Origin of the sequence: Maribacter aquimaris (genome assembly GCF_014596745.1) — a bacterium.
In the GTDB taxonomy this organism is placed as follows: domain Bacteria; phylum Bacteroidota; class Bacteroidia; order Flavobacteriales; family Flavobacteriaceae; genus Maribacter_A; species Maribacter_A aquimaris.
In genome coordinates, this window is record NZ_JABTCF010000014.1 from 1 (window position 1) to 57,671 (window position 57,671).

General features: G+C 39.1%; 58 protein-coding genes and 1 pseudogene (1 of these 59 running past the window's edge). 16 read left to right on the forward strand and 43 right to left on the reverse strand.

Translation table 11 applies throughout. The annotated features are described in order from the left end of the window. Nucleotides 1-160, reverse strand: a pseudogene (locus tag HPE56_RS17705) (IS3 family transposase); the annotation flags it as partial. A 96-nt stretch (nt 161-256) separates the two neighbouring features. Between HPE56_RS17705 and HPE56_RS17710 the strand changes: the two are divergent. Both HPE56_RS17710 and HPE56_RS17715 read left to right on the forward strand, forming a co-directional pair. Then, on the forward strand, nt 257-733 hold the full coding sequence (locus HPE56_RS17710) for a very short patch repair endonuclease (protein ID WP_188245094.1): 477 nt from the start codon (nt 257-259) through the stop codon (nt 731-733). A 10-nt stretch (nt 734-743) separates the two neighbouring features. Continuing rightward, nucleotides 744-1,901 carry a methionine aminotransferase gene (locus HPE56_RS17715; protein ID WP_188245095.1) on the forward strand — a complete coding sequence of 386 codons (1,158 nt, stop codon included), beginning with the start codon at nt 744-746 and terminating at the stop codon, nt 1,899-1,901. A 535-nt stretch (nt 1,902-2,436) separates the two neighbouring features. On the opposite strand, the gene HPE56_RS17720 is transcribed toward HPE56_RS17715, so the two are convergent. The 5 genes from HPE56_RS17720 to HPE56_RS17740 form a co-directional block, all read right to left on the reverse strand. Continuing rightward, nucleotides 2,437-3,090 carry a 3-oxoacid CoA-transferase subunit B gene (locus tag HPE56_RS17720; protein WP_188245096.1) on the reverse strand — a complete coding sequence of 218 codons (654 nt, stop codon included), beginning with the start codon at nt 3,088-3,090 and terminating at the stop codon, nt 2,437-2,439. After that, the gene (locus tag HPE56_RS17725; protein ID WP_188245097.1) at nt 3,090-3,791 is read right to left on the reverse strand and encodes a CoA transferase subunit A; all 702 of its coding nucleotides are present in this window, start codon (nt 3,789-3,791) and stop codon (nt 3,090-3,092) included. The genes HPE56_RS17720 and HPE56_RS17725 overlap by 1 nt, the downstream gene beginning before the upstream one ends. 135 nt (nt 3,792-3,926) lie before the next feature. Next, nucleotides 3,927-6,287, reverse strand: a complete 2,361-nt coding sequence (locus HPE56_RS17730; RefSeq protein ID WP_394355062.1) for a penicillin-binding protein 1A — start codon at nt 6,285-6,287, stop codon at nt 3,927-3,929. Next, on the reverse strand, nt 6,280-6,765 hold the full coding sequence (locus tag HPE56_RS17735) for a gliding motility lipoprotein GldH (RefSeq protein WP_188245098.1): 486 nt from the start codon (nt 6,763-6,765) through the stop codon (nt 6,280-6,282). Before HPE56_RS17735 ends, HPE56_RS17730 begins: the two co-directional genes overlap by 8 nt. Beyond that, nucleotides 6,758-7,936, reverse strand: a complete 1,179-nt coding sequence (locus HPE56_RS17740; protein WP_188245099.1) for a PSP1 domain-containing protein — start codon at nt 7,934-7,936, stop codon at nt 6,758-6,760. Before HPE56_RS17740 ends, HPE56_RS17735 begins: the two co-directional genes overlap by 8 nt. 174 nt (nt 7,937-8,110) lie before the next feature. On the opposite strand from HPE56_RS17740, the gene HPE56_RS17745 reads away from it, so the two are divergent. Beyond that, nucleotides 8,111-9,280, forward strand: a complete 1,170-nt coding sequence (locus tag HPE56_RS17745; protein ID WP_188245100.1) for an MFS transporter — start codon at nt 8,111-8,113, stop codon at nt 9,278-9,280. A gap of 2 nt (nt 9,281-9,282) precedes the next feature. Here HPE56_RS17745 and trhO read toward each other — a convergent pair whose 3' ends face one another. From trhO to HPE56_RS17760, 3 genes are read right to left on the reverse strand one after another with little or no spacing between them, the layout of a single operon-like run. Beyond that, the gene (gene trhO, locus HPE56_RS17750) at nt 9,283-10,314 is read right to left on the reverse strand and encodes an oxygen-dependent tRNA uridine(34) hydroxylase TrhO (protein ID WP_188245101.1); all 1,032 of its coding nucleotides are present in this window, start codon (nt 10,312-10,314) and stop codon (nt 9,283-9,285) included. Nucleotides 10,315-10,368: 54 nt separating this feature from the next. Then, nucleotides 10,369-10,599: a ferredoxin gene (locus HPE56_RS17755; protein WP_109648373.1), complete on the reverse strand. Its 231-nt coding sequence runs from the start codon at nt 10,597-10,599 to the stop codon at nt 10,369-10,371. Next, the gene (locus tag HPE56_RS17760; protein WP_188245102.1) at nt 10,599-11,840 is read right to left on the reverse strand and encodes a peptidase U32 family protein; all 1,242 of its coding nucleotides are present in this window, start codon (nt 11,838-11,840) and stop codon (nt 10,599-10,601) included. The genes HPE56_RS17755 and HPE56_RS17760 overlap by 1 nt, the downstream gene beginning before the upstream one ends. Nucleotides 11,841-12,638: 798 nt before the next feature. On the opposite strand from HPE56_RS17760, the gene recA reads away from it, so the two are divergent. The 4 genes from recA to HPE56_RS17780 all read left to right on the forward strand — a co-directional run bounded on the left by recA (nt 12,639) and on the right by HPE56_RS17780 (nt 16,394). Further along, entirely contained in the window at nt 12,639-13,646 is a 1,008-nt protein-coding gene (gene recA / locus HPE56_RS17765; protein WP_188245103.1) for a recombinase RecA, read from the forward strand. 161 nt (nt 13,647-13,807) lie between these two features. Further along, on the forward strand, nt 13,808-14,230 hold the full coding sequence (locus tag HPE56_RS17770; RefSeq protein WP_223170363.1) for a hypothetical protein: 423 nt from the start codon (nt 13,808-13,810) through the stop codon (nt 14,228-14,230). A gap of 26 nt (nt 14,231-14,256) precedes the next feature. Beyond that, nucleotides 14,257-14,883: an RNA polymerase sigma factor gene (locus tag HPE56_RS17775; protein ID WP_188245104.1), complete on the forward strand. Its 627-nt coding sequence runs from the start codon at nt 14,257-14,259 to the stop codon at nt 14,881-14,883. Continuing rightward, the gene (locus HPE56_RS17780; RefSeq protein WP_188245105.1) at nt 14,880-16,394 is read left to right on the forward strand and encodes an outer membrane beta-barrel protein; all 1,515 of its coding nucleotides are present in this window, start codon (nt 14,880-14,882) and stop codon (nt 16,392-16,394) included. Before HPE56_RS17775 ends, HPE56_RS17780 begins: the two co-directional genes overlap by 4 nt. A gap of 84 nt (nt 16,395-16,478) precedes the next feature. Here the strand turns inward: HPE56_RS17780 and HPE56_RS17785 are convergent, their stop codons facing one another. Next, complete coding sequence (locus HPE56_RS17785) at nt 16,479-17,216, reverse strand: lysophospholipid acyltransferase family protein (protein WP_188245106.1); 738 nt, start codon at nt 17,214-17,216, stop codon at nt 16,479-16,481. 71 nt (nt 17,217-17,287) lie between these two features. Between HPE56_RS17785 and trpS the strand changes: the two genes are divergently transcribed. Beyond that, complete coding sequence (gene trpS / locus HPE56_RS17790) at nt 17,288-18,256, forward strand: tryptophan--tRNA ligase (RefSeq protein WP_188245107.1); 969 nt, start codon at nt 17,288-17,290, stop codon at nt 18,254-18,256. Nucleotides 18,257-18,437: 181 nt separating this feature from the next. On the opposite strand, the gene dprA is transcribed toward trpS, so the two are convergent. Continuing rightward, on the reverse strand, nt 18,438-19,541 hold the full coding sequence (gene dprA / locus HPE56_RS17795; RefSeq protein WP_188245199.1) for a DNA-processing protein DprA: 1,104 nt from the start codon (nt 19,539-19,541) through the stop codon (nt 18,438-18,440). A 104-nt stretch (nt 19,542-19,645) separates the two neighbouring features. Between dprA and HPE56_RS17800 the strand changes: the two genes are divergently transcribed. Both HPE56_RS17800 and HPE56_RS17805 read left to right on the forward strand, forming a co-directional pair. Further along, nucleotides 19,646-20,596, forward strand: coding sequence for an HU domain-containing protein (locus tag HPE56_RS17800; protein WP_188245108.1), 951 nt, complete (start codon nt 19,646-19,648; stop codon nt 20,594-20,596). Nucleotides 20,597-20,653: 57 nt separating this feature from the next. Next, nucleotides 20,654-21,178, forward strand: a complete 525-nt coding sequence (locus HPE56_RS17805) for an acyl-CoA thioesterase (protein ID WP_188245109.1) — start codon at nt 20,654-20,656, stop codon at nt 21,176-21,178. 247 nt (nt 21,179-21,425) lie between these two features. Here HPE56_RS17805 and HPE56_RS17810 read toward each other — a convergent pair whose 3' ends face one another. The 19 genes from HPE56_RS17810 to HPE56_RS17900 all read right to left on the reverse strand — a co-directional run bounded on the left by HPE56_RS17810 (nt 21,426) and on the right by HPE56_RS17900 (nt 38,942). Further along, complete coding sequence (locus tag HPE56_RS17810) at nt 21,426-22,274, reverse strand: aldo/keto reductase (RefSeq protein WP_188245110.1); 849 nt, start codon at nt 22,272-22,274, stop codon at nt 21,426-21,428. Between the two features lie 9 nt (nt 22,275-22,283). Then, complete coding sequence (locus HPE56_RS17815) at nt 22,284-23,528, reverse strand: murein hydrolase activator EnvC family protein (protein ID WP_188245111.1); 1,245 nt, start codon at nt 23,526-23,528, stop codon at nt 22,284-22,286. Then, nucleotides 23,518-24,303, reverse strand: coding sequence for a DUF4292 domain-containing protein (locus HPE56_RS17820; protein WP_188245112.1), 786 nt, complete (start codon nt 24,301-24,303; stop codon nt 23,518-23,520). The genes HPE56_RS17815 and HPE56_RS17820 overlap by 11 nt, the downstream gene beginning before the upstream one ends. A 3-nt stretch (nt 24,304-24,306) precedes the next feature. Further along, entirely contained in the window at nt 24,307-25,233 is a 927-nt protein-coding gene (locus HPE56_RS17825) for a tetratricopeptide repeat protein (RefSeq protein ID WP_188245113.1), read from the reverse strand. Nucleotides 25,234-25,380: 147 nt separating this feature from the next. Continuing rightward, nucleotides 25,381-25,815: a dUTP diphosphatase gene (gene dut / locus HPE56_RS17830; protein WP_188245114.1), complete on the reverse strand. Its 435-nt coding sequence runs from the start codon at nt 25,813-25,815 to the stop codon at nt 25,381-25,383. After that, on the reverse strand, nt 25,812-27,272 hold the full coding sequence (locus HPE56_RS17835; RefSeq protein WP_188245115.1) for a lipopolysaccharide biosynthesis protein: 1,461 nt from the start codon (nt 27,270-27,272) through the stop codon (nt 25,812-25,814). Before HPE56_RS17835 ends, dut begins: the two co-directional genes overlap by 4 nt. A 165-nt stretch (nt 27,273-27,437) precedes the next feature. Continuing rightward, nucleotides 27,438-28,298 carry an ATP synthase F1 subunit gamma gene (gene atpG, locus HPE56_RS17840; RefSeq protein ID WP_188245116.1) on the reverse strand — a complete coding sequence of 287 codons (861 nt, stop codon included), beginning with the start codon at nt 28,296-28,298 and terminating at the stop codon, nt 27,438-27,440. Nucleotides 28,299-28,328: 30 nt separating this feature from the next. After that, a complete protein-coding gene (locus HPE56_RS17845) occupies nt 28,329-28,667 on the reverse strand; it encodes a four helix bundle protein (RefSeq protein WP_188245117.1) in 339 nt (112 codons plus the stop codon). A 23-nt stretch (nt 28,668-28,690) separates the two neighbouring features. Next, entirely contained in the window at nt 28,691-30,271 is a 1,581-nt protein-coding gene (atpA, locus tag HPE56_RS17850; RefSeq protein WP_188245118.1) for a F0F1 ATP synthase subunit alpha, read from the reverse strand. A gap of 44 nt (nt 30,272-30,315) precedes the next feature. Next, the gene (gene atpH / locus HPE56_RS17855; protein WP_188245119.1) at nt 30,316-30,855 is read right to left on the reverse strand and encodes an ATP synthase F1 subunit delta; all 540 of its coding nucleotides are present in this window, start codon (nt 30,853-30,855) and stop codon (nt 30,316-30,318) included. Between the two features lie 6 nt (nt 30,856-30,861). Continuing rightward, nucleotides 30,862-31,362: a F0F1 ATP synthase subunit B gene (locus HPE56_RS17860; protein ID WP_188245120.1), complete on the reverse strand. Its 501-nt coding sequence runs from the start codon at nt 31,360-31,362 to the stop codon at nt 30,862-30,864. 84 nt (nt 31,363-31,446) lie between these two features. Next, nucleotides 31,447-31,638: an ATP synthase F0 subunit C gene (gene atpE, locus HPE56_RS17865; protein ID WP_109648393.1), complete on the reverse strand. Its 192-nt coding sequence runs from the start codon at nt 31,636-31,638 to the stop codon at nt 31,447-31,449. A 68-nt stretch (nt 31,639-31,706) separates the two neighbouring features. After that, nucleotides 31,707-32,834 carry a F0F1 ATP synthase subunit A gene (gene atpB / locus HPE56_RS17870; protein ID WP_188245121.1) on the reverse strand — a complete coding sequence of 376 codons (1,128 nt, stop codon included), beginning with the start codon at nt 32,832-32,834 and terminating at the stop codon, nt 31,707-31,709. Nucleotides 32,835-32,948: 114 nt separating this feature from the next. Further along, on the reverse strand, nt 32,949-33,347 hold the full coding sequence (locus HPE56_RS17875; protein WP_223170364.1) for a hypothetical protein: 399 nt from the start codon (nt 33,345-33,347) through the stop codon (nt 32,949-32,951). Beyond that, entirely contained in the window at nt 33,344-33,574 is a 231-nt protein-coding gene (locus HPE56_RS17880; protein WP_188245122.1) for an AtpZ/AtpI family protein, read from the reverse strand. The genes HPE56_RS17875 and HPE56_RS17880 overlap by 4 nt, the downstream gene beginning before the upstream one ends. Next, nucleotides 33,552-33,995: a bactofilin family protein gene (locus tag HPE56_RS17885; RefSeq protein WP_109648396.1), complete on the reverse strand. Its 444-nt coding sequence runs from the start codon at nt 33,993-33,995 to the stop codon at nt 33,552-33,554. Before HPE56_RS17885 ends, HPE56_RS17880 begins: the two co-directional genes overlap by 23 nt. A 2-nt stretch (nt 33,996-33,997) precedes the next feature. Further along, nucleotides 33,998-36,553 carry a type IX secretion system periplasmic lipoprotein PorW/SprE gene (gene porW / locus HPE56_RS17890; protein ID WP_188245123.1) on the reverse strand — a complete coding sequence of 852 codons (2,556 nt, stop codon included), beginning with the start codon at nt 36,551-36,553 and terminating at the stop codon, nt 33,998-34,000. A 142-nt stretch (nt 36,554-36,695) separates the two neighbouring features. Then, nucleotides 36,696-37,415 (reverse strand): ABC transporter ATP-binding protein, encoded by a 720-nt coding sequence (locus tag HPE56_RS17895; protein ID WP_188245124.1) that lies wholly within the window; start codon nt 37,413-37,415, stop codon nt 36,696-36,698. A 57-nt stretch (nt 37,416-37,472) separates the two neighbouring features. Beyond that, entirely contained in the window at nt 37,473-38,942 is a 1,470-nt protein-coding gene (locus HPE56_RS17900; RefSeq protein WP_188245125.1) for a DUF5687 family protein, read from the reverse strand. A gap of 138 nt (nt 38,943-39,080) precedes the next feature. On the opposite strand from HPE56_RS17900, the gene HPE56_RS17905 reads away from it, so the two are divergent. The 5 genes from HPE56_RS17905 to HPE56_RS17925 all read left to right on the forward strand — a co-directional run bounded on the left by HPE56_RS17905 (nt 39,081) and on the right by HPE56_RS17925 (nt 43,581). Beyond that, nucleotides 39,081-40,133, forward strand: a complete 1,053-nt coding sequence (locus HPE56_RS17905) for a ferredoxin--NADP reductase (protein WP_188245126.1) — start codon at nt 39,081-39,083, stop codon at nt 40,131-40,133. A gap of 296 nt (nt 40,134-40,429) precedes the next feature. Further along, nucleotides 40,430-41,125 (forward strand): TIGR04282 family arsenosugar biosynthesis glycosyltransferase, encoded by a 696-nt coding sequence (locus HPE56_RS17910; protein ID WP_188245127.1) that lies wholly within the window; start codon nt 40,430-40,432, stop codon nt 41,123-41,125. A gap of 128 nt (nt 41,126-41,253) precedes the next feature. Continuing rightward, the gene (locus HPE56_RS17915; RefSeq protein ID WP_109648404.1) at nt 41,254-41,589 is read left to right on the forward strand and encodes an arsenosugar biosynthesis-associated peroxidase-like protein; all 336 of its coding nucleotides are present in this window, start codon (nt 41,254-41,256) and stop codon (nt 41,587-41,589) included. 83 nt (nt 41,590-41,672) lie between these two features. Continuing rightward, nucleotides 41,673-42,728, forward strand: coding sequence for an arsenosugar biosynthesis radical SAM (seleno)protein ArsS (arsS, locus tag HPE56_RS17920; protein ID WP_188245128.1), 1,056 nt, complete (start codon nt 41,673-41,675; stop codon nt 42,726-42,728). Between the two features lie 235 nt (nt 42,729-42,963). After that, nucleotides 42,964-43,581, forward strand: a complete 618-nt coding sequence (locus tag HPE56_RS17925; RefSeq protein WP_188245129.1) for a TetR/AcrR family transcriptional regulator — start codon at nt 42,964-42,966, stop codon at nt 43,579-43,581. 12 nt (nt 43,582-43,593) lie between these two features. Here the strand turns inward: HPE56_RS17925 and HPE56_RS17930 are convergent, their stop codons facing one another. From HPE56_RS17930 to HPE56_RS17940, 3 genes are read right to left on the reverse strand one after another with little or no spacing between them, the layout of a single operon-like run. After that, on the reverse strand, nt 43,594-44,634 hold the full coding sequence (locus tag HPE56_RS17930) for a glycosyltransferase family 9 protein (protein WP_188245130.1): 1,041 nt from the start codon (nt 44,632-44,634) through the stop codon (nt 43,594-43,596). A 17-nt stretch (nt 44,635-44,651) separates the two neighbouring features. After that, complete coding sequence (locus HPE56_RS17935; protein ID WP_188245131.1) at nt 44,652-45,254, reverse strand: DUF4254 domain-containing protein; 603 nt, start codon at nt 45,252-45,254, stop codon at nt 44,652-44,654. 35 nt (nt 45,255-45,289) lie between these two features. Further along, a complete protein-coding gene (locus tag HPE56_RS17940) occupies nt 45,290-46,225 on the reverse strand; it encodes an LTA synthase family protein (protein ID WP_188245132.1) in 936 nt (311 codons plus the stop codon). A 40-nt stretch (nt 46,226-46,265) separates the two neighbouring features. On the opposite strand from HPE56_RS17940, the gene HPE56_RS17945 reads away from it, so the two are divergent. Beyond that, the gene (locus HPE56_RS17945) at nt 46,266-46,487 is read left to right on the forward strand and encodes a DUF6341 family protein (RefSeq protein ID WP_109648410.1); all 222 of its coding nucleotides are present in this window, start codon (nt 46,266-46,268) and stop codon (nt 46,485-46,487) included. Here the strand turns inward: HPE56_RS17945 and purD are convergent. The 10 genes from purD to HPE56_RS17995 all read right to left on the reverse strand — a co-directional run. Continuing rightward, nucleotides 46,482-47,753, reverse strand: coding sequence for a phosphoribosylamine--glycine ligase (gene purD / locus HPE56_RS17950; protein ID WP_188245133.1), 1,272 nt, complete (start codon nt 47,751-47,753; stop codon nt 46,482-46,484). The genes HPE56_RS17945 and purD overlap by 6 nt on opposite strands. Before the next feature lie 41 nt (nt 47,754-47,794). After that, on the reverse strand, nt 47,795-48,775 hold the full coding sequence (locus HPE56_RS17955) for a UDP-glucuronic acid decarboxylase family protein (protein ID WP_188245134.1): 981 nt from the start codon (nt 48,773-48,775) through the stop codon (nt 47,795-47,797). A gap of 10 nt (nt 48,776-48,785) precedes the next feature. Continuing rightward, nucleotides 48,786-50,138: an undecaprenyl-phosphate glucose phosphotransferase gene (locus tag HPE56_RS17960; RefSeq protein ID WP_188245135.1), complete on the reverse strand. Its 1,353-nt coding sequence runs from the start codon at nt 50,136-50,138 to the stop codon at nt 48,786-48,788. Between the two features lie 176 nt (nt 50,139-50,314). After that, entirely contained in the window at nt 50,315-51,217 is a 903-nt protein-coding gene (locus HPE56_RS17965; protein WP_188245136.1) for a GDP-mannose 4,6-dehydratase, read from the reverse strand. Continuing rightward, complete coding sequence (gene gmd / locus HPE56_RS17970; RefSeq protein WP_188245137.1) at nt 51,201-52,235, reverse strand: GDP-mannose 4,6-dehydratase; 1,035 nt, start codon at nt 52,233-52,235, stop codon at nt 51,201-51,203. Before gmd ends, HPE56_RS17965 begins: the two co-directional genes overlap by 17 nt. Nucleotides 52,236-52,241: 6 nt before the next feature. Further along, nucleotides 52,242-53,390 carry a glycosyltransferase gene (locus tag HPE56_RS17975; RefSeq protein ID WP_188245138.1) on the reverse strand — a complete coding sequence of 383 codons (1,149 nt, stop codon included), beginning with the start codon at nt 53,388-53,390 and terminating at the stop codon, nt 52,242-52,244. 23 nt (nt 53,391-53,413) lie between these two features. Continuing rightward, nucleotides 53,414-54,631, reverse strand: coding sequence for an O-antigen ligase family protein (locus HPE56_RS17980; protein ID WP_188245139.1), 1,218 nt, complete (start codon nt 54,629-54,631; stop codon nt 53,414-53,416). Continuing rightward, nucleotides 54,606-55,826, reverse strand: a complete 1,221-nt coding sequence (locus tag HPE56_RS17985) for an O-antigen ligase family protein (protein WP_188245140.1) — start codon at nt 55,824-55,826, stop codon at nt 54,606-54,608. Before HPE56_RS17985 ends, HPE56_RS17980 begins: the two co-directional genes overlap by 26 nt. 44 nt (nt 55,827-55,870) lie before the next feature. After that, nucleotides 55,871-57,070 (reverse strand): CDP-glycerol glycerophosphotransferase family protein, encoded by a 1,200-nt coding sequence (locus HPE56_RS17990; protein ID WP_188245141.1) that lies wholly within the window; start codon nt 57,068-57,070, stop codon nt 55,871-55,873. Then, on the reverse strand, nt 57,067-57,671 hold the 3' portion of the coding sequence (locus tag HPE56_RS17995) for an oligosaccharide flippase family protein (protein ID WP_188245142.1). Its footprint extends 775 nt past the window's final position; only the last 605 of its 1,380 coding nucleotides appear in the window; its start codon lies beyond the right edge, outside the window; it ends in the stop codon at nt 57,067-57,069. The genes HPE56_RS17990 and HPE56_RS17995 overlap by 4 nt, the downstream gene beginning before the upstream one ends.

The following is a 57,671-nucleotide window of genomic DNA, read 5'->3' on the forward strand; positions in this document are numbered from 1 at the left end:
TCCATCCGGTTACCGTACTTCTAGCTTGAATACCATAACGCTCCACAGCTTGGGTAGCTGTTAGCTCGCCATTTTCGATGGAAGAAACTAATTGCAATTTAAAAGACATTGAATAGTCTTTTTGCGTACGCTTTACATAAGGTGATTCTGAATCGTTCATTACACTTTGGTTTTAGTGTAACGCTATTTCAGGACTAGACATATTATAAAATTAAAATCCCAACCGAAATCGGTTGGGATTTTTTTATTTTTATACATGGCCAAAACTTATTCCGAAAATCGAATCAAAGTTCCCCGTTTTAATGAAGAATCCGGTTTTTACACAACCCCGGAACGTTCCAAGATCATGGGAAAGATTCGCGGAAAGAACACCAAACCGGAACTTGCCTTTCGTAAAGCCTTATGGGCCAAAGGGTATCGTTATAGAATCGACTCCAGAAAATTGATTGGAAGACCCGACGTTGTGTTGAATAAGTACAAAACGGTTGTTTTTATCGATGGGGAATTCTGGCATGGCTTCCAATGGGAGGAACGAAAGGAAAAACTGAAAACCAATAGGGAATTCTGGATTGCGAAAATTGAACGCAACAGACAACGCGATGAGGAAGTGAATACCGAACTTGAACGCATTGGTTTTACGGTGTTCCGTTTCTGGGAAAAAGAGATCAAAAACGATTTGGAAGGCTGTATTCAAAAAGTGATTTCACATTTAAGATCACAGAACAACCATTAGTCCTAAGCATATGCCAACTTATCCCCATAAAATCAATTCCAAACTACCCGATGTAGGAACTACCATTTTCACTACTGTGGGGCAATTGGCAAAAGCACATAACGCCATAAACCTTTCCCAAGGTTTCCCTAATTTCGAACCAGATCCAGAACTATTGGCTTTAGTCTCGAAAGCCATGCGTGACGGTCATAATCAATACGCTCCTATGGGCGGTTTACCTGCGTTAAGGGAAGTAATAGCAAGTAAAATAAAAAGCTTGCACCAAAGGACCTATGATCCCGAAAAAGAAATAACCATTACTGTTGGTGCCTCCCAAGCTATTTTTACGGCGATTACAGCCTTTATTGGCAAAGGGGATGAGGTAATCGTCTTTAAGCCGGCATATGACTGTTACGAGCCGGCTATTGTGGTTAATGGTGGCATTCCTGTAGGTATTCAATTGAATAAAGCGGATTACAAAATAGATTGGAACCATTTTAGAAGCAAGATTACCCCTAAAACGAAAATGGTCATCATTAACACCCCGCACAATCCCAGTGGCACCATTCTTGCAAAAGATGACATGCTGGAGTTGCAAAAGAGTTTGGCCCATACCAACATTATCGTCATCAGTGATGAGGTATACGAACATATTGTCTTTGACGGCCATGACCATGAAAGCGTATCGCGTTTTGATGATTTGGCCGCTCGTAGTCTTATATGCTCCTCTTTCGGGAAAACCTTTCATGTTACCGGTTGGAAAGTTGGTTACTGCGTAGCACCTGCAGCATTGATGCATGAATTTCGAAAAATACACCAATTCAATGTATTCTGCGTAGATCACCCCATTCAACATGCCTTAGCGACTTATTTACAACAACCTCGTCATTACTTAAGCCTTAATGCGTTCTACCAAGAAAAAAGGGATTATTTCCTAAATGCCTTGAAAGGCTCCAAATTTACCGCTATCCCAGCCCAAGGAACCTATTTCCAGCTTTTGGGATTCGCGAATGTATCCAATGAGGATGATATCACTTTTGCCAAAAGATTGATCGTTGAACACCAACTGGCAAGTATTCCCATTTCAGTCTTTAATATGAATGGGCAAGACCATAAGGTATTACGATTCTGCTTTGCAAAAACCCATGACACCCTGGAAAGGGCTACTGAAATCTTACAACGAATTTAAAGTCCACAACTCCTTTTGGTGATAGTGAATCAGCAAATCCCACAATAGAAAGAAAGTTGATTGCCCCATCATTGGATCCCGAAGTATTTGTCTCCTAGTATATTTACCAAGTTACCCCCAACCAAAGAATACCTCTTGTTTCAATTAAGCCCAGGTAAATCCGTTAACAAGCATTTCTCTATTCCATTTGTATGACACCCGATTCTTATGAAAATAAAAAAAGCCCTGATAGTATCAGGGCTTTTTTCAATTCTTATACGAAAAGTATTAAATCATAAACAATTTCTTAATCAATAATACTACACCGTGATAAAAATCATTCTTGTACACTAAAATCTCATTTTCATTCGAGGAGTGGTTAATTTGGGCATCCATATTAATTTAGGTTTGGGGATAGGTTCATATTAAATCTTTACTGCATATAAATATAATTCAAAACGCAGATATTCCCTAAATTATTGTTGTGAATTGCGCTTAAAATGTTGTGAAAAAATTGAAAAACTAATTTTATCGTTGAACTACCTATATCTTGGCCTTAAAGTTTCATTTCCGGAATCTCGCCCTCTACGATCAACCGCCCACTTGTGGCATTTTCGATTGCTCCCACCGAAACCCCCGGTGCGCGCTCCAAAAGCCTAAAACCACCTGTTGTAACCTCGAGCACGGCAAGATTGGTCACTATCTTTTTAACACAACCTACCCCAGTTAATGGCAAGGTACACTCCTTTAATAATTTGGATTCACCTGCCCTATTGGTATGCATCATAGCAACGATTATATTCTCCGCCGATGCCACCAAGTCCATCGCACCCCCCATGCCTTTGACCATTTTACCAGGAATCTTCCAATTCGCAATATCACCTTTATCAGACACTTCCATTGCCCCTAATATGGTAAGGTCTACATGTTGGCCACGAATCATTGCAAAACTGGTTACCGAGTCAAAGAACGAGGCTCCGGGCATCGTCGTTATGGTTTGTTTGCCCGCATTGATGATATCCGCATCTTCCTCCCCCTCGAACGGAAAAGGCCCCATACCCAATACCCCGTTCTCACTTTGGAATTCCACACTAATATCATCCCGGACGAAATTGGCCACCATCGTAGGAATACCGATTCCCAGATTCACATAATAACCATCCTTTACTTCCTTTGCTATACGCTTTGCGATACCATTCTTGTCTAACATCAGTTTCTTGGTCTTACGGTTCGTTGTTCAATTCTTTTCTCATACTTTTCCCCTTGGAATATCCGTTGAACGAAGATACCGGGAACATGTATATCATTGGGATCCAAGGACCCCGCTGGCAATAACTCCTCTACCTCAGCGACCGTAATATTGGCCGCCCCGCACATGCAGGGATTGAAATTTCGCGCAGTACCCTTAAAAATCAGGTTCCCTGCTTCATCGCCTTTCCATGCCTTTACGAATGAAAAATCGGCCTTAAAGGCCTCTTCCAAGACATACATCTTACCGTTGAATTCCCGGGTTTCCTTTCCCAAAGCCACCTCGGTCCCAAAACCAGCAGGTGTATAAAATGCCGGGAAACCCGCTTGTGCAGCCCTGCATTTCTCGGCCAGGGTTCCTTGTGGGGTAAGTTCAACCTCCAATTCCCCACTTAACATTTGACGTTCAAATTCATCATTCTCGCCCACGTAAGATGAAATCATCTTCCGTATTTGTTTTTGTTGCAAAAGCAGACCCAATCCAAAATCATCTACTCCCGCATTATTGGAGATACAACAAAGATCGGTTACTCCCAAACGCACTAATTCCGAAATCGTATTTTCGGGAATACCGCATAAACCAAATCCTCCAAGCATCAAGGTCATTCCGTCTTTTACCCCCTTTAATGCTTCCTGAACATTTTCTACTGTTTTTCGAATCATAATTTGTCTAGTCTGTTTTATAATCTGGAAAACCCAAGCTACACTAAATTAAGGTTTTAAAAAGAAAATGCCCTTACTTTTTGGTGAAAGTTAAGGGCATTTAGCAAGGTCGCTGATTTATATTTTACAAGGAACTTAGAAATCGAGATCCTCTAAATCGTCTTCCAAATCTTTCTCTTTATTAGTGTCCTCCGCTGATTTGGAACAATCCAAGTTAATGGACATATTCTCGGGTTTGGGAAATTCACCATCAGAAACCCCCAGATCCTCATTGGCATAATTCTTTCGCATATAAAGTCCCCAAATGGGCAACGCCATTGACGCTCCTTGACCGTAAGTGATTGACTTAAAGTGTACGGAACGATCGTCACCACCGACCCATACGCCAGTGACCAAATTAGGTACCATACCCATAAACCACCCATCACTTTGATTTTGGGTTGTCCCCGTTTTACCTGCAATAGGGTTTTTGAATTCATAGGGGTATCCTGTGATAATCTCCTTATATTCCGGACGCCATTTATCATAGCCCGTTGTACGTAAGCGGGTACCTGAACCTCCTTGGGTTACACCTTCCAATAAATTGACCATGGCATAGGCTACTTCTTTACTCAATACATCTTTGGTTTCAGGAACATACTCATACAACACGGTTCCGTTCTTATCCTCGATACGGGTCACCATTACAGGTTTTACATACACTCCCTGATTCACAAATGCCCCATAGGCACCTACCATTTCATAAACGCTAAGGTCGGGTGTTCCTAGGGCTATAGAAGGTACTTCCGGAATTTCACTGGTAATTCCCAGGTTCTTTACAATCGAAACCACCGACTTGGGACCGACCCTATCGATCAATTGGGCGGTAACGCTATTTTTGGAATTCGCCAAGGCCCTTTTCAACGTATACATCTCACCTGAATACTTGCCTTCGGAATTTTTTGGACACCAAGGTTCTGGATTCCCGTGTTTTCCAGCTTCAATACAGTATTGTGTATCTGGTAATTCGTAACAGGGGGATAACCTTAACTGGTCAATTGCCGCTGCATACACAAATGGCTTAAAGGTAGAACCGGCTTGACGGGCCCCCTGATAGACATTGTCATATTGGAAGTGCCTATAATCAACACCCCCGACCCATGCCTTAACATGGCCTGTTTGTGGCTCCATCGACATCATTGCCGTTCTTAGGAACGATTTATAATACCGAATGGAATCCATTGGCGTCATAATAGTATCTTTCTCATGGGAATCGCTCTTCCAATCAAAGACGGTCATCTCGGTTTTTTTGGTGAAGGAACTTCGAATGTCCTTTTCCGATTTGCCTTGTCTTTTCATTAAGCGCCAACGATCCGAATTCTTCATGGCCCGTTCCAGGATGCCATCTATCTCCTCCTTTTTCAAATCCAAGAAAGGGGCTGTTTTATTACGATCCGGGGTATTTTGATGAAAAAATTCCGTTTGCAATTTCTCCATATGCTCTTGTACGGCTTCTTCCGCATTGGCCTGCATACGGGAATCAATCGTCGTGTATATTTTTAGTCCATCAAGATAAAGACTCCATTTATCACGTTCACCTTCAACGGCCGGTTTAGGATTCTTTTTGATCCAATCGTTCATAAAGCCCTGCAAATACATCCTAAAATATGTTGCCAATCCTTCCCTATGGTTCTCAGGATTGAAATGAACCTCCATTTTTAAGGCCTGAAGGGAATCTTTTTCTTTTTCAGTGATATAATCGTATTTCGCCATTTGGGCCAAAACCGTATTTCGTCTATTGAAAACCAGTTCTTTACGCCTTAAGGGATTGTAATATGAGGAATTTTTCAACATCCCCACGAGCATGGCCGACTCCTCTATCTTCAAGTCGATGGGCTCTTTGCCGAAATAAATCTTGGAAGCCGACCGAATACCATCCGCAGCATATCCGAAGTCATAAATATTCAGATACATGGCAATAATTTCATCTTTGGTGTACTGTCGTTCCAAACGTGTCGCCAAAACCCACTCCTTTACTTTCTGTAGAATAGCCTGTGTCTTCTTCTCTTTTTCCCTGGCCCCAATGAACAGTTGACGTGCCAATTGCTGGGAAATGGTACTTGCGCCCCCTTTTTTACCCAAATAGGCAAAGGCCCTCAAGGTACCTCTGGCATCTATCCCTGAATGCTCATAAAACCGGGCATCTTCAGTAGCCACTAAGGCGTTTATCAAGTTTTGTGGAAGATCATCAAATTTGATCGGGGTACGATTGTCATCCAGATAAAATTTACCTAAAGTCTCACCGTCGGATGAAAAGATTTCGGAAGCTAGATTTGTTTGGGGGTTTTCCAAATACTCATACGGGGGCAATTCCCCAAATACACCCCATGATGCCAATAAAAACAACATTACCCCGGAAAGCGCACCCACGGTGAACAAAATCCAGAACCATTTAACAAACTTAAAAAAGCCTTTACTGTTATTTTTCTTTTTGGCTTTCACCATTTTTTTACTCATTACTTTTTACTATTTCAAATCCGACATCGGTAATGCCCTCTAAGTTAATAATACCCTCGACATTGCCATTTTTTCGCATAGCTTGTGAGATACGTAAGGTATATACGCCTGAGGAAGGAAAAACGATGTTTTCTTTATACCATAATTTATTTTCCTTTACGCTGCCATAACCTTTACCCAGCCAAGTACCATCTGGATCGGCCATCATATATTCCAACGTATCGGTAGCGGTTTCCCCATTGGGATAATCCAAGGTTGCTATTAAAAAAAGGTTGCTATAGGGAAAGGTATTATCGTTTCTGACATTGATAAACATATCGTGTTTCTGAATGGTATCGAGTCCCGAAAAATTGAACTCCATAACACTATCCTTATTCCAAATGCCGTTATTGGTACCCTTGAATTCTGTCTTTACAATGGAATTATCACAGGAAACCATAAAAACAACCCCTACAAACGCTATTAATATCCTAAGCATTTCTTTGACGTCTTTTTTTATTTTTATTATTTCTCCTCTTCTTATTGTTGTTATTACTCTTATTCGTACGTCTTTTGGGCCTATCAAAACGGGTGAGGCTATCTTGACCAACTACATTCTCAAATACCACCTTGTCGTCGTCAATGATATTATCAACCGCATATTCCTCTAAACTGGCTACTTTCTCTTTCTTTTTGTTCTTGTTGATGATCTCAACTACCTGTTCCTTGGACAACATATGCCAATTTGAAGGTTCGTCTTTATAAGAGAACCATAACTTGGACTTGAAAATATCGGCCTTTTGGCAGAATGCCATTCCTTTTTCAGTGAACAGTTTGGTGTCTTGGGAAGGAAAATCCTTTAAGGCATCGAGATATAAATCGAGCTCGTAATTAAGGCAACATTTTAATTTACCACATTGCCCAGCCAATTTCTGGGGGTTCAATGATAATTGCTGATATCGGGCAGCGGATGTGCTCACCGATCTAAAATCGGTTAACCAGGTAGAACAACACAATTCCCTGCCACAGGAACCGATGCCCCCCAAACGTTGGGCCTCTTGTCGATACCCTATTTGGCGCATTTCTATTCGAATACCAAAGGCCTTGGCCATATCCTTTATCAATTGACGAAAATCAACACGTTCCTCGGCCGTATAATAAAAAGTGGCTTTAGACCCATCGCCTTGGAACTCGACATCGGAAATCTTCATTTGCAATTTCAAGATGATCGCAATCTCACGGGAGCGTTTTTTGATCTCTTCCTCCCGATCTCTTACCTTTTGCCAAATATCAATGTCTTTTTGTGTGGCTTTACGGTAGATTTTGGGAATATCCTCCGCTTTTGGATCCTCCTTTTTCTTTTTCATTTGCACCCTCACAAGTTCACCCGTCAAAGTGACCATGCCAATATCGTGACCCGATTGTGCCTGCGTAGCCACAATATCACCTATTGAAAGGGTTAAATCCCCGGAATTTCTAAAAAATTCCTTTCTGCTATTTTTAAATCGGACTTCAACAATGTCAAATGGTTTTTCTCCATTTGGAAGTGACATGTTGGAAAGCCAATCAAATACCGTTAATTTATTACAACCATCAGAGCCACAAGTCCCATTGTTCTTGCACCCTTTCGGTTGTCCGTCCTTACCGGTTGAACAACTGTTACAACCCATATTTTGTATCTTGATTTGGGGAAATCCTATGATTTTCCCAAAAAAGGTTCATATTAATCTTATCCGTAAAGGTACTAATTTTTTAATGTGTCAAAAAGTTATCTCAACTTACACAGGTTCTTCGTTCTTTTGCACCAATTACGTATATGTTTAAAAAATTGCATGCTCCCTGATATGGAAAAACAAAAAAGGGTAAGTGACTCCGTTCTTTACCTCATGAGCCTTTCGGCAGGCTTGATCGTTGCAAACCTTTATTACAACCAGCCTTTACTTCATATGATTTCGGAAAGTTTTGGGGTAACCGAATCTGCCGTGAGCAATGTGGCATTGGCCACACAATTGGGTTATGCCGTGGGGCTGCTTTTTGTAATTCCCCTTGGGGATATGGTTTCCAATCAGAAAATATTGAAAATCGATTTCACTTTTATGATCATATCATTGTTGGCAGCGGTTTTCTCCACCTCACTCTGGTTTCTTGTAGTCGCAAGTTTTTTTATTGGGTGTACCTCTGCCTTGCCACAATTGTTTGTTCCCATGGCCGCTCAATTATCGGATCCCCAAAATAGAGGACGTGCGATAGGGATCGTCATGAGCGGACTGCTCATCGGTATTTTGGCAAGTCGTGTGGTCAGCGGTTTCATTGGTGAACAGTTTGGTTGGCGTACCATGTATCTGGTGGCTTCCATAATGATGCTTTTTCTCTTTATCGTGCTAAAATTAAAACTGCCACAGGTTACACCGGTTTATAAAGGCAATTATAAAAATTTAATGAAGTCATTGGTTCATTTTTTTAAAGCAGAACCCTCTTTACGTCTGGCAGCAGTACGTGGCGGACTATCATTTGCGGGTTTAAGTGCGTTTTGGACCACCTTGGTTTTTTTAATGGAAGATAATTTCGGCTATGGAAGTGGTATCACTGGAACCTTTGGACTAGTAGGTGTTGTTGGGGCATTGGCAGCGTCAGTCGTCGGTAAATTAAGTGATAAGATGAGCAAAAACCGAATTATTATTACTGCGACTTCTATCTTTATTTTCTCCTGGACGGTCTTTCTGTTTTCCCATCATTCCATCATTGGTATAATAATCGGTGTTATTTTGATAGACCTCGGGCAACAATCACTTCATATCGCCAACCAGAACATCATATTTTCCAAAAACGAAAATGCCCGAAATCGCATAAATACGGTTTATATGGTTATCTTTTTCTTGGGAGGTGCCCTTGGAACGATTTTAGGCGCCCTGGCCTGGCAACATTACCAATGGACAGGTGTATCGGTCCTAGGTCTTGCGCTTTCACTACTATTGTTAATGACCCATTTGGTATTTGGCAATAAGAAAATCTGAACCTATTTTTTAAATTTTAGCACTTCTGACCGCCCTTTTTTAAAGATTTTATTGCTTATTGTTTTTCCCTTTCGAAGTCTTTTTTGCTCTTCGAAGGGTAAGGCATGGATGTCCTTACAATCATCTGAACAACAATCGTTCATTTTCTTGGCACAATCCTCACATTGGATAAACAACAAATGACAGGCTTCATTGGCGCAATTCACATGCGTATCACAAGGTTTACCGCATTGATGGCAATGCGAAATCACATCTTTGGAAATGCGCTCCCCCCTTCGGTGATCAAAAACAAAATTTTTCCCGATAAACTTGTTTTCCAAGTTCTGGTCCTTGGCCTGTCTGGCATATTCTATTATCCCACCCTCTAACTGAAACACGTTCTTAAACCCCTTGTGTTTATAGTAGGCACTGGCTTTTTCGCAACGGATACCCCCAGTACAGTACATCACCAATTTCTTATCTTCCTTGAAAGCTTCCAAGTCCTTTTCAATAATATCCAAGGAATCGCGAAACGTATCGACATCGGGTGTAATGGCATTCTTAAAATGGCCTATTTCACTCTCATAATGATTTCGCATGTCGACCAAAATGGTGTCGGGATCTTCAATAAGTTCATTGAATTTCTGTGCATTTACATGTACCCCCTTATTGGTGACATCAAAGGTGGCATCATTCAATCCGTCGGCCAAAATCTTCTTTCTCACCTTTACCTTTAATTTCAAGAAAGACTTATTGTCTTGTTCAATAGCAATATTCAATCGTACATCCTTTAGGAAGGAAATACTATCCAAATGTGCCTTAAATGCCTCGAAATTAGCCGCTGGCACCGACAATTGGGCGTTAATGCCTTCATGGGCCACGTAAATTCGCCCAAGAACATCGAGGTCATTCCAATGAATGAATAAATGGTTCCTGAAAATAGAAGGGTTTCCTATATGTGCATATTGGTAAAAGGAAATGGTCAGACGGTCCTGTCCGGCCTCTTCAATAAGAGCTTCCCTTTCCTTTGCACTTAATGTATTGTACAGTTGCATGCTATACCAATCGTTAAGTTAAAGAATAGTTTCGTGGGCAAATATAGACTAATCTTAGCGTATTTTGGTGGTGATGATCTTTACCGGGCAAGCTAATTGAGCTTGTTTGCAGGGTTCAAAAATTGCATTGTCATGCGATTTTATCGTAAAAAAACCCTTTTTCTCAATGGAATGCAACAAAACGCTTTTCCCGTCTTTTTTTGACATCTGAAATTGCTCTGGGGCCAATTCGACGCAATAATTACAACCAATGCATTTTTTACGCTGCAATGTAACGACGACCATTATTCCTTGACGATTTTATACAACTTATCAGAGGGCCTAATCTTGAAACCGGTTGGGAATGTACAATTATTGCCCTTTTCTGCCATTGCTGTTTGAAGGTCATCTACCATCATTTGATCCAATTGTAGTTCTTTTACGCCAGTCGTGGGGCCCGTGATCAATAGGGTGTCACCCACTTTGATATCGTAGGCTTCGATTTTGAATTCCGCGATTCCCGGTTTGGGATAATAATGCACGCCCTTGCCCACGTATACCTTTTTTTGCGTAGCCTGTGTACCAGGGCCATCGCTCCATTCCCCCAATTTTTGTCCCAGATAATACCCCCCCCAAAATCCACGGTTATAGACTTTTTCCAAGGCTTTCATCCAAACGTCTATTTTTTCCTTGGTAAATGTTCCTTCATAATAGGAATCTATCGCCTCCCTATATGTTTTGATAACCGTAGCCACATATTCAGGAGCACGCCCCCTACCTTCTATCTTCAGCACTTTTACCCCGGCATCGATGATCTGATCTAAAAAATCGATCGTACAAAGGTCTTTGGGCGACATCATATATTCATTGTCCAATTCAATCTCGAAACCACTTTCCTGATCAATGACCGTGTATTTTTTACGGCAATTCTGTTTGCAAGCCCCCCTGTTGGCTGATGAATTATGGGAATGTAGACTAAGGTAACACTTTCCTGAGACCGCCATACATAAAGCCCCGTGGCCAAAAACCTCAACCTCGATCAAATTGCCGGAAGGTCCTTTTACCCCTTCTTTCCCAATTTGTAAGCAAATCTTCTTAATCTGCCGCAGACTCAATTCCCTACTTAGGACCACAGTATCGGCAAATAAGGAATAGAATTTTACGGCTTCAATATTGGTGATATTGATTTGGGTGGAAATATGCACTTCCATAGTAATCTGTCTTGCATAGGCAATGACCGCCTGATCCATTGCAATAACCGCGGTAACCCCCGATTCTTTGGCCGTATCCAAAACCGTCTTTATAATGGAAAGGTCATGGTCATATATAATCGTATTCAGTGTTAGGTACGTTCTAATATTCCTTTTACTGCATCGTCGGGTAATCTCCGGTAAATCTTCCAAAGTGAAATTGATGGTTGCCCTAGCCCGCATGTTCAATTGCTCAACGCCAAAATATACCGAATCCGCTCCACTGTCGATAGCCGCCTGCAGGGACTCGAAATTCCCGGCTGGGGCCATTAATTCTATCTTTCCATTTCTTGTCATAAGTACAAGGTGCTACATTTTTTGGACTGCAAAGATACATTATATGGGCAGATTACCATGCTACCCCACTAATTATAAGGGCTATAGTACATAATCTAACCGAGTAACATAGTACCCGTTGAAATTGATGAAGGAAAAAAACGGGTTTTGGCATTAATACGTGTAAAACCATATATAGTATGCTCCACCTTACAATCTGACAGAGATTGCATGCTGGCCGTACCGGGGGAGAATAATTTAGTATGAAGACCCTGATGGTGAACATCAGGGTTAGTTCAACCTTCCGGTCCAGCGGCGCATTGCATGCTTGCCGTACCGGGGTAATTGATTTTGTATGAAGACCCTGATGGTGAACATCAGGGTTAGTTCAACCTTCCGGTCCAGCGGCGCATTGCATGCTTGCCGTACCGGGGTAATTGATTTTGTATGAAGACCCTGATGGTGAACATCAGGGTTAGTTCAACCTTCCGGTCCAGCGGCGCATTGCATGCTTGCCGTACCGGGGTTTCACTAAAAAAAAAGAGCCTTGAATTTCAAGACTCTTTACGGTCATCCCATTTTTTCCTTTTTCATAGCCTTCTCTGAGTCGTAAAAAGGGGATTGACCACCATTAACCACTGTTAAAAAAACAATGGGTCTGTACATTGAGTTAGTAATGTATTTTTTATAAGATGTTACTTTTTTGAAAAGGTTGCGTTTTTAAATCCATCAAGCCCAGACCACTGTGCATAAAATAATTTTCAGTGCTGGAATTATGACAAAAGAAATGGTAAATTAGCATTCCTAATAAAATATAACATGAGTTCTGAAAAAGAAGCAAAATTAAAAGCATTAAAACTAACCTTGGATAAACTGGACAAGACCTATGGCAAAGGCGCCGTTATGAAATTGGGCGATAGTGTTATTGAGGATGTGGAAGTGATTCCATCAGGGTCTTTAGGGCTAGACATCGCCCTTGGGGTAGGAGGATATCCAAGAGGAAGGGTTATTGAAATATACGGTCCTGAATCGTCAGGTAAAACAACCTTGACCTTGCATGCCATTGCCGAAGCGCAAAAAAACGGTGGTATTGCAGCCTTTATTGATGCTGAACATGCCTTTGACCGTTTTTACGCCGAAAAACTGGGTATTGACATTGATAATTTGATTATTTCACAACCTGACAACGGGGAACAAGCATTGGAAATCGCCGATAATTTAATCCGTTCAGGAGCCATTGATATTGTTGTGGTGGATTCCGTGGCCGCCTTAACGCCAAAAAGTGAGATTGAAGGTGAGATGGGGGACTCCAAAATGGGGTTACACGCACGGTTAATGTCCCAAGCCCTTAGAAAGTTGACGGGATCGATCAGCAAAACCAATTGTACGGTTATCTTCATTAACCAATTGAGGGAGAAAATCGGGGTCATGTTCGGTAATCCGGAAACCACAACAGGTGGTAACGCCCTTAAATTCTATGCTTCGGTTCGTTTGGATATTCGAAGATCAACCCAGATTAAAGATACCGATGGCAGTGTACAAGGTAACAAGACAAGAGTAAAGGTTGTCAAAAACAAAGTAGCACCACCTTTTAGATTGGCAGAATTCGATATCATGTACGGTGTAGGTATTTCCAAAGTCGGTGAGATCATCGATCTTGGGGTAGAATATGAAATCATAAAGAAAAGTGGTTCTTGGTTCAGTTATGGCGACACCAAACTTGGTCAAGGCAGGGATGCCGTAAAAGCACTTTTAAACGACAATCCAGAATTATACGAGGAACTTGACGCTAAAATCCGAGAGGCTATAAAGGCAGTCAAAAAATAGAACAATACTCCCTTTTCAGTATTATACAATAGGCGCCAAAGGCGCCTATTGTCGTTTAATAACCCAAATATTGCGGTAAAACAACTTTTCCCGTACCTTAACATCAGCAAACGCAACCATAATCGAATAATTTCATCTTAGGAATAAAATAAATTGTTTCGATGATGAAAAGGATATTCGTGGCACTATGTGCCATTGCGGTAGCGCTAGCTTTTAATTCTTGTGAGGTTGATGATGACAGCCCAAACTTTCATTTTGTATCCCTGCCAATTGAAAGTGTTGATATGCCAGAATCATTCGACCTTGATGAGACCTATCAAATTAATTTGACCTATACGATACCCGATGGGTGCACTTATTTTGAAGGTTTTGATGTTACCAAAAGTGATGTTACCACTCGGGAAGTTGTTGCCATTGGTTCCCAAAGAACCGATCAAGACGCGTGTACACCGACCGTTCGGGAGGCAGAAGGTTCTTTTGACTTTATAGTAATTCATACCGAACCGTATTTATTTCGTTTCTATCAGGGCGATGACGAAAATGGTGACCCGATATTTTTAGAGATTGAAGTTCCAGTAAATTAAATAATGAAAATAACCTAATCCATATTTTGAGTCTAGAAGAACTCATAAACAAATGTAAGAAGGGCGATAGAAAGGCACAGGAACGATTATATAGGCAATACGCCGATATACTGTTCGGTATATGCCTTAAATATTCGCGCAATAAATCGGAGGCCGAGGATAGTCTCCATGACAGTTTCATGACTATTTTCGAGAAAATAGGCCAGTATAAATCAAAGGGTTCCTTTGAAGGCTGGATCAAACGCATCACGGTTAACACGGTCTTACAAAAATACAGGAAGGAAGAATACCTTAAAGTGGTTACCGAAAACACCGAGGAAGAAGTTGAAGTGGAAACCGGATATTCGGATATTGAACTTCAGACCCTCCTAGGCTACATTCAGGAATTACCGAACAAATATCGTTTAACCTTCAATCTTTATGTATTGGACGGTTACTCACATAAGGAAATAAGTACCATGCTAGGCACATCGCCTGGCACATCAAAATCAAATCTTGCCCGTGCCAGAATGATTTTAAAGGAAAAAATTGAAAGCAGAAAAGCCAAAGCGATAATCGGCATATTGATTATGGCCTTGGGAAAGGATCCTTGCGACCCCCATAGGGTTCTCAACAGAAAAGACATGAACATTGCTGAACATAAAGCAAAATGAGTAAAAAAAACATAGACCGATTATTTCAAGAGAGATTCTCGGATTTTTCAGACACCCCTACCGAAAAAGTCTGGAAATCCATCGAGGCCTCCTTGAATATAAAAAAGAAAAACCGCAAGGTCATCCCCATTTGGTGGAGACTGGGCGGTATTGCGGCAGCATTGGCAATAGGCTTATTCCTTTTTAACCCGTTCCATACTACAAGTGATGCACCGGAAGAGAAAGTCACGGATGTTAAAGACACGAAGGAAGAACCTTTACAACCAAGGAAGGATATTAATCAATCCCCCTTCCCCAACACTCCGAAAGTCGTTGAACAATCGAATCAAGGGAGTGTAGCTAATGATGAAGCTAAAAAAGTTGATAATGCCAATGACCATCGAACCAACAATTCAGGTCTACAGCCAGCCTCCGGCAAAAAGGGGATATTGGCAGCCAAAGACAACTTAAGTCAAACCTTGCAAACACAGGATACCAAAAATACCCAATTCGCAGCTACTGGGGAAAACCCAAAGAAAGACCTTGGGGAACATAACCTCCTAAATGAACATGGATCAACAAAGGTTTTAGACCCTCAAGTTGTAAAAAGTGATTCTTCAACCAAAATCCCCCCTACAGTCAACAGTAGCGAAAATACATTGGGGAACCCTGGATTAAAAACGAATGAAGAAGCCATAGCCCTGTCGGGGGATGAAGATGCCCAGGAAAAAACAGGGAATACCAAAAAATCGATTTTTGATGAAATTGTAGCGGAGGAAGAAGAGGTTGCCACGGCAAAAGGCAGTAAATGGTCTGCCGGCCCAACGATTGCACCAGTCTATTTCAATGCTATGGGAAATGGCTCCCCGGTGCATTCGATCTTTGTACCCAATTCCAAATCTGGGGATTTTAACATGAGTTATGGGGTGGCGGTTTCATATGAAATAAGTCCAAAACTATCTGTAAAAACAGGCATCAACAAAGTCGACTACGGCTACAACACCAATGATGTGGAGTTTTCCTCAACTTTAGAGGGTTTTGGCAACGGACAAATTGAAAATATTGCCTATAATAATGAGTCAATGAATATCCTGGTAGAAAGTACTGTCAGTAATACCAGCTCATTAACAGGGAAAAATGCTTTTGATGCTACAGCAAAAAACCCTTCCCTTTCGGGGGTGATGGCCCAACAATTTGGATATTTGGAAATACCGGTGGAATTGAATTACGCCCTTATCAACAATAAATTCGGTATTGATCTTATTGGCGGTGTCAGTTCCTTGTTTTTAGTAGACAATTCGGTCTCATTGACCTCTGGTGAATTAACCACCGAAATGGGTGAAGCCAATAATTTGAATACCGTGAATTTCAGTACCAATGTCGGATTTGGACTCCATTATAAATTCACGCCAAAAGTACAATTGAATATAGACCCTATTTTTAAATATCAATTGAATACCTTTTCCAATACGGCGGGCGAATTCCGCCCATTTACCATTGGTGTCTATAGTGGGTTGAATTTCAAATTTTAATACAGCCAACAGACCATACTTTGGTTGGTATCAATCGATATATATCCCTCCTAAGTAATGTCGGGGTCGGTTGTTAAATACCGATTATTTTTCGAGTTCCTTTAAAATTACATTACGAACCTGTTCCCGTAACGTAGCTTTATCCCTGTCCTCTAGATTTACAGTCTCAAAGAAGGAATGTACCTTGGCCCGCAACAACCCTGGGCCACCACTCAAGAAGGTAAAGGAAAACCGTTTTTTATTATCGTAAAACGTTATGGGTACCACGGGAATATTATGGGCAATGGCCATTTTAAAAGCCCCGTCCTTAAATTCATCTAAGACAACGCTTTCATCATCGGGCACGCCACCTTCAGGAAAAATACAAATGCTCAAACCTTCGTCCAATCGACGTTGTGCCCTACGGTAAACACCCATTCTACTCCGGCTATTCTCCCGGTCTACCAGAATACATACCCGTTTATAGAAAAAACCAAATAGCGGAATTTTCACCAATTCCTTTTTACCGACAAAAACAAATGGGTTCCTACTTATTCGAAGCATCAACATGATATCCAACATACTGGTGTGGTTCGCCACCAACATATAACTTTTGCCCCGAACCAGTTTCTGTTCCCTATAAATCTTTTGGGGACAGCCCATGCCCAATAGTATAGGCCTCGCCCATAGGTTCCTCGCCATCCAAAAAAATTGGGGATACCATTTTTCGGATAATGTGGTTAACACTAAAAAGGGAAAGAACAGGATTATTGGCAGGGCCACCATTACATAAAACCAAATACGATATAATGTAAATCCTATATTTTGGGCTATTCTCAGCATAAATCAAAAGTAACAAATTGAACCTGTTTTTTGTAAATTGTTTTACCTTTGTGCTTCTTAAAAATTATATAATGGCAAGAATCTTAACCGGTATCCAAAGTACGGGAACCCCACATTTGGGTAACATTTTAGGCGCTATAATGCCGGCCATAGAAATGGCAAGAGACCCAAAAAACGAATCGTTCCTTTTTATTGCGGACCTGCATTCGCTCACACAGATCAAAAATGCGGAGGAATTGCGAAGAAATACCTATTCGATAGCATCTACCTGGCTTGCTTTTGGACTGGATATAGAAAAAACCGTTTTCTACCGCCAAAGCGATGTTCCTTTGGCCACAGAACTATGTTGGTACCTAAGTTGCTTTTTTCCATATCAAAGACTGACCTTGGCGCACGGATTCAAAGACAAGGCCGATAGACTGGAGGATGTGAATGCTGGTTTGTTTACGTATCCCATGCTAATGGCCGCAGATATTCTTTTGTACGATGCCAATATAGTCCCTGTTGGAAAAGACCAGTTACAACATATAGAAATGACTAGGGATGTAGCATCCCGTTTTCATGCCAAAATGGGGGAAACCTTTGTGGTTCCCGAAGGAAAGGTGCAGGAAAATACCATGTACGTTCCCGGAACCGATGGTGAGAAAATGAGTAAAAGTCGTGGAAACCTCATCAATTTATTTCAATCTGACAAAAAACTGCGCAAGCAGATCATGGGGATTGAAACGGACAGTACTCCTATGGAAAAACCAAAAAATCCGGATACCGATAATGTCTTTGCCCTGTATAAGCTTTTGGCTTCAGATACCCAGATTGAAGAAATGCGGGCCAATTACTTAGGTGGCAACTATGGATATGGGCATGCAAAACAAGCGTTGTACGAAATTATTGTAGACAAATTTGGCGATGCCCGAGAAAAGTACGACTACTATATGAACAACACCCACGAAGTGGACGAAGCATTGGCGATAGGTGCCGAAAAAGCGAAAAAAGTTGCAGAGGGTGTCTTGTCAAGAGTACGTGAAAAGTTAGGATATTAATGATAGCATCCCATTGTAATTAAAAATACAAAACCGACCAAGAGGTCGGTTTTTTGTTGTTGGAAATTCATGAAAACGTGGCCTACCATCGATTTCTTTTGCAGATAGATCGATAACATGACCCAAAAACCTGTAATTACCATGTTTTAATTGTCCCTACAAACCAAATAGTCGGTAAAAGCTATATCGCTTCAAACAATTTTCCGGGTAAGGAACGAACGACTCCTTTCATCTCCATGTTCAATAGGGTCGATGATACCTTGAAAATGGGAAGTTTACAATCCAAAGCGATGGTATCCAAGAGCTGCTTTCCCCCTTGTTGCAAATATGTATGGATCATTTTTTCCATTTCATCCAATTCGACGAACAACTCTTTTTGAATAGGCTTTGACTTCTTTTGCTCCAATTCCCAATTGAGTATATATATAAGATCGGCAGCGGAGGTAATCATATGTGCCTTTTGTTGTTTGATTAAATTATTACATCCCGAACTGTATTTGTCCTGAGCCCGACCTGGGGCGGCAAATACCTCACGATCATAACTATTGGCGATGTCGGCAGTGACCAAACTACCTCCTTTCTCTGCCGATTCGACGACGATTGTAGCTTCGCTCATCCCGGCAATAACCCGATTGCGCTTAAGGAAATTCTCCCGATCCGGATTGCTTGAACTCCAGAATTCAGTGACAAACCCTCCATTTTTTTCAATATCATTTACGTATTTCGAATGTACTTTCGGATATATCTGGTTCAAACCATGTGCCAAGCACCCTATGGTCTGTAACCCATGTTTTAATGCGGCTCGCTGAGCACAAATATCAACACCATAGGCAAAACCACTTACTATTATAGGATCAAGCGGGGCCAAATCACCAATAAGCTTTTTACAAAAGGCAGTACCATAACTGGTGATGTTCCTTGTGCCCACAACACTGATAATCTTACGGTCTTCAAGGTCAAAATCCCCCTTTTTGAACAAGATCAAAGGACTATCGATACAATGTTTCAAATATCTAGGATAATCCTTATCCTGAAAATAAGAATACGCTATTTCATGGTCCCGTATGTATTGCAATTCCTTTTCTGCCGCTTCAAGATGTTCCGCATCATGAAGCCCTTTGATGGTATGGGTCCCAATACCATCTATTCTCAACAGATTTTGCGATTTATCGTTAAAAACAGCTATTGGACTACCACAATGGGAAATTAATTTTTTTGCCGTTACATCCCCAATATTTGGAATGTTCTGAAGTCTCAATACCGCAATCAATTCATCTGTAGTCATTTGTATTGCCATGTTAGTTGTTCACAATTTAACAAAAATATAATGTTAATAAAAAGTGCTCTTGATTCTGTTTAACTACTATAATTTTTGCAATATTTGTCCTGATGGTATTAGAACACTATATCTCCGATTTACTTTATAGGTACAACTGTGTGGTTGTTCCAGGCTTTGGTGCTTTTTTATCACAACAGAAATCAGCTACCCTCAATAAACAGACCCACTCTTTCCACCCGCCTTCAAAATCATTGTCATTCAACAAACAACTGTCCTCGAATGACGGACTTTTGGTTTCCTATATGGCAGAAGTTGAAAAGTGCTCTTATGAGGAAATGCTAAAGCAGGTTACTGAAAAGGTTGAACAATGGAAACGCACGTTGAATCAAGGTGTACGTTTGTCATTGGAGAACATTGGTGACCTTAAATCGAATAAGGAAGGACGTATTTTATTCCAGCCTTCCTACGAAGTCAATCATTTGACCTCTTCCTTTGGTCTGTCTTCGTATGTTTCAGCGCCGATCACTAGGGAAGTATTAAAAGAAGAAGTGGTTTCCATTGAGGAAAAAGTTCCTTTTATCATCACCCCTGAACGAAGAAAGGAAGCATCATTACGCCCTTATTTAAAATATGCGGCAGTACTACTATTAGCGATTTCAACTGGATTGACAGGGTACAGGTTCTACAATAAAAATCTTACCCAAGAGCAAATCGTGGCTGAAAAGGTCCAAGAGAAAGTTTCAAAAAGTATTCAGGAAGCTACCTTCTTTGACACTGCGCCATTGGAGTTGCCCACATTGAATCTAAAGGTTGTTACCAAAAAACCGGAAGTTGCCATGCACCATATTATCGCTGGAGCTTTTAGGTTCAAGGAAAATGCGGACAAAAAAATAAGCCAACTGAAAAGGCGGGGATACGATGCTGCCTATCTAGGTACCAATGACCATGGTTTGCATGTGGTGACCTACAGTAGCTTTAGTGATGTTGATGAAGCCCTGCGCACCCTTAGAACGATTAAAAGAACGCAATCCAAGGATGCGTGGTTACTTTCTGTTCGATAATTCGGTCATCAATACATAGAATTCCCCATTAATAAAATCTCTTTTAATAAAAGATTTATGCAGCCCAAAAGCCCCAGTCACTCACGTACAATAATGACCGATTTGGTGCTCCCAAGTGAGACCAACCCTTTGAACAATCTGTTTGGTGGTGAACTTTTGGCCCGTATGGATCGTGCGGCAAGCATTGCCGCCCGTCGTCATTGTAGACGAATTACGGTAACGGCTTCCGTGAACCATGTAGCCTTCAACCATCCCGTTCCGTTGGGTAGTGTGTTAACTGTTGAAGCGACTGTTTCGAGAGCTTTTAATACCTCAATGGAAATCTACATTGATGTTTGGATGGAAGACCGCCATAACAGAAATCGTTCCAAAGCCAATGAAGCCATTTATACCTTCGTTGCCGTGGATGATTCCGGCATACCTACCAAAGTTCCACCATTGGTTCCTGAAACCGATTTGGAAAAGGAACGGTTTGAAGGGGCCTTACGCCGTAAACAGTTGAGTTTGATCTTGGCCAAAAGAATGAAGCCGAGTGAAGCTACCGAACTCAAGGCTTTGTTTATGGGTGAATCCCCTAACTAGGGGTTCTTTAAAAATTTTTGCATAATGGCGGCTTTACTGTCCACTTCAAAAATCCGATGTAATCTTTTCTGATAATAATGCGTGTTTCCCCCTAATGATATGCGCTAGATCTATACCCGTACAGCTTCCTTTTAAATGAGTACTACTCCAAAGTTTGGGAATATAAAACACCTAAAAAACACCAACATGGGTGATAATCATCATATAAGGAAGCAAAAAACTATTTGATTAATGGGATATGGAAGATTTAAAAATCAAATGTATCGGGGTCTGGACCAAATCTTTTGCCTTTATCAAGACGGTCTAAATAGGCCATGTCTTCTTTGGATAATTCGAAATCGAAAATATCGGCATTATTGACAATACGTTCTTTTTTCACCGATTTAGGTATGGTCACCACCCCTTTCTGAAGATCCCATCTCAAAACGATATGGGCAGGTGATTTGCCATATTTCTTAGCCATTTCCTTAATGGAATCCAACTCGAATATTTTACCCTGCATCATGGGCGACCATGCCTCATACTGTATTTTATGGGCATTACAATAGTCAATCAAATCTTGCTGCACCAAATACGGGTGAAATTCCATTTGATTCACCATAGGGGCAATTACTGCAGATCGTTGTAGGTCTTCCAAATGATGTTTTAAAAAATTACTAACCCCAATCGCCCGTATTTTCTTTTCACGGTACAAATGTTCCAATGCGCGCCAAGTTTCCTTGTATTTGCCTTCTACCGGCCAATGGATCAGATAGAGGTCCAGATAATCCAATTGCAAGCGTCTTAGGCTTTCATTAAAGGCCTTCAGCGTACTTTCGTAGCCTTGGTCGGCATTCCATACCTTACTGACCACAAACAGTTCCTCCCTGTTGATTCCACTTTCTCGGATACCTTCTCCAACGCCCTTTTCATTATTATAGATAGCAGCCGTATCAATATGCCTATACCCGGCTTCAATTGCCCAGCGAACCGCATTGATGACTTCCTGTCCATCTTCCGACAAATAGACCCCCAAACCAAAATAAGGCATTGCAACGCCGTTATGTAATTCGAAAGTACCTTTAAGATCCGTTATTTTCTTTGATGCTGTTGTCATATCAATAATTTAAAGTTGATATACCCATTCTTCGGGATTCAATCGGGAAGTATCCTGGTAGAGATAGAATTTTAAACGCGTCTGACCGTTAGACCGATTGGTATATATTTTTCCCAATTCGGTTTTGATACTGACCTTATCCCCTTTTTTTACATAGAGGTCAGACAAATTATAATAGGTACTGATGTAGTTACCGTGCTTAATCTGTACACCTTTATTTCCGCCGGGTACGGAAAGGATGGCGATTACCTCCCCCTCAAAAATGGCCCTGGCCTTGGCTCCCTCATCCGTAGCGATGATAACCCCATTGCTTTGGTGTTTGATACCGGGATAAACGGGATCTTTGTAAATCCCAAAACCTTGGCTTTTTATACCTTTTTCGACCGGCCAAATAAGTTTGCCCTTATTGGCTGAAAAATTGTTGGCCACCAGTGTAGCCTCTGGGGTCAGTACAAATTTATTGGTAGACACCTTAGTGCTCTTCTTCCCTTTGGTAGCTTTCTTGTTGGATGCCGCAATGGCACTTCGAATCAAGCGCTCAATCTGCTGGTCGATCTTACGGGCTTCCCGTTTTTTCTTGTCTATAGCCGATGCATACTTGCTTTCATTTTTACGAATGCTTCCCAATAGATCTTTTTGGGACTTCATTTCTTTCATTAACTGTGCCTTGGCTTTATTGTTGACCGCAATCAATTGGTCTTTTTCCTTGCGCTGCTCGGCTAGATCCAAATTCAATCGGGTAAGATCATCGGTCTTGGCCATTATTTTTTCGCCTTGCTCTTTACGATACTGCGTATATTGTTTCATATACTGCATACGCTTAAAGGCTTGGAAAAAATTCTCGGAAGACAGTAGGAACATCAATCTACTCTGTTGAGATTTGTTCTGATACGATTTCCGTATCATCGTTGCATATTCTTCCTTCAAGAGTTCAAGATCCTCCCGTAATTTGGAAATATTGCGAATATTGGCATTGATCTGCCTATTCAACAAATTCGATTGTTGATTGGTCACCCGGATCAATTGTTGCCGCACGTTTATTTTTTTGTCCAAGGCCTCCATCTGGTCCAAGACATTGCCCTTTTCGGTCTTTTCAGCAAATAACAACCGGTTTATTTCACTGATTTCCTTTTGGAGCTGTTCCCGTTTGGCCTCGAGTGCCTTTTGCTCATTGGTTTGGGCATAGGAGGTCTGTATCGACAAAAATGTCAAAAACAACAGGGGAAAAACGAAGAAAATGCGTCTACAAAGCATCAGCCTTTAATTCTATCTTTTTAAAACCTTTCGGTATCTTATATGGGAAGTTCAATGTTCTATTAAACTCAACACTTTTATAATCTATATCTATGGTATTTTTTGAATTGCCGTCTATCGCGGTAATCAAAATCTCGTTGGGTAATATCCTATTGTTGACTTCCTGATAATTCTTATAACTTATATCCAACACCCGTCGCTTTAAAGGTTGTGACAATTGCTGGGCGGCGATCATAAAATTATCCGGTTCGATCATGTAGCTTGTCTTAAATAATTCCAACGGCTTCTTAGGCTTTAGGATATAATCGGATTCGGTATGGGAAACCTCATATTTAGCATCTCTTAAATCGAACAAGGCCCGACCCAAAAGCAAGTTTTGCATTTTATCAAAATCGAGGTCCGTTCCCAATATACGGCTCAAATATGAAAAATCCCCATCGAAATACTCGTTCTCAAGTTTATTGTAGAAAGAAACCCTATTGGGTGTAATATAGGCTTTAACGATTCCCAAAGGAGCACTGAGCCATATGGCCCGATCTTTTTCCATACGAAGACTTACCGTTACACTTTTTGTAGACTCCCCATCATAGTAGGCAATCTTCATTCGACCGCTCAAGGTCTTGAAGTTGATATGGTTCTGATAATGTGTTCGGATAACGGCCTTGGCAGACATATTATCCCTGACGGCGCTATCGGAAACCACTTTTTTGGATTTACACGAAAACATTAGTAGTATCAAAACACTAAAACGTGTCCATTTTATTATGGTAGCCATAGTCTAAAACCCGGGTTTTATCTTACGAAGATACGCATTTGCCTTCGAAGGATTGTTCAATGCGGAATGCGCGTCGGCCAATTCCTGATATATTTTATTCAATAGGGGAATGTCGTCCAACATATAATCCAAAGCCGTTTCAAGCACCTCTATTGCCTCTTTGAATTTACTTGTTTTATTCAATGCATGTCCGTTTATATAATAAAAGTAAGGCTGAGCCGGAAAATCCTCCATGGCCTGTGCACTAAGTTTGGTCAATTCGGGATATTCCTTTTTCACCATTAAGTCAGCCAATTGTTGCTTGAGCCCTTCGATAGGATTCTTTCTGGTTTCTTGCTGTACAACCACCTTCTCCTTCTTAATGTGTACCACATTCTTCTTCATGGAATCCTCGATCTTAGCTTTTAATCCCTCTGTATAGGTCGACTTATCCATATCGGAAAGAACCGATAATGCCTTATCGTAATTCTTCTGCTTAAAGTAAATCAAAGCGAGATTCCCCTTTAATGTTTTGTTTGTCATGGGAAGATTGACGTTCATTTGATCCAATGAACTTCCTTGCATTTGGATACAAGAGACCAAGGTATTCAGGTACCATAAATTTTCAGGGTCTGATAAAACAGCCGAAACAGCATATTCCTGGGCCATTGAATACTGCTTCTCTACCAAATATACCTTCGCCAATTCGTGGTCTACCACGGTATTATCGGCATCGATCAACTTACATTCCAAAAGAAGGTTAATAGCCTTGTCATAATTTTCAATCCCCTTTTGCTTCAGGGCCTCAAAGAAATTCTCCTGAAAAGTATCGGAGTACTCCTCTAAAAAGACGTCCGCACTTTCCTCGATATCCATATCCTTTACCTGTCCTACCCCTAACAAGGGATAGATCAAAACGACCAAAGGAAATATGATTTTCAGGATTTTCATTGTTGTGGACTCACAAAGATAAATTGTATTACATTTTGGATTAAAATTATCAATAAGTATTCCAGTGCCTCCCTCTTTTATGTTAAAACACCCTTAAAACAATATAATACCAAATCGACACGTCTATTTGAAATCGTAGAAACGCAATTATTTTGTCCCCGTACTACCAAATCCACCAGCACCCCTTGAGGTATCGGACAATTCATCAACTTCTATCCATTCGGCCCGTTCGTGCCTGGCAATCACCAATTGCGCAATACGCTCCCCGTTTTCAATAGTAAAAGGTTCTTTGGAAACATTGACCAAAATGACGCCAATTTCTCCACGATAGTCCGCATCAACGGTTCCAGGGGCATTGAGCACCGTAACCCCTTTTTTCGCCGCTAAGCCACTCCTAGGTCGCACTTGGGCCTCAAACCCAATAGGCAACTCAATGAACAACCCCGTTTTCACAATGGTACGCCCCATAGGCTCCAAGGTGATACTTTCCTCAATATTGGCCCTTAAATCCATTCCTGCTGAGGCCAAGGTCTCATAATTAGGCAATGCATGGGCTGATTTATTAATGATCTTTATCTTCATTTTTTTAAGAATATTTTTCTCAAGTTCTGATTTTCAAGTTTATACACCATCCCCAAAAACAAAATCAGTAAAGGAATACCAATAAATAGGTTACGATCAAAAACGTAAAATGACAAGCCCGAAAATACAACAGAGACTAACAGGTAAAAAGTGATTTTTCTAAAGTTATAGGGAATCGGATAATACATTTTTCCAAAAAAGAAAGATAACATCATCATACAACCATACGCTAATAGCGTCGCCATTGCTGAAGCCATATATCCGAATTGGGGTATAAAAACCAGGTTTATGATAATTGTTAAAACGGCACCTATCAGGGAGATATAAGCTCCGAATTTGGTCCTGTCGGTTACCTTATACCAAACAGAAAGGTTATGGTATATTCCCAAGAAAAAACTTGCCAGGATTATAATCGGAACTATATTCATCGCCTCCCAATATTTGGGATCTCTGACAAACAATATCTTCAGTACATCGGCAAAAACAACGACGCCGAGAAGAATTATACTTCCTAAAACAACAAAATAATTGGTTATTTGGGCATAGGCCTTTTGAGGGTTCTCGGTATTGGAGTGACTAAAAAAGAAAGGTTCTATCCCCAAACGAAATGCCGTAGCGAACAAGGTCATAAAAAGTGCCAGTTTATAACAAGCCGAATACATACCCACTTCGCTATCAGCAACATCTGCAGGCAACAATTTTTCCAATAAAATACGATCGAAAACCTCGTTGACCGTAAATGCCACTCCAGCAACCAGTACGGGCAAGGCATATTTCATCATTTTTTTCCATAGTGCTATATCAAAAACAAACTTTGATCGCAGATAGAGTTTTAACATCAATAGAAGCGTTATACTGCTTGCAATTAGATTGGCTATGAAAATATACGATATTTGAAAATCGGGCTTGTAAATAACGCTAAAAAGTCCTTCTGGGTCCGATGACACCATCTTTGGCAAGGAATATAGGAAGAAGACATTCAATCCAAGGTTGATCGCCACATTCAATATCTTGACCACAGCGTATCGCATAGGTTTTTCGTTGGCCCTTAACCAAGCAAATGGAATAATGACCAAGGCGTCCAAAGTCAGTATAAAAATAGCGAATCTTAAATATTGTGGATTAATTCCGGAAGCCTCCGCAATGCCATTTTGTAACAAAAGGGCCAATGCCATGAATACCATTGTACTGACCATTATTGAAATCAACGAAGTGGAAACTACCTTTTTTCGATTGTCGGAACCATTGTAGAAACGAAAGAATGCCGTTTCCATACCATAGGCCAAAAACACATTGAAGATAGCAAACCAAGCATAAATCACTGAGAGTTGACCATAGTCTCCCGTTGCCAAAATATCGGTGTGGAATGGCAGCAATAGGAAAGAAAGCATCCGTGGTAAAACAGTTGCGAGACCATAGATGGCCGTTTGCTTAAAAAGTTTCTTAAAGAGGTTCAACCAAGCATAATTAAAGTATAAAAATAGGTATTAAATCGAAAGCGGCAAAGCGGGTACATTCAATTGGTCTGTTGAATAAAAAACCTCGCATACAGCGAGGTTTTCCTATAATTACTTCTTAGCACCTTAAATAAAACACCAAGTATGTCGTATATATGACTTAACTTAATTGTTAAGAGCCTCAGCACCACCCACAATCTCCAGAATTTCACCGGTAATGGCCGCCTGTCTAGCCTGATTATACGTCAATTTCAATTGATCCCTTAGCTCAGTCGCGTTATCCGTGGCCTTGTGCATCGCTGTCATACGCGCACCGTGCTCACTAGCAAAAGAATCCCGTACCGCTTTGTACAACTGCGTCTTCAGCGACTTCGGAATCAACTGCTCAATGATATCAACCTTTGAAGGTTCAAAAATATAATCGGCATTGGAACCTTGGTCACCTTCCGCCGGAACGATTGGTAAAAACTGCTCCGTAGTTACGATTTGCGTAGCGGCATTCTTGAATTTGTTATAGACCAGTTCTATACGATCGTAAGATCCGTTTTTAAACAACCCCATCAATTCCTCAGCAATAGCGGCAACATTCTCAAAGGTCAAATGTTCATAGACATCACTATGGTTTGCCGTAATTGTACGCTTTTTACCTAGAATATCATTGGCTTTCTTGCCTATCGCCATAAAATCGACTTGCTTTCCTTGAAAGGTTTCATCAGCCAAAGAGGCACTCTGCTTTAGAATATTGGTATTAAAGGCGCCACACAAACCACGATTTGAGGTAATTGCAACTACCAAAACCTTATTGATCGGTCTGTTATCTGCATAGGTACTCCCCGAATCAGCATCCATACTTGCACTTAAATCCTGTAAAAGCTCAGTAAGTTTATCTGAATATGGCCTCATGGCGGTAATTGCGTCCTGTGCCTTCTTCAACTTTGCGGCAGATACCATTTTCATGGCACTGGTAATCTGCATCGTTGATGATACCGATGATATTCTGTTACGTATTTCCTTTAAGTTGGCCATTTTTATAAGTTATAAGTTGTGAATGATGAGTTATGTGTTTTTTATTATTGCTACTAAAAATCGTATTAACTCTTCACATTTTTTCCTCATCCCTTTTGGTACTTGCCTACAGGTCGCTTCTAAAATATCTAACCAATACAACGTTTCGTCAGCCTCCTTAAGCGCAATACCAAACTTATTTTTAAAATCTTTTTTACTAACTTCTCTTTGTGCTTCCCTAGTATTTGCCCCAATACTCGTTCCACTTTTTAACAACTGGGATGCTAGTTCAAAATCATTATTTTTCTTTAAAATATCACAGTATAGAACAATATCACAGGCAAACTGAAAGCTTTTAATCCGAATCGGACTCTCATTCAATGTGCCCATAACCCTGCACCCATAATTCTTAACTAGCTTCTGTACTTACCGGTTAGGTCCTTACAAACTGCCGTTAATGTATCGGTAACCTCATCGGTCAATTTACCCGTTTTAAGCAAATCCAACACATTCCTATGTTTGGCATTCATGAATTCGATGAAATCTTTTTCAAATTCCTTCACCTTTTCCACAGGAACATCACGTAATAAGTTCTTGGAACCAGCATAAATAATGGCTACCTGATCTTCTACGGTAAAAGGATCATTCTGCGCTTGTTTAAGGATTTCAACATTACGACGTCCTTTTTCAATAACGTTCAATGTTGCAGCATCCAAATCGGAACCAAACTTGGCAAAAGCCTCCAATTCCCTAAACTGGGCTTGGTCTAATTTCAAGGTACCCGCTACTTTCTTCATTGATTTTACCTGGGCGTTACCACCTACCCTAGACACAGAGATACCTACGTTAATCGCGGGGCGTACACCTTGGTTGAATAAATCCTGCTCCAAGAATATCTGTCCGTCAGTAATAGAAATCACATTTGTTGGGATATAGGCTGAAACGTCACCGGCCTGGGTCTCAATAATAGGCAAGGCCGTTAAGGAACCTCCACCTTTTACCATAGGTTTCAATACATCCGGTAAATCGTTCATATCTTTTGCGATGTCATCATCGGCAATAACCTTTGCCGCACGTTCCAACAATCTTGAATGCAAATAGAATACATCCCCAGGATACGCCTCACGTCCCGGTGGACGTCTTAATAACAATGATATCTCACGATAAGCCACCGCTTGTTTTGATAAATCGTCATATATGATCAATGCTGGTCTACCCGTATCCCTGAAATACTCTCCGATCGCAGCACCTGCAAATGGAGCATATACCTGCATAGGAGCAGCGTCGGAAGCGTTGGCCGCTACTATTGTAGTGTAGGCCAAAGCACCTTTGTCTTCCAATACCTTGGCTATGGCCGCAACGTTTGACGCCTTTTGTCCAATAGCCACATAGATACAATACACAGGTTTACCTGCATCGTAAAATTCTTTTTGGTTTAGGATGGTATCGATACAGACCGTTGTCTTACCTGTCTGACGGTCACCAATAACCAGCTCCCGTTGTCCACGACCTACAGGAATCATGGCATCAATCGCTTTGATACCTGTTTGCAATGGCTCTGTTACCGGCTGACGAAAGATTACCCCTGGCGCCTTACGCTCCAATGGCATTTCATATAAGTCACCGGAGACAGGACCCTTACCATCAATTGGGGTTCCTAAAGTATCGACAACACGGCCAACAATACCTTCACCTACATTAATAGATGCGATACGTTGTGTACGTTTTACAGTAGCCCCTTCGCCTATTTCCCTGGAATGGCCCAAAAGTACAACACCAACATTATCCTCTTCCAAGTTCAAAACGATACCTTCAAGGCCTCCTTCGAACTCAACCAATTCACCATATTGGACGTTTGATAATCCATATACCCTTGCAATACCATCACCTACCTGCAATACGGTACCTACTTCATCCAACGAAGCGGTTGATTCAAATCCTGATAATTGCTGTTTTAAAATTGCTGATACCTCAGCGGCTTTTACTCCTGCCATTTGTTTTAGATATAAAGTTTAGACTTGTTGAGCCTTCAAATATATTATAGACTATTTGTAAATTCTCTTTTTAAATTATTCAATTTATTGGCGACACTGGCGTCGAACTGCAAATCACCTATCCTAAGAATAAAACCGCCTATGATGTCCTCATCGATTTTGTTCTGTATGGTAACCTCATTACTGGTAATCTGTGCCAGCTGGACCAATATCTTTTTCTCAAGATCTTTGGTCAATGGAACGGCAGTTGTCACTACAGCCACATCCTGACCTTTAAGTTGCTCATTAAGAATGATATATTTTAAGGCCACCTCGTTTAACATGCCGATTCGCCTATTATCAACCAATAGCTTGATCAAGCCCTCGGAAATTGCATGGGCACCTTTAAAAATAGTGGTTAATGCGCTCTTTTTATCCTCAGCCTTGACAATCGGACTTGCCAACATATTTCTTAATTCCTTACTATCGGAGATAGTTTTGACCACAGAGCGCATATCGTTTTCAACATCAGCGGTTGCTTTGTTGTCAACAGCAATATCCAAAATTGCTTTTGCGTATCGTATGGCGGCTCTCGTATCCTTCATTCTTGATTAATTCAATTTAATATCACCTAACATATCATCGACCAACTTCAATTGTTTGTCTTTGTTGGACAATTGCTCCTTGATGATTTTTTCAGCGATATCAACAGAAAGTTCCGCTACTTGGTTCTTAATATCGGCAACCGCAGCTTTTTTCTCGCTTTCGATAGCAGCTTGGGCCTGCTTAATCATTTTATCACCTTCAACCTTAGCCTGCTCCTTTGACTCGGATATCATTCTATCCTTAATCTCACGGGCTTCTTTCAACAATGCCTCACGCTCGGCACGGGCTTCTTTCAAAAGCTTTTCACTATCGGCCGTAACATTCTGCATTTCCTTTTTGGCATTTTCAGCTGCCGCTAAAGCATCCTTAATACCCTCTTCCCTATCATTAACAGCATTCAAGATGGGTTTCCATGCGAACTTCCGTAGTAACAAAAGCAATAGCACGAACAATATGATCTGCCAAAAGAAAAGGCCGAACGAAAAGTCATTTACTAATTTTTCCATGTTGTCTTGTATTCTATCCTATGTTTGTAAACAATAACAAACAGCTATAACCAACCGTCATAACTGTTTGTCTTTTTGTCTGGTTTATCCCGCAAAAATAGCAGCAAAACCAATTCCTTCAATAAGCGCTGCTGCAATCAACATCGCTGTTTGAATCTTACCGTAAGCTTCAGGCTGACGAGCAATAGCTTCCATTGCTTTTCCACCAATCATTCCGATACCGATACCAGCACCGATGACCGCTAAACCTGCACCTACTACACTTGGAATTTCCATAAAATATATATTAAAAATTAAACATTCAACTTAGTCGCCCTAACCATCGGACATTAAAAATTCTCTTGCTAATGTGCCAATTCGGCGTCATCATCAAACTCGTGCCCGGGATCATGCTCTTCCGAGGCGAATCCGAAATACAAGGCGGCCAACATGGTGAAGATATATGCCTGTAAAAGCGCAACCAACACTTCAATTAGCGAAATGGCGAACGAAAGACCAAACGACAATGGGCCTCCCACCCAACTCTTGAAAATAAAGATCAATCCGACCAAACTCATTAAAACCACGTGACCTGCAGTCATGTTCGCATACAAACGAATCAAGAGTGCGAATGGTTTAATGAACAAACCTAAAATTTCAATGGGGACCAAGATAATATAAATAATGATCTTACCATACCAAGGCATACCATCACCAAGAGGATCGAAAACATGTTTCCAATAATCCTTGGTTCCTGTTAGGTTGGTAATTATGAATACTAGTAATGCCAAAGCCGTAGTTACGGCAATATTTCCCGTTACGTTAACTCCCAATGGGGTTAAACCGAACATATTCAAGAACCAGATAAAGAAGAATACCGTCAACAAGAAAGGCATGTACCGCTTATATTTCTTTTCGCCGATATTGGCAATGGCAATATCATCCCTGATATACAAGACAATAGGCTCAAAGAAGCGCCCCATGCCAGTGGGTATACTATTGTTCTTGGCATAACTTTTAGCGAGACTACTGAAAAGCCAAAGCAACAAAAGTCCTGTGACTATCATCATTACCACACTTTTGGTAATGGAAAAATCCAATGGTCTTACGTTCGTTGGGTGATGCTCCTCATCGTAACTGATGGCACCTTCGGCATCGGTTTTATATATTTTACTGTGGTACAACACATAATGGTTACCATCTACCTCAGCGACTTCCTCCCCATGATGGAATTTGGATGAAGAAAACACTTTCAAGCCATTATCCCATAAAATAACAGGCAATGGCAGACCAACGTGATGCACTTTACCATGCTCGTCCGTGGTGCCATAAAAATTAAAATAGTGGGAATCTTGAAGGTGATGTTCTATGAATTCCTTTATTTCGGTTTTCTTGTCCTTTCCTTTTTCAACCTCCTTTTCATTGGCAAAAGAAGAATTGCCAAAAAGAAGAATTGCAGCCAAAAGAAATTTCAATAAAAATGGTTTTCGCATATCACTTTATAGTATCGGTCTCTAAAAATCGCTGCAAATGTAAGTTATTCCCGCAAAAATAAAAAAGCATTCTTGAGTTTATTTAAAGGTATAGGCGCTATAAATGAGAATGTTCTAATTAATCCATTTCTTTAAGGTTTGGGCCGTAAATATCGTTTCGATGATAAGGGAAATGCCATAAGGAACAAAAAAAGCGGCAAATTCCAATCGGCTCATCTCTCCATCTGCCTTATAAGTCGGATAAAACAATAGGAAGAAGAAAAGGAATTTTATAAAACTTCCTCCCATAAAAAGGAAACCGATCTGGTTTTTCAATTTACTCCTGAAAATATAAATGGATATAAAGATAGAGGCGGCCAAAATACAGTTCACCACATAGGAAAGCACAATACGATTGTCGTACTTCGGAAATCCTTTATTTCCGAGAAAAGTAACATGTACGAGGAGTGCCAGACCCAAAGAAAGGATCACAAGGGTAAGAAACTGTATTATAGGGTTGATCTTCGCTATCAATACTTTATCCTTTTTAGCTGCCGCAAAACGACCCAGATGGCAATGGCCACACCGAAAAGGGTAGCTATCGCAGTATAAATTCTTTTTTCATTCTGATAATGTTCATCGAGCCACATGCCCCCTTGTGCCGCTAAATAAATGATAGCACCCATTTCAAAGGCAATACCTGATAGCATTGCTACATTTCTAAGATTGTTCTTTTTCTTAGGAGGCTTTTGCTGGACCATTGTTGTTCGATGTACTGCCGCTTATAGATGATTTGAAACCACCGGAAGCCGAAGTTCCTCCTTTACCTTTCATGGTACAGGATGCATTGAAAGTAGCACCGGGTTCCACTGCCAATTTGGTCACTGAAACCGTTCCTTCTATAACAGCGGATGATTTAAGGGACAATAGGTCGGATACTAAAAGCTCACCATTGAAACTACCTTCAATATCAGCATTTACACATTCTACCTTACCGTGAATATAGCCATCCTTACCGATGACCACCTTTCCTGAAGTCTTTACATTACCGTCAAGTTTGCCATCGATACGAAAATCAGCTTCTGAAATGATATCCCCCTTTATCCGGGTATTCTTTTCGATTCTGTTCGGCTGTCCACCTATTTCATTAGTAGCTCTGGGTTTTTGTTTGTCTGAAAACATGTTTATGGTTTTGGGGTTAAAACGAAATTCTTATAATCCGACAGGTTTTTATGCACCTGAATGATTTTATAGTTTGAAGATAAAATTACAAAATTCTCATTGCTAATTCTGTAATCCTTATTGTTTTTTAGTAGTTCGGCATATCCCAAGGCAAAATCCCTGGATTTGAATCCGTGTACTACGACAAATTGATTCTCAACATCATAAATATCCTTGGAAACAACATTTTTATATCTTAAATCCAGTATCGATTTTTCCAAGCGTTCCATCAAGTGAACCGCTTCTTTTTCATTGGTTCTCTTAAAAGGAAAAACCACTTTCCAATTTCCTTTTCCCGTTGTCCCGGTTTCCCTTGAAAATTCCTTGACTTCCAATTTTGGAAGTTGTTCGGCCACCATTTGTTCGGCCTTTTTGCCTTCCGGATTGTTAGGGTAGGTCAATGCTACGTAGTTCAATGCCTCCTTAAAATCCTCAAAGCCCTGCAACCTTCCGATGGCATTGGCCTTCAACATCTCAAACTTCGGTACGATAGGATCCCCTGTATATTTATTTATATTCTCCTCCGCTTCGGCAATTACCCTTAAAAACTTTTGCTCTTGGAACATTTTATAGAGTTTCTCATAATGGGCATCCGGACTATTGGTATTGCCCTCGATCACAGCCGCAGGGTTCAACAAAATCTCAGCATATCTCGATTTGGGGTGGTTTTGAAGGATATTCGTTTTCATATCAGCAGCCAACGGACTCCCTTCTTCTTCATATATCTTGAAAAGGTTGTATTTCGATGGAAGTACCAAACGTTCTTCCGGATTCGATTTTAACACCGCTTCCAACTTACCGGCCGCCAACAGGTTCTCTTTGAATTTTTCCTTATAGATCAATCCCAATTGATAATTGGCAAAATTCCGTTCGGTATATAAGCTGTCTATGACCGTAATATCGGTCGGAACCCTATCCATATAAAAGTCCAGGGAAAATTTCTCCTCCCCCAAGGGCAAAAGCGCTTGAGTGCTACCATCTGCAATATCAGCATTACTTTCATCAACTCTGGAAATGGTATTCTTATTCGACCAACGCCAATCATCTTCTAGGTTTCTATTCCCCCACTTATTCGTAAAATCGTTTTTACCATAGCCCAGACTGGTAATGTTATAGAAATAAAACTTGCCTTTGTTCTCTTTACCACCCTTACTGGCAGCAAATGCCGCAAAACCTTGGGAAATACGCTCTACTTCCTTTTTTTCCGCTTCTTCCTTGGCTTTTTGCAAGGCTGCGATATGGGCTTCAAAAAATGCAACCTGTTCGTCCTTAGGTAGGTTAAACAAGGTAATCACACTATCGGCATATTGTACGATGTTCTCATATTTCACTACGTCTTCCAGATTATCCAATTTCTTTTTGACCGACCGGTATTTTTTTGTGTTTTCGGGTAAATTGGTCAAAACACTATCATAATAGGCACCTGCCGTCTTGTATTCGTTCAGGTCAAAATTGTAAATGGCCAGGTTCTCATAATTCAGGGCATTAAGCTTGGGTTCATTCTTCGTGGCACGTAAGGATTTATTGAAATACACAATGGCCATACTATCTGACTTGGTAGCCAAATGGTATTCTGCCAATTGCCTAAATATTTTATCGAGGAACGGGCGATTTTCCCTATTCTCTTCCAGTTCGGTCAAATACTCGAATAGTTCCTCGCGGTTTTCGTTGGTCAGTTCTGTGTTCCTGATCTTTTGCAAATGCGCATTGATCATATACACTCGGGGCGATTTCCTATTGAGTTCAATAACCCTATCAAAAGCAAGGTTTGCACTGTCCTTATATTGCAATTGATTGTACAACTGACCGATAATATAAAAATATCGACCTTTCTCTGGGTTCTTCTTCGTGTAGTATGAAGCTATTTTTAAGTTTTGTATCGCCGTATCGGGAACGTTAAGATTGATATACGCCTGGGCCATCATTGCCCTAGCATCCGCATATTCCTGGTCTTTTAGGTTTTCGAACTTCATCAAGCGCTTTAAGTTCTTAATGGCCAGTTCCTCATTCTCTAAACGGATGTTCACTTTTTCCCTCCAAATATTGGCTTCATTCAGCTTATCGCTTTCATCGTATTTCCTTAAAATGTAGTTAAAGGACTCTAAGGCAGGAATGTAGCGCTCGTCAAAATATCGGGCCTTGCCCAAAAGCAGAAAAGCCTCATCGGTCTGGGGATTGCGTTCGATCTCCTTGATGTCCATGCTATGCTTTTGAATGGCCTTTGTGGCCTTTTCCTCAGCGATGATAAAGTTGGGGTTGTTATCCTCGGAATCCAGTTTTACCTCATCGGTTACCTCAAGCCTTTCTACGGGCAAGATTTCCCAATAATCGTCCTGATAACTGGCATTGAGTTCCTCGCGACCTTGTTCAAAGGCAATTTCACCATTATACAGTGTATTGTATTTGGTGTTCATGGCATGCCAATTTCTATTGATAAATGCGTCCTTTTTGGTAGAACAGGCACTTAGAATGGTCATCGCCAAAACGGCTGAAAGGATGATTTTATATTGAAGCTTCAAAATTCTCTGTATTCGTACATCTAGTAAACTGAAAAACGACCGGATTATTATGCAGTTGGTCGATAAAATACAGTTTTAAGTGGCAACAGGGACTCCTTGAATTGAAAGAACCATGGAAATCGGGAAAACTCCAAGCCAGGAACTATTCTTCCTCGTCTGAAACTGGGTTGCCCGCAAAGAAGCTTTCGAGTTCCCGCAAGGTTTCCGCGGAGGTCTCAATATCCTTAACGACCACTCCTTTGTTCAAAACCACAATCCGCTCGCAGACTTCGGTAACATGCATAAGGTCATGACTGGAAACCAAGACGGTAATTTCCTTTTTTGCTGACAAATCCTTTATAATCGCCTTTAACCTAATTTGGGTGGTGGGATCGAGGTTGGCAAAAGGTTCATCCAATATAATTACTTGCGGATTTCCAATAAAGGAAGCTATAATTCCCGCCTTCTTCTGGTTTCCTTTAGAGAGGTCCCGCAAATATTTTCGCTGTCCTAAAATCTCCCCATGGAAAAAATCCTCAAAATTAGCCAGTAAGGCATCCACATCGGCCTTGTTCTGACCTCGAAGCTCTCCTATGAAATAAAAATATTCCTCTGGAGTTAAGTAACCGATCAAAAAAGATTCATCTATAAAGGATGAGGTAAAGGGTTTCCAATCCTCACTCGTGTTTACCTGTACATCGTTATTGATGATATGCCCGGTAGTAGGCTGGATCAAATCCAACAACAAACTAAAATACGTGGTTTTTCCGGCACCATTATTACCTACCAAACCAAAGCTTTGGCCTTTTGGAATTTCCAAATGCCCTATGTCCAAAACCATTTGTCTTCCGTATTTCTTGGTCAGTTGTTGTGTTGTGATCATAATTCAAATTTTAAATATTCTTTTTTCTTACCCAACAGCTTTTTACAACCCATAGGTTTAATTATTCTGCTCTTTAAATCCGGCAAGCATGGTGTACTTTCTTTTTCTATAGGCTTCGGTCACTTTGTCTAACAAGGTTTTACGAAATACAAACCCGACAATACCCAATAGCGATAGTGTAATGAGGGCAACCTCAAAGGAGACAAACGTCTTTAAAACAAAATAAAGTACACTTGGAACCACCATAAGGGGCAACAATACCAAAAACTGGGTGGCACTGGTTCCCTGCATGTTGCCTACCGCACTTTTGGTCAAGTCGATCCGTTTTTTATTGAACGATCCGAAAAACAAAATCACGGGAACATTCACCCCGAGATTATATAGGGCACAGGCAAAGTTAATGGCCAAGGCTTTCCAACCAAAATACACATAGGGTATAGAGAGTAAGAACATAACGAGGATACTCACGGAAATAAGTCCGGCCTTACTTTCAAGGTATTTGCGCAAGGGAATATTCTGTGACATCATCATGCCGTAATACTCACTATCCCACGCTGGAATGAATTGGCCAAAGTTCGAAAGAAAAATACCGGTCATAAAAATACCCACAAAAAGGTATATGGTACTGGTATCCCCATAGGTGTCCATACTATAAAAAAACAATCCATAGAGTATCATCGCCAAGGATATGAATACCTGCATTTTGGTACGTTTGTTTCTCCAGATAAGTTTTAAATCCAGTTGAAGAAAAGGGGCTATATCCCCAAAGCGTTTGGTCCATGTTAAATCGGAAGTTTCGACCCTCGCTTCTTTCTTCCTTAGGGAAGCATCGAGATAGAGTTTTTTCCTTAGAAAAATATAATTGATATAGTACGTGCCTATGGCGAATACTAAAGGTACTAGAGCCAAAACAGGGTTTTGATACAGAGTGTAAAACAACTTTCCGGAATACTCGATAACGGGGAAAACACTAAAATAATCCAAACTATAGAGTGCCAGGATAAGCACCCCTAAAAACAATAAAACCCTATCGCTCTTGTTGATGATGAAGTTGGTGTAATTGATGGTAAGTACGATACAGACAATCGCAAACAACCAACCTAGTACATTGGACACGGGATACCCCTGCGTTATCAAAACAATCGAAAAAGGCACTGCAATGAACAGGGATAAGAAATTATAACCCGACAGTCCCGATTTCACTAAAATATAATGGGCAATGGCACCCTTTTTAATGGGATATAAAAGCAAGGGCTTTATATCCATAACCGGAAGCTTTTGCATAAAATATCTAAAGAAGAGCTCTATCAGCACCCAGTATAACAAATAACCACTCACAATAAGCATCGGGTCGGAGTCTGGAAATGTTTTTTTCAGGATAAAAAACAGCCCTACACCCAAACCGGCAAAGGTTACCATCATATAAACACCAAAAAAGCCCATTAGGAGTTTAACCGCAAGACTTTTTCCAAAGTTGGAAGACCTAAAGAACGATTTCCACTGGAGGCTAACAAAATGTTTGAACATACAGGTTGGTTTTTTTGTTCTATGGGGTTAGTGCCTTAAAACTATTTTTTGTTACAACTAAGGTGCTTTTTTTAATGAACCCATTTTTTATAGCCCCTGCTTTGCTTAGCTTTGCAGTTCATTAATAAGATTTTAAGCATGACCCATTTTCATCCTTTGACCGTAAAACAGATCAACCACCTTACGCCAAGTTCGGTTGCCATAACTTTTGAGGTACCAAAAGAACTGAAGCAGACCTTTGCCTTTGTTCCTGGTCAATATATAACCATAAAAAAAGAAATTAAAGGTAAGGAATTGCGTCGGGCCTATTCCATAAGTTCTTCCCCCAAACGCGATTATATTACGATTGGAGTAAAAAAGGTGGATAAAGTCGGATTTTCGCATTTCGCCAATACCGAATTGAAGGTGGGCGATGTTTTGGAAGTTATGCCACCAGAAGGTCGATTTGTTTTTGAACCTACCACGGAACATAGAAACGTGGCCGCCTTTGCCGCGGGGAGTGGCATTACCCCTATTATGAGCATCGTAACAGAGGTGTTGGAAAGCAACCCTCATAACACCTTCGTATTGGTCTATGGTAACAAATCGAATGCCGAAACTATGTTTTATAAAGACTTGGTAAAGCTACAGCTAGACCATGCAGATCGTTTTTTCGTGTATTTTACCAATAGTAAGATACAGGAAGAAGGTTCCTTGTTTGGGCGTATCGATACCTCCTCAGTCAACTACGCCTTAAAGAACAAGCATAAAAACATCAATTTCGACGCCTTTTATCTTTGTGGCCCAGAAGATATGATCCATTTAGTAAGCAATACGCTTCAGGATAATGGCATTGCCAAGGATAAAATCCATTTTGAATTGTTCACCACTACGGAGACCGTTGCGGAGACCGCACCTGTCTCGACTGACGGAAAGACCCAAGTAACGGTGATCCTGGATGATGAGGAATTTAAACTTACCATGGGTAAGAACGACATAGTTCTTGATGCGGTTTTAAAAGAGAATATCGACGCACCTTATTCCTGCCAAGGTGGAGTTTGCAGTAGTTGTATCGCCAGGATTACAGAAGGAAAAGCCGAGATGGTGAAAAACCAGATCCTTACCGATGGAGAGATTGAGGAAGGATTGATCCTCACCTGCCAGGCACGCCCATTGACCCCGACTTTAAAAGTCGATTATGATGATGTTTAAGCGTATTCGAGCCTAAAAACACTTTGTGTGGATGTGCCGTTTTCAAACCAGCCGGTTTGTTCTGGTTTCCAAAGCATTCATCACCATTGAATCGATGCATTTCATCGATGACACAGGGCAATCTGTCTATAAAAACCTATTACCACAGACCTAGATAAATATCAAAACCGACCCGCGGGTCGGTTTTGATAAACTACCTATGTAAATAAAATATTTTATTGGTTGTTAAGAATACCCTCCCTTTTCGACTTATTTGAAATAGGTTTTGTATAAATTTACAAGAACGCTTTACACAAATGCACGCATTGAACATACATGATACGGCTATTTTGGTTTTTGCACTTTCCTCGCAAGCGGAATGCAGGCGCAAAAAAATCGCAAATAGCAATGCTTTGTTCAGCGCGCTTTCGGAGCATAGTCTTGGTTTGGTTACCAAAACAGGTCTTCCCTATTTTCATTACACTGAAAAAGAACAGGAAGGCGATACTTTTGGCGAACGATTCACAAACGCCATACAAGCTATTTTCGAAAAAGGTTTTAAACGTATCATTACTATTGGGAATGACACACCCCAATTAAAAACCTCCCACATCCTTGAAGCAGCCAATCTCTTGGAAAACAAAAAATTGGTATTGGGGCCTTCAGCCGATGGCGGCTTTTACCTGATGGGGCTACATCAAGAAAATTTCAATCCAGAAAATTTCAAAGCCCTGCCTTGGCAGACTTCGGGTTTGGTTTCCCGGTTATTAGTGTCATTTCCTGCCGGTAATCATGAAATAGTTCAACTAGATAGGCTATTCGATATTGATACGTATTGGGACATTAACCTTCTTTCCAAGTTCTCAAATCAGCTTACTCCCCATATTCAGAAGATTATTTTGGCATTGATAAACACCAATGCCGTTATAGATCCATATACACTTCTTTCCAAAGAACAGTTAAAATACCGTATTCATCAAAACAAAGGCTCGCCAATGTGCTTAGTGGCATAGTTATACACTGCCTTTTCCTTCGACATATCATATAAAATACAACACCAAATGGGTGCTCCCTGCCATTTCGCTTCGAAATGAATGGGAATACCACCTTTAAATCAATAACAATACTTAAAAGCAATACAATGGCTAAATCATATTACGACCCAGCAGACCTTAGAAAATTTGGAAAGATAACGGAGTGGAGTGAGGAACTAGGTACTAAATTCTTCGATTACTACGGAAAGGTTTTTGAAGAGGGAGCCCTGTCTGCCCGTGAAAAATCATTGATTGCATTGGCCGTTGCCCATGTAGTCAAATGTCCCTATTGTATCGATGCCTATACCAAAGACGGATTACAAAAAGGAATTACCAAGGAGGAAATGATGGAAGCTGTTCATGCTGGGGCCGCAATTGAAAGTGGGGCAACCTTGGTACATGGGGTGCAGATGATGAACAAGTACGATAAATTAAGTATGTAAACAGCACAGAGGCGGCACACAAATCCAATCGGGCAATTAGTTGTCCCGATGAGATATGGTGAGCGACAACCAAAAAGGAAACTATGGCGACAAAATCATTAAAAGCAAGGCACAATGGACTTGCTGAAAAAAACGAGCAATTGAAAATTCTCAATGGGGGTATTTTTGAAGAAGGTGAACTGCCTTATTTCAAAGATAAGATTGCCCTTACCGGACATTACCCCCTGAGACCCAAAAAACTGGAGGTCTTTCAGATCAATTTAGGATATATGTGCAACCAGGTCTGTGAACATTGCCATGTTGATGCGGGACCCGACCGCAAGGAAATCATGACTCGTGAAACCATGCAATATTGTTTGGATGTTATTCGCAATACGGGCGCACATACCTTGGACCTTACCGGTGGTGCCCCTGAAATGAACCCGGACTTTCGCTGGTTTGTCGAGGAAGCGGCCAAAGCAGGAATACAGGATTTTATCGTTCGCTCGAACCTAACGATCATCAGGGCCAACAAAAAGTATCATGATCTACCGGAGTTCTTTAAAAGACATAATGTGCATGTCGTATCCTCAATGCCCCATTACACCCGGGGTAAAACCGATAAGCAACGTGGCGATGGGGTTTTCGATAAGTCGATCAAAGCCTTACAAGAATTGAATGCCGTAGGCTATGGCCTGCCAGACAGTGAACTTAAACTAGATTTGGTCTATAACCCTTCAGGAGCCTTTTTGCCCGGAGACCAAGTAGCCATGGAAAAGGATTTTAAAAAGGCCTTGAAGGAGGATTTTGATATTCAGTTCCACAATCTTTTTGCCATAACCAATTTGCCCATTTCTAGATTTTTGGACTATCTGATCGCATCGGATAATTATGAGGACTATATGTATGCCTTGGTTGAGGCCTATAATCCTTCGGCGGTTGAAAATGTAATGTGTACCAATACGATTTCAGTCAGTTGGGACGGGTGGTTGTACGATTGCGATTTTAACCAGATGCTCGAATTAAAGGTCGACAGCAAAATCAAACACATTAAGGATTACAATGAAGACATTTTGAATGATAGGGATATCATCATCTCACAGCATTGCTATGGTTGTACCGCAGGGGCAGGTAGTAGTTGCCAGGGAACTGTGGCCTAATAATAGTCTAAATCTTAGCATTTATAGGATTTTGGCCTCCTTTTTATCCTTGTATTATTACACTTAAACCGACCGAGTGGTTTGTTGTTTTGTTCAGAAGTCAGGTAGTACATCGGGATTTCTGCATTTTAACGTTTTTTTCCTTAAGATTATCCTTTTTAAACTTGGATCGCCCAAGGTTGGGGGTTCTTTGTTAAAGACTTTACGGTCTAATTGAACCATTAAACCCAATCTTATGGAAAAGAACCTAAAACGCATGGCAACCATGCAACGTTTGCAAGTAACAGGTCTTGAATTGTTTTACAAAAATGGCTATTACAATACAAGTGTCGATGACATTTTAAAAAAGCTTTCCCTTTCTAAAGGGGCATTTTATTACCATTTTGACTCGAAGGAGGATTTCTTTACCCAAATTCTTGAGAACCTCTTGGCCCGTAAGGTCTATAGTATGTTGATAGAACCTATCGAGGGGCATGAAAATCCGTTGCTTTTAATTACCAACTGTTTTGAAAACGCCTTGGAAACCGCTGTGCACAACGAAATGGATTGTGGATTCATCCTTAACAACTTCGTTAATGAGTTTAGAGGAAAGAATGACAAGATAATGAAGCAATTGAATGACATTCTTCAAATCTGGGAAGTCAATTTGGTTTCCGCTATTCAGAAAGGAAAATTCAACGGACATATCGATAGGCATGTAGACGCGGAAGGTGTCGCCTTGTTTCTAATGAGTTCCTATATGGGTGTTCGTACCCTGATGGCAGAAAATGCTCCTAGCGCTCGGAAATATAGGTTTATGGCGCAACTTAAGCAGTACTTTAAATCGATTGCCGTAAAACAATCATCAATATAACCCAAGATTATATCAGGCCTTCAATAGGAGCGTGACCTTATCTAGAACCACTTTCGGGTTTATGGAAGCCATCACGTTTTCATATCCTTTAGGAACCTTGTTCCCATAAATGGATGTGGGTATCAAAGGATATCGCTTTCGGTCGGATAGCAAGGCATTATCCAAATCCTGTCCATAAGGATAAAATCCGGCAAAAGGATGTGTAACACCCCATAGGGTAATCGTGGGAATCCCAAATAGTGCTGCCAAATGTGCATTGCCGCTGTCCATGGATACCATTACATCCAGGTTCGAAATCAAGGACAGCTCCTCTTCCAAGGAGAGCTTGCCTACAACCGAAAGACAATCATTGAACTTGTCTTCCCAGGCCCCTAAAAGTTCTTTTTCTTTTTGCCCCCCTCCAAACAGCAATATTTTATACTGATTGGTTTCGTTTAAGTGCCGAACCACTTCCTTCATAAGTTCCAAAGGATACATTTTACCATCAAAAGCGGCAAAAGGGGCTATCCCTATCCATTTTCTTGGATGACTCCCTACAGTATCCAAAATAAATTTAGGCAATGTCCTTTTCGGCAAATAGTTGTTGGTTGTAAGGGTAAAAGTATATCCCATTTGAGAGAAGACATCTACATAGCGCTGATGTGTGGACTTCAGTTGTTTAAAAATCTTATCCTTTTCAGCGGTTAGGGCTTTTTTCTCTATTCGTCCTTTATCAATCTGAATAAATGGAGTTCCGGCCAATCGGAAGTACTGTTTTAGGATATTACTTCGTAGTACATTGTGTAAATCGGCAACGGCATCTATTTTTAATTCCTTAAGTCCCTGGTATAGCTTCCAAAGGCCAAAAACCCCTTTATGGCTTCCGGAGACATCCGCAACATGAACATTAACTCGTTCCAAACCTTTGAAAATGGGAGAAAGGAATTCTTTGGTAAGTACCGTAACCCTGAGGTCGGGATATGCGTCGAGAAGTGATTTTATGACCGGAACCGTCATTGCAACATCACCCATGGCCGAAAGCCGTATGACCAATAGATGTTTGCCGTTATCCATAGTATTAAGTCCGAAAATTACTTTTGACCGCGAAGAACCGGGTTCAATTCGTCGTCATTGTACATTTTCATTTGTTTATAGACCTTCATATACTTTTGTCCAGCTTCGATATCGTTCAATAATTGATCAATGGCCGTTGAAAGATCGACCCGTTGCTCTAGCAGGATATTCAATTTTTCACGACATTTTTGAACATGTTCTTCCGAGGCATCTTTTCGATCTGCCTCTTCTTGCATATGATAGATCTTCAATGCAAGAATGGACAACCGATCTATGGCCCAAGCCGGGCTTTCCGTATTGATGACGGCGTCTTCCTTAATTTTGACCGATTGGTATTTTTTAAGGAAATAACTATCTATATATTCAACCAAATCAGTCCTATCCTGATTACTGGCATCAATTTTCCGCTTTAAAACAAGGGCTGCCACCGGGTCAATGTCCGGATCACGAATAATATCCTCATAATGCCATTGCACGGTATCGATCCAATTCTTTCGATATAACAAATGCGATATATCGTCTTTAGGATACGGGTTATTAAAAGGTTGGTCCACGGTATCTATTTCGTGGTATTTTAAGATACTTTCCTGAAAAATACTATTGGCTAATGAACTGAACATCTCAATTTATTTTACACAAATATACCCTTTATTTACTATAAAATCATGACGGACAAGAAGACAATAACGGGGATTAATATGGATCCCAATAAAACAATTTCCCTGATATTCTCGCGCTTTATGGACTCAACATAATTAGTCATGAACACCGCTCCTGGGAAAAATGTCAGCAATATGGGGTATTGTTCTTCTGAGGAAACCAACACATTTATAACCAGACCGATAATAAGGAAAAAAACGACGAGCCGTGTTGTCACGATTTTACCAACACCGGAATTCCCAAGGTTTATAAAAGCCAAAATACCTAATATAAACAAGACTAGAATATAAATAATGAGTCTACCACTACTCGCCCAATTTAGATAATCACTAGGATCGAACATGACGGTAAAGTGATAATGTGTAATAAAGAAATCGAGATTATCGGTCAACACCAAAAAACCGGAACTTAACAAAAGTACTGCGAAAAAAGCGGCAAAAGGCACCAACCAATTCCTGAAACTCTTGGGGTCATAGATGTAAATCGCAATAAATACGACCAAAAGGAACAAAAGTGCCCAATCATAAAAGAGACTGCCAAAAAGAATCCATAACGATGCGTCGAATATTTTGATCTTGATCCCCTTCAATGTTCGCATGCTAATGATTCTCCGAATGGCCAATAAGATAAAAGTATTGCTTAGGATGGCTTTGTTATCGCTCAACGTTTCCGGGAAGACAACCATCAAGAGGGCAAAAAACAAGATAGCATAGGAGTTCGCCAGGGTTATTTTATTCCTTTTTACAATGAAATCGACAAGAAAAATGGAAAAAAACAAAGTGGCCAATACCAATGTTTGCCACAACAATTCCTCTGGGGGATATGCCTTTTTAAATAGTAAAAAATGAACAAGCCAATAGAGCAAAAACAAAAAAGTTACTACAATTATGTAGTTAATAGGTTTAGTTTTGCCAAAAATACTTGTAATCATCTGCGGTTTTTATATTTTTGTCCCGTAAATATACTATAAGATGAAGGCATTTTTTGAAGGCATACAGGATTTATTTGTGAACGGTCTTTTCTGGCCCTATGACTTTTTAAGGTTCACCAAAAACTGGTGGGCTGCCAATACGGTCAATTGGATATTCATGATTATCTGCTTTACCGCTTTTGTGTATTGGATGCTTCAGCTCAAGAAATACAACGACAATAATGAAGAGGATAAATCAATCTCTTCACATTCCTACTTATAGGTCGAAGCCAATATCCTTTCTAAAGTTCATCTTCTCAAAACATATCTTATCGATACTTTGATAAGAGGTTTTTAATGCTTCCTTAAAATCATTGCCGTAGGATGTAATTGCCATTACCCTGCCTCCATTGGTTATTACCTTACCTTCTTTTAGGTCTGTGCCGGCGTGAAATACAATGGAGTCTTCAATATTTTCAAATCCCATTATTTCCTTTCCTTTTTCATAAGCTTCCGGATAACCCCCGGAAACCAACATAACCGTTGATGCTGTACGGTCATCAATTTCAAGGTTGATGCTATCCAATGTTTGATTGGCAACCGCTTGGAAAATGGTAACCAAGTCGGTTTTTATTCTTGGTATGACCACTTCAGTCTCTGGGTCTCCCATTCTAACATTGTACTCAATAACGAATGGATCATCACCTACTTTTATCAAACCAATGAAAATAAAACCTTTATATGGCAGACCATCGATTTTAAGCCCCTCTACGGTCGGTTTGACCACTCGCTCGTGTATCTTATCCATTAACTCCTTATCCGCGAAGGGAACCGGGGAAATAGCGCCCATACCACCTGTATTCAATCCTTTGTCACCTTCGCCTATTCTTTTATAGTCCTTGGCTGTGGGCAAAACTTTATACCCCTTACCGTCGGTAAGAACGAAAACACTTAATTCTATACCCGATAAAAACTCCTCGATAACAACGGTCGTACTGGCCGCGCCGAATTTGGCATCGACCAACATGGATTTCAGTTCATCCTTGGCTTCTTGTAAATCGTTCAGGATCACCACCCCTTTACCAGCTGCGAGTCCGTCGGCCTTTAAAACGTATGGGGGTTTGAGTGAATCCAAAAAAGTATACCCTGCTTCCAAGGTCTCTGCAGTAAAACTATCATATGCTGCCGTAGGAATATTGTGTTTTATCAAAAACTCTTTGGCGAACTCCTTACTCCCCTCCAAGGTAGCTGCCGCTTTTTGGGGCCCGATAACCGGGATATCCTTAAGTTCGGAATCATTTAGGAAAAAATCATGGATCCCATTTACCAATGGGTCTTCGGGACCAACGACTACCATATCGATATTATTGGAAATAACCGCCTCTTTGATTTTTTCAAAATCATTTACACCAATGGGTAAATTGGTACCGATTGTGCTTGTCCCGGCATTTCCGGGAGCGATATAAAGATGTGATAATTTAGGGCTTTGGGCAAGTTTCCAAGCGATGGTATGTTCGCGACCACCCGATCCAAGAATAAGAATATCCATAATTAAAGTTTGCGCAAAAATACAGCTTGAACACCAATAATCTATGCGATACCCGAAAAATCCCTATGTTCCTTGTCGTGCAGTTCTTCCGGAGTCAATGACTTGAAATATTCGAAAACCTTTTTTAAGCCTTCAGCACGCCCTACCTTGGGTTCCCATCCCAATATTTCCTTGGCCTTTGTAATATCGGGTTGCCTTTGCAAAGGGTCATCTTTGGGTAAAGGTTTATAAACAATTTTCTGGTGGGTACCGGTCAATTGGATAATCTCCTGGGCAAATTCGAGAATCGTCGTCTCGTGCGGATTCCCAATATTGATAGGGTCGGTATAATCACTCATCAACAAGCGGTAAATTCCCTCGACCTGATCGTCGATATAGCAAAAGGATCGGGTTTGGGAACCATCGCCAAAAACGGTTAAATCCTCACCTCGTAGTGCCTGCCCCATAAATGCCGGTACGACACGGCCGTCATTCAACCGCATTCGTGGTCCGTAAGTATTGAAAATACGGACAATACGGGTGTCTACATCATGATACCGATGATAAGCCATGGTAATGGATTCCATAAAGCGTTTGGCCTCATCATATACCCCGCGAGGGCCTGTCGGACTCACATTGCCGTAATACTCCTCATTTTGGGGATGTACTAAGGGATCACCATATACTTCAGACGTGGAAGCCACCAAAATCCTTGCTTTCTTTTCCTTAGCCACCCCTAACAGATTAAGAGTACCCAAAGACCCTACCTTTAAGGTTTCTATAGGGATTTTCAAATAATCAATAGGACTTGCGGGAGAGGCGAAATGCAGAATATAATTGAGTTCGCCAGGTACGTTTACAAACTTGGACACATCATGATGGTAAAATTCAAAATGCTCCAAGGGGAAAAGATGTTCTATGTTCTTTAGGTCGCCTGTGATCAGATTATCCATCCCGATGACGTGAAAACCTTCCTTGATAAACCTATCGCATAGATGTGACCCCAAGAATCCGGCTGCGCCGGTTATTAAAATTTTTTTCATTTTATATCTTTTAGTATGCCTTTTCTTCTCCAGAAATAGCATTGAGCATCGTTTGTACTATGATTTTAAGATCCATAAAGAACGACCAGTTTTCAATGTAGAAAATATCGAATTTAATTCTATTAAGTATATCACTATCCGTTTCAATTTCACCTCGGTATCCTTTTACTTGGGCCAAACCTGTTATTCCTGGTTTAACAAAATGCCTTAGCATATACTTATCCACTTTATTAGCGTATTCATCGGTATGTTTAAGCATATGGGGTCTTGGGCCTACCACGGACATATTTCCAAATAGCACATTATAAAATTGGGGCAGTTCATCAATACTGGTACTCCGGATGAACTTACCGATTTTTGTCACGCGCATATCATTTTTTCCAGCCTGTAGTTCATCGGCAGCTTTATTCACGGCCATCGATCTGAATTTATAACACTGGAATTCCCGATTATCGATTCCTGTCCGTTTCTGAATAAAGAATATAGGACCTTTGGATTCCAATCGAATCAAAATGGCAAGCAAAGGGGCAATCCAAATTAAAAGTCCAAAAATTATAACTAAAGAGAAAACAACATCAAAAGAGCGTTTTATAAAAGCATTGATAGGACCGTGGAGGGGAATATCACGCAAAGAAAGGATTGGCACGTAGTCGTAGTATTCAAATTTTAATTTTTTGGAGAAAATGTACTTGTTATCGGGAATAAACTTTAGGGTTTTTAAATTATTATCCGCAAAATCTATAAACATCAACAACTCTTCATTCTGGAGGGAGGATACCGAACAGTAAATTTCATCAATATTATTGTTCGCAATATAAAAAAGACATTGTTTTATGTCAAAATCCCCGTTCTTAGGACAAAATTGCCTTTTGAACTCATACCCATACTCGGTCCTATCCTTAAAAACATTGATAAGTTGATTGGTCATTTTGTTCTTCCCTATAACCACCACATTTCTGATGTTGCCTTTAACCCGTTCCCTATATCTCATAAGAAAGATATAATTAAGAAACTTCAGTATGGAAATGGCTACAAAAACAAAGGCAAAATATTTGGCCAGAGCCAATCTGCTCATCAAAGGTTGTTTAAAAAAACCGATATAGGCATAGAGTATTAAAAAAAAGAAAAAGAACTGGGTAAATAGTTTGATTAAAATATTGGTCACCTTGGTATATCGATAAACTTTATAAAATCCAATCTTTAATGACATTATTATCCAAGCTATGGATATATAGGTATGAAAGAGTATTGGATTTTGGAAGTTAATCGGTGAAAGATAGGCGAATACGTTAATGACCAACAAATCTATCCCATAGGAAATGGGGGTGATGAGGCCAGAAAAACGGTGTTTCTTGGTAATCATTTATTTGAGCCGTTCATTTTAGTAAACAACAGAATACAAAGATAATTTTAATAATTGAGACAATAACAGAAATGCAACGAGAGGTGTTATTTAAACCCTAGGGGGTTCTTTAAATCACTTATTCTTGCTTATAACGGCCATGAAACTACACATGTTGAAATTAAATAGAAAATTAGCTATGATATATTATTATACATCTCTTCCAAGGTTTCTTCCATAGAAATCTCGGTTGAGAAATCCCCTATGCAGCTAAACAGCTTTTGAGGGTTTCCTTTTAAAATTTTAATTTCATTTTCGCGTACAAACTTGGGATTGATTTTGACTTTAATATTGTAATTGGCTAAATTATCCATAGAATTTATTATGCTCTTAATATTTATAGCGTGGCCCGTGCAGACATTAAATATTTCTGATTTGGTAGAGGAAAAAAGTAATTCAGAATATGATTTAATAACAAATTTCACATTATTGAACTCCCTATAAACATCAATATTACCTAATTCTATTTCTTTTTTATTTTTTACATAGTGCGAAATTATTTTCGGGATTAAAAAGTGGTTTTCCTGTCCAATACCTGTATAATTAAAAGGCCTAACAATAATGATATTTAAACGATTGAAGTATGGCCTAACCATATTTTCCATTGCCAATTTACTATTTCCATAATGGTTCACAGGCTTTGGGCACATATCTTCGCTAAGCGCACCTTCTATATTACCATAAACAGCAGCACTACTGGCAATTAATATCTTTTTGGGCTTATATTCTAATCGCTCTATAGCATTTAGAACATTTAAAGTTCCAAAAATATTAACGTTATAAATGTGTTTTTGATCAGCGGCAGCCACGAAGGATATTGCCGCAAGGTGAATTATAAAGTCGGGCTTTATATTACTGATTATTCCAGATAACGTCTTTTCTTCCAAAATATCACATACTATATGATTTTTTGAGTATGATTCGGAAAAGGTTGTCCCATATACACAGAATCCTTGTTTAACAAAGTAATCCTCTAAATGCTTCCCAGTGAACCCGGTTATACCGGTAATAAAAATTGTCTCTTTAAAATGTCCCGCCATTTTGATTTCTTTCCAAGTCCTTTTTAACCATCATTTCACATAATTCAGTAAGTCCAGTTTTAGGTTTCCAATTTAAAATTTCATTGGCTTTTGATGCGTCACCTATTAATAAATCAACCTCGGCTGGACGATAAAATTGAGGGTTTACTTTTATTAACACTTTACCCGAATCATTATCTTTTCCTACTTCTTTCTCCTCTTTTCCTTCCCAAACAATATCTACATCAACAGCTTTAAAAGCCATAGAAACAAAATCTCTTACCGTTTGTGTTTTATTTGTAGCCAACACAAAAGTTCCCGGTTCATCTATTTGAAGCATTCTATACATACCATCGACATATTCCTTGGCATAGCCCCAATCTCTTTTGGCATCCATATTTCCAAGTTCTAAAACCTCTTGTTTGCCAAGATGGATTTTCGCTACCGAATCCGTAATTTTTCTTGTCACAAATTCTTTACCCCTTAAAGGAGATTCATGATTGAACAATATACCACTAGTCGCAAACAAATTGTATGACTCCTGATAGTTTAAAGTGGCCCAGTGTGCAAATAACTTAGCTACTCCATATGGGCTTCTTGGATGGAATGGAGTTTCTTCATTTTGAGGTATGGCATGTACTTTTCCGAACATTTCCGAAGTTGAGGCTTGATAAAACCTTATTTTCGGATTTATTGACCTAATGGCCTCCAATAAATTCATTGCCCCAATCCCAGTTATTTGAGCAGTGGCAATTGGCTGTGTAAAAGAAACCCCAACAAAACTTTGGGCCGCCAAATTATATATTTCTTCTGGTTCTACTTCTGATATAATTCTATAAGCACTTGACAAATCTATCAAATCGTACTCTAGGAGTATTAAATTGGGATTATTTTCAATTCCCAATTCTTCAATTCTCCAAAAATTGGTGGAACTCGTTCTTCGGTACGTACCATAAACCTTATATCCTTTATTTAATAATAGTTCAGCCAAGTAGGCAGCATCCTGACCTGTGATACCTGTGATTATAGCTTTTTTCATATTAGTTTATTGTGCTTCTTTCCAATTTTTATATACATTTTCTACTGTGTCCTTAAATTCTTTTTCAAATCGATTAATACTAAATCGTTCAGCGTTTAATCTGATAATTTCTTTCTTGAATAAAGACTCGTTTTTTTCAAAATACTCTAGAGCTTCTATAAGAGAGTTTACATTTTGATTATCAAAAAATATTCCTGTAGAAATTGTAGAAATTATGTCTTCGCCAGGAAACACTCCTTGAATCGTTTCAAGAGCGCCACCTTTACCATATGCGATTACTGGAACACCACAGGCTTGAGCTTCAATAGGTGCAATCCCAAAATCTTCTTCAGCTGCAAAGATAAATGCTCTTGCATGTTTTATCAGCTTTTGCATCTCTTCTTTTTCAATATACCCTTTGAGATCTACGCTTGGACCTGCAAGTTTTTTTATTTTTTTATAGTCTGGTCCATCTCCAATAACAATTAATTTTTTATTAGTTTTTGAAAAAGCTTCAACTATTAAATCTATTTTTTTATAAGGAACCATTCTTGAGCAAGTAATGTAATAATCACTTGTACTTGTAGTCAGCGTAAATGAGGCCGTATCTACAGGAGGATAAATTACAATAGATTCTTTATTATATATTTTTTTTATTCTTTTAGCTACGTATTTAGAAATAGCAATATAATAATCTGGTCTATTCGCAGTTGAATAATCCCATAGTCTTAATTTGAACAAGAAATACCTAGCGAAAAACCCTTTTATTCCTCTATCTAATTTTGCTTCTTTAATATATTGAGAATATAAATCCCAAGCGTATCTTACTGGAGAATAAACATAAGAAATATGTAATTGATCAGGTCTAGTTAAAACTCCCTTTGCAACGGAAGAGGAGGAGGAAATAACTAACTCATAATCCGTTAAATCTAACTCTTCAATAGCAAGAGGAAAAAGGGGTAAATAACTCCTATATTTTGTTTTTCCGAATGGAAGCTTCTGTACAAAAGAGTTTTTTGTATGCTTCCCTTTTAAAATGACATCCCTATGTTTTTGTGATAAATTATCAATTAAAGAAAAATGATCAAAATCATCCCAAATGTTAGTGAAACTTTCAACACATCTTTCAGCACCTCCGTATACGGTATACCAATCATGGATTAAGGCTTTTTTCATTTTAAAAAATTATTTACTCCAATTTACCTATTATGGAGGGACGAGGTAATTAAATATTGTTTTTGCCTTTTAAAAAAAAGGACACTGTTAAAATATGAATAAAAAACAATCCCCACCTGACGAACAAAAATACATTCAAAAAAAGAAACACACATAATCATAACTATAAAAAACAAATAAAGTACATTCTTGTTTTTTATACTATGAAAAAATGGTGCAATAAACATTGTTAATAACAATAATAACCCAAATAATCCATATTTTGCGCCATTTCTTAAATATTCGTTATGAGAGTTTAAACTTTTCCCTGAAAAACGATATTCTTCATAACAATCGTATAGATAGGGGGTCAAATCTCTTGTGCCAATTCCAAATAAGAAGTTTTCTTTAAAAACTCTAAATGAGCAATCCCACAAAATACTTCTAATATATAGTGGGTTATGTCCCTTATCATTAAACAATTCTAAAAATCTTGGAGTAAATGTAGAGAGAAAAATAAATATTAGAAATAAAATTGAAAATGTAAAAAAAATTGACTTACCTGACCATTTTCTTTTTGTTGCTATTGTTATTGCTGTTGAGATAGAAAAAAATAGAAAAATAAATGTAGCAGTTCTAGAGCCTATTAGAATTAATAATGAAAATATTATAAATATCATCAAAACACTATTAAAGATAATTCCTTCCTTAATAATTTTAAACATAAAGTAAGCTCCTGAAAAACAAAGAAAAATACCATAATAAATATGCATATTAGGCAAAGTTTTCATAACACTTTCCAAATCGTAATATCCTAAAGTATAAAACGAATATCCCAAATAAATAAACCCTAAAAAAACAGCGGTATAAGAAAAGGTTTCTAGTGTAATATTTACATTAATTGAATCAAATTTATTATAAAATAATTGAACAATTATAGGCATGATTAATAAAGGTAATTGAGTATCATTAGCTGAAAAAAAACTATCTGGTTGACTATCAAAATAAGGAAATCTCAAAACCTGAATTATATATATTAATGAAAATAAAATAGTCCATCTATTTTTTAAAACAATTTTAATTTGATAAAGAAGTTCTTTTGATTTATACTGAAGACATGTAGTAATTATAAACAATAATAAGCTTACTAGAGTAAACTTATCTCCAATCAATAGGGATATTGGAACAAGTGTAAAAGACAAAATATTAAGTCCTTTTAAAAAATCAAGATTCAAATTAAGCATGCTCTTTTTTAATTCCATTTACATAAATATAATATAGACAAAATATTAAAACAAAAGGTAGGGCATTAGAGGGGCTTGTTAACCTGTGTTCAGTAAAGCTCATTATAATAAGATTAAAAAAAGTAAATAATAGGGACTCCTGTACAAAAGTTGATTGAGCATTTTTTCTTAAAAAAGAATAAATTGAACTCAATAAATAAATAAATATAGCAAAGCCCAGAATACCTTGCTCTCCTAGAATGTGCAGATAGGAATGATGTGCATGATGAGAGCTAAACACCTTTGTTTTTTGTTGGTTGAAGTTTACCAAACTCCCATATCCATTATCAAATTTAAAGGGTAGATCATTAACTGAACCAAATCCCGTTCCTATCAACGGAGAATAAAAAAAGCACATCAGACCCCTCGGCCAGTTTTGATAAGCTCTTAAATAGATATTCATTTTCTTTCCACTAATCAAGCCTTCTTTTTCAACAATATATGATCGTAATGTTTGACTAGTAAACTGGTGCTTTTCATAAACCGGATAAGTATTTGATAATATCACTATTTGAACCAGGATAATAGCTAATATTCCATATTTTATAATCCACGCCTTATTTATCTTCCATAGATAAAACATACCACCTCCCAAAATCAAACCTAATAACGATCCTCTTGATTTTGTTGCATATAAAAGAAAAAGAGAAATAAAGATTAATAGTAATGTTTTTATGTTTTTATGTTTTTGAAACTTCACTATTAAAAGTGTGCAAATTATACTTAGAAATCCTCCAGCAGCATTAGTTGAATAGAACAAACCTTTAAAAGCACCACTATAATTTTCTAAGCCTAAACCAAGTACATAAATTATAAAGTTTAGTAATACAATAAAAGTTAAAAAAATAGATAATAGTTTGTCTATATTAAAGCGATAAGAAAATAAAGGGAAAAATAAAAGTGGAGCATAAGAAATTATGAAATTTCCATCATATCTATAAAAAAGAAACTCTAAGAAAGATTCGGGATAATAAACTAAAACGCTAATTACAGATGCTAAAAAGAATAGTACTGTCGCAAAAATTACCCTATTAATTCTTTTAATTAATAAGAAAGAGACAGAAAACAGGGTTAATGCAACTAATGATGGAATAGGACTTACATATATAATATTTGTTGTGGTTCCAACTAATCCAAAAATCAAAATCAGAACAATAAGATTTTTTTTTTTCATTTAATGGTTTTTGTTATCAAAAAACATTTTTTAGGGTTAATTTTTTAAATACAATCTACCTCGAAATGATAATTATTAAATGCTTCTTCTCTTTTACAAAGATAATCATCTTGATTGTTTGATATATCAGTAATAATTTTCATTACTTCATTCCATGATTTACATATTGGTCCAATGTTTAAGTTTTCATAATTGTAATAGAAATTTACCTTTTCACGATATTCTTCCAAATCATGGCTCATGAATATAATTGGTCTGTTTAAAAATAAAAAATCAAAAAACACGCTTGAATAATCTGTTATCAAGATATCTGTATATTTTAGCAAAGGATAGGCGTCTGCATGTGGGTAAACATAAATAAAATCTAAACTTTGAACAATCTTTGATGTTTCATTAAAGTCAAGAAAATGGGCTTTTATTACAAATAGAGTATTATTCTGTTTACAAAAAGTATTTAACTTGTTTAAGTCTAATTTTGAATCCAAAATTACATCTAAAATAGATTTATTAAATACAGCCCTATGAGTTGGTAGCCACGATATAATTTTGTTGTGTTTTTTTGATAGAGACTTTAACAAATCAACCTCTGGAAAAAAAGTTGAAGCTAGCTCAAACTTATTATCAAAACAAAGAGTTCTTGGTTGTCTAGCTAAAACAATATTATCTGCAATTTTATTGTTTCTAAAAGATTTTGAAAAGGGTTCTATTAATTTTAATTTCGCTGTTTCACATGGAGCGATTAAAATATCACATTTCATATAATAGGCATAAGGAAAATATTTAGAAATTAAAATGTATATCTTTCCTGAAAGATTGTGTTCAGTCCAATCTCCGCCATATCCAATTTTTCTCAATGGCATACCATGCCATAATTGAATGATTTTCGCCCCTCCTATTAACGCACTATTGATGTCGTCTAATCGATGAGAAAGATATGCCTTTGATGCCCTTAATGTAATATATATTCCCTTAAAAGAATACAAATATTCAGCAGGAAGGCCTTTTAATTTTAACTCTTTAACAACATCTCTATTTTTAGAAATCCAAATAAGGTTTAAACTTGATTTTTCCTTACTATAATAGTTTATGTAATAATACTTTGTATTATCGGCAAAGTGCTTTCCCAATGAAGAACCAATTACGGCTAACTCCTTTTTTTTAGGAATGACCATTGAAATATAATAGAAAGGAAAGCCTATTATTATTTTTAGTACTATTTTAATATACTTAAAAACTCTTTTCATCCTTTTTGTGGCTTTTTAGCTTTTATTTTAAGATATACCCCTACTTGAAATATGTTTATAAAAATTGTTATTGTTAAAAACATTATAGAATCTGAAAAGACTAGTAATTGTACTATGTAATTTATAGAAAAAATAATAAGTAAAAACGAAATATTTTTTGTAAAATTTATTGTCTTATAGGCAAAGAAAAAATAAATAGTATTCAGAATTATATGCGAAATTAAACTCGCTAAAAAGGCTCCCTTAATACCATAAGTTGGAATTAAAATTACGTTTAAAATAACGCTGAAAATAATAGATATAACCACTGCTCGTGCTCTAATTATTTGCTTCCCAAAACTTGTTAAAATAATCCCTGGTACAATCCCAATATATCTTAATAAAATAATTAAAAGTATTAATACAATAAATCTCTCAAGAATAAGGTATTCTTGAGAGAATAGTAAGAGTATGATTGTTTTCTTATAAAAGAAAATTGTAGTTAATGTAAGTCCTGAGAACAATAAGACAAACTCAAATAGAGTAGACATTTTTTTAGATACAATAGATCTTTTTTTAAATATTTTAGATATTTCTGGAATAAATGCATCGCTAATAATAA

What these genes read in the sequence shown, in the direction of transcription:
- atpB (WP_188245121.1), bottom strand. Translation starts at nt 32,834, where the DNA reads ATGCGAAAACCATTTTTATTGAAATTTCTTTTGGCTGCAATTCTTCTT.
- HPE56_RS17805 (WP_188245109.1), top strand. Translation starts at nt 20,654, where the DNA reads ATGCAGCCCAAAAGCCCCAGTCACTCACGTACAATAATGACCGATTTG.
- HPE56_RS17960 (WP_188245135.1), bottom strand. Translation starts at nt 50,138, where the DNA reads ATGATTACCAAGAAACACCGTTTTTCTGGCCTCATCACCCCCATTTCC.
- HPE56_RS17990 (WP_188245141.1), bottom strand. Translation starts at nt 57,070, where the DNA reads ATGAAAAGAGTTTTTAAGTATATTAAAATAGTACTAAAAATAATAATA.
- HPE56_RS17720 (WP_188245096.1), bottom strand. Translation starts at nt 3,090, where the DNA reads ATGTTAGACAAGAATGGTATCGCAAAGCGTATAGCAAAGGAAGTAAAG.
- HPE56_RS17815 (WP_188245111.1), bottom strand. Translation starts at nt 23,528, where the DNA reads ATGCTTTGTAGACGCATTTTCTTCGTTTTTCCCCTGTTGTTTTTGACA.
- HPE56_RS17715 (WP_188245095.1), top strand. Translation starts at nt 744, where the DNA reads ATGCCAACTTATCCCCATAAAATCAATTCCAAACTACCCGATGTAGGA.
- HPE56_RS17725 (WP_188245097.1), bottom strand. Translation starts at nt 3,791, where the DNA reads ATGATTCGAAAAACAGTAGAAAATGTTCAGGAAGCATTAAAGGGGGTA.
- trhO (WP_188245101.1), bottom strand. Translation starts at nt 10,314, where the DNA reads ATGCAACTGTACAATACATTAAGTGCAAAGGAAAGGGAAGCTCTTATT.
- HPE56_RS17930 (WP_188245130.1), bottom strand. Translation starts at nt 44,634, where the DNA reads ATGGATAACGGCAAACATCTATTGGTCATACGGCTTTCGGCCATGGGT.
- purD (WP_188245133.1), bottom strand. Translation starts at nt 47,753, where the DNA reads ATGGATATTCTTATTCTTGGATCGGGTGGTCGCGAACATACCATCGCT.
- HPE56_RS17975 (WP_188245138.1), bottom strand. Translation starts at nt 53,390, where the DNA reads ATGAAAAAAGCCTTAATCCATGATTGGTATACCGTATACGGAGGTGCT.
- HPE56_RS17910 (WP_188245127.1), top strand. Translation starts at nt 40,430, where the DNA reads ATGCACGCATTGAACATACATGATACGGCTATTTTGGTTTTTGCACTT.
- HPE56_RS17945 (WP_109648410.1), top strand. Translation starts at nt 46,266, where the DNA reads ATGAAGGCATTTTTTGAAGGCATACAGGATTTATTTGTGAACGGTCTT.
- dut (WP_188245114.1), bottom strand. Translation starts at nt 25,815, where the DNA reads ATGAAGATAAAGATCATTAATAAATCAGCCCATGCATTGCCTAATTAT.
- arsS (WP_188245128.1), top strand. Translation starts at nt 41,673, where the DNA reads ATGGCGACAAAATCATTAAAAGCAAGGCACAATGGACTTGCTGAAAAA.
- HPE56_RS17740 (WP_188245099.1), bottom strand. Translation starts at nt 7,936, where the DNA reads ATGGGTTGTAACAGTTGTTCAACCGGTAAGGACGGACAACCGAAAGGG.
- HPE56_RS17800 (WP_188245108.1), top strand. Translation starts at nt 19,646, where the DNA reads ATGGTATTAGAACACTATATCTCCGATTTACTTTATAGGTACAACTGT.
- HPE56_RS17925 (WP_188245129.1), top strand. Translation starts at nt 42,964, where the DNA reads ATGGAAAAGAACCTAAAACGCATGGCAACCATGCAACGTTTGCAAGTA.
- HPE56_RS17710 (WP_188245094.1), top strand. Translation starts at nt 257, where the DNA reads ATGGCCAAAACTTATTCCGAAAATCGAATCAAAGTTCCCCGTTTTAAT.
- gmd (WP_188245137.1), bottom strand. Translation starts at nt 52,235, where the DNA reads ATGAAAAAAGCTATAATCACAGGTATCACAGGTCAGGATGCTGCCTAC.
- HPE56_RS17755 (WP_109648373.1), bottom strand. Translation starts at nt 10,599, where the DNA reads ATGGTCGTCGTTACATTGCAGCGTAAAAAATGCATTGGTTGTAATTAT.
- atpH (WP_188245119.1), bottom strand. Translation starts at nt 30,855, where the DNA reads ATGAAGGATACGAGAGCCGCCATACGATACGCAAAAGCAATTTTGGAT.
- HPE56_RS17845 (WP_188245117.1), bottom strand. Translation starts at nt 28,667, where the DNA reads ATGGGCACATTGAATGAGAGTCCGATTCGGATTAAAAGCTTTCAGTTT.
- HPE56_RS17935 (WP_188245131.1), bottom strand. Translation starts at nt 45,254, where the DNA reads ATGTTCAGTTCATTAGCCAATAGTATTTTTCAGGAAAGTATCTTAAAA.
- atpA (WP_188245118.1), bottom strand. Translation starts at nt 30,271, where the DNA reads ATGGCAGGAGTAAAAGCCGCTGAGGTATCAGCAATTTTAAAACAGCAA.
- HPE56_RS17825 (WP_188245113.1), bottom strand. Translation starts at nt 25,233, where the DNA reads ATGAAAATCCTGAAAATCATATTTCCTTTGGTCGTTTTGATCTATCCC.
- HPE56_RS17730 (WP_394355062.1), bottom strand. Translation starts at nt 6,287, where the DNA reads ATGAGTAAAAAAATGGTGAAAGCCAAAAAGAAAAATAACAGTAAAGGC.
- HPE56_RS17955 (WP_188245134.1), bottom strand. Translation starts at nt 48,775, where the DNA reads ATGAAAAAAATTTTAATAACCGGCGCAGCCGGATTCTTGGGGTCACAT.
- HPE56_RS17745 (WP_188245100.1), top strand. Translation starts at nt 8,111, where the DNA reads ATGGAAAAACAAAAAAGGGTAAGTGACTCCGTTCTTTACCTCATGAGC.
- HPE56_RS17985 (WP_188245140.1), bottom strand. Translation starts at nt 55,826, where the DNA reads ATGAAAAAAAAAAATCTTATTGTTCTGATTTTGATTTTTGGATTAGTT.
- trpS (WP_188245107.1), top strand. Translation starts at nt 17,288, where the DNA reads ATGGCAAGAATCTTAACCGGTATCCAAAGTACGGGAACCCCACATTTG.
- HPE56_RS17980 (WP_188245139.1), bottom strand. Translation starts at nt 54,631, where the DNA reads ATGGAATTAAAAAAGAGCATGCTTAATTTGAATCTTGATTTTTTAAAA.
- HPE56_RS17915 (WP_109648404.1), top strand. Translation starts at nt 41,254, where the DNA reads ATGGCTAAATCATATTACGACCCAGCAGACCTTAGAAAATTTGGAAAG.
- HPE56_RS17820 (WP_188245112.1), bottom strand. Translation starts at nt 24,303, where the DNA reads ATGGCTACCATAATAAAATGGACACGTTTTAGTGTTTTGATACTACTA.
- HPE56_RS17885 (WP_109648396.1), bottom strand. Translation starts at nt 33,995, where the DNA reads ATGTTTTCAGACAAACAAAAACCCAGAGCTACTAATGAAATAGGTGGA.
- recA (WP_188245103.1), top strand. Translation starts at nt 12,639, where the DNA reads ATGAGTTCTGAAAAAGAAGCAAAATTAAAAGCATTAAAACTAACCTTG.
- HPE56_RS17760 (WP_188245102.1), bottom strand. Translation starts at nt 11,840, where the DNA reads ATGACAAGAAATGGAAAGATAGAATTAATGGCCCCAGCCGGGAATTTC.
- HPE56_RS17905 (WP_188245126.1), top strand. Translation starts at nt 39,081, where the DNA reads ATGACCCATTTTCATCCTTTGACCGTAAAACAGATCAACCACCTTACG.
- HPE56_RS17860 (WP_188245120.1), bottom strand. Translation starts at nt 31,362, where the DNA reads ATGGAAAAATTAGTAAATGACTTTTCGTTCGGCCTTTTCTTTTGGCAG.
- HPE56_RS17785 (WP_188245106.1), bottom strand. Translation starts at nt 17,216, where the DNA reads ATGCTGAGAATAGCCCAAAATATAGGATTTACATTATATCGTATTTGG.
- HPE56_RS17895 (WP_188245124.1), bottom strand. Translation starts at nt 37,415, where the DNA reads ATGATCACAACACAACAACTGACCAAGAAATACGGAAGACAAATGGTT.
- HPE56_RS17780 (WP_188245105.1), top strand. Translation starts at nt 14,880, where the DNA reads ATGAGTAAAAAAAACATAGACCGATTATTTCAAGAGAGATTCTCGGAT.
- HPE56_RS17900 (WP_188245125.1), bottom strand. Translation starts at nt 38,942, where the DNA reads ATGTTCAAACATTTTGTTAGCCTCCAGTGGAAATCGTTCTTTAGGTCT.
- dprA (WP_188245199.1), bottom strand. Translation starts at nt 19,541, where the DNA reads ATGACTACAGATGAATTGATTGCGGTATTGAGACTTCAGAACATTCCA.
- HPE56_RS17880 (WP_188245122.1), bottom strand. Translation starts at nt 33,574, where the DNA reads ATGGTCCAGCAAAAGCCTCCTAAGAAAAAGAACAATCTTAGAAATGTA.
- HPE56_RS17810 (WP_188245110.1), bottom strand. Translation starts at nt 22,274, where the DNA reads ATGACAACAGCATCAAAGAAAATAACGGATCTTAAAGGTACTTTCGAA.
- HPE56_RS17770 (WP_223170363.1), top strand. Translation starts at nt 13,808, where the DNA reads ATGATGAAAAGGATATTCGTGGCACTATGTGCCATTGCGGTAGCGCTA.
- atpG (WP_188245116.1), bottom strand. Translation starts at nt 28,298, where the DNA reads ATGGCCAACTTAAAGGAAATACGTAACAGAATATCATCGGTATCATCA.
- HPE56_RS17965 (WP_188245136.1), bottom strand. Translation starts at nt 51,217, where the DNA reads ATGGCGGGACATTTTAAAGAGACAATTTTTATTACCGGTATAACCGGG.
- HPE56_RS17940 (WP_188245132.1), bottom strand. Translation starts at nt 46,225, where the DNA reads ATGATTACAAGTATTTTTGGCAAAACTAAACCTATTAACTACATAATT.
- HPE56_RS17735 (WP_188245098.1), bottom strand. Translation starts at nt 6,765, where the DNA reads ATGCTTAGGATATTAATAGCGTTTGTAGGGGTTGTTTTTATGGTTTCC.
- atpE (WP_109648393.1), bottom strand. Translation starts at nt 31,638, where the DNA reads ATGGAAATTCCAAGTGTAGTAGGTGCAGGTTTAGCGGTCATCGGTGCT.